54 protein-coding genes, 1 other RNA gene and 1 riboswitch (2 of these 56 cut by a window edge) are annotated in these 57,671 nt (G+C 44.1%); of the genes, 7 read left to right on the top strand and 48 right to left on the bottom strand.

What is annotated here, in order from left to right; all coding sequences use genetic code 11:
• A protein-coding gene (gene lysA, locus G470_RS0100550; protein ID WP_028273125.1) for a diaminopimelate decarboxylase crosses the window boundary here: on the top strand, positions 1-124 show its 3' portion. It extends 1,142 nt beyond the left edge of the window; only the last 124 of its 1,266 coding nucleotides appear in the window; the start codon falls outside the window, past its left edge; the stop codon is at positions 122-124.
• Positions 125-202: 78 nt separating this feature from the next.
• Here lysA and G470_RS0100545 read toward each other — a convergent pair whose 3' ends face one another.
• From G470_RS0100545 to parE, 6 genes are all read right to left on the bottom strand, one after another.
• Positions 203-1,138 carry a manganese-dependent inorganic pyrophosphatase gene (locus G470_RS0100545; protein ID WP_028273124.1) on the bottom strand — a complete coding sequence of 312 codons (936 nt, stop codon included), beginning with the start codon at positions 1,136-1,138 and terminating at the stop codon, positions 203-205.
• A gap of 66 nt (positions 1,139-1,204) precedes the next feature.
• Complete coding sequence (locus G470_RS0100540; protein WP_028273123.1) at positions 1,205-2,161, bottom strand: LysR family transcriptional regulator; 957 nt, start codon at positions 2,159-2,161, stop codon at positions 1,205-1,207.
• A gap of 64 nt (positions 2,162-2,225) precedes the next feature.
• Entirely contained in the window at positions 2,226-2,987 is a 762-nt protein-coding gene (gene pflA / locus G470_RS0100535) for a pyruvate formate-lyase-activating protein (RefSeq protein WP_028273122.1), read from the bottom strand.
• A gap of 166 nt (positions 2,988-3,153) precedes the next feature.
• Positions 3,154-5,412, bottom strand: coding sequence for a formate C-acetyltransferase (gene pflB, locus G470_RS0100530; protein ID WP_028273121.1), 2,259 nt, complete (start codon positions 5,410-5,412; stop codon positions 3,154-3,156).
• A gap of 272 nt (positions 5,413-5,684) precedes the next feature.
• Positions 5,685-8,144, bottom strand: coding sequence for a DNA topoisomerase IV subunit A (gene parC, locus G470_RS0100525; protein WP_028273120.1), 2,460 nt, complete (start codon positions 8,142-8,144; stop codon positions 5,685-5,687).
• Positions 8,128-10,137 carry a DNA topoisomerase IV subunit B gene (gene parE / locus G470_RS0100520; protein WP_028273119.1) on the bottom strand — a complete coding sequence of 670 codons (2,010 nt, stop codon included), beginning with the start codon at positions 10,135-10,137 and terminating at the stop codon, positions 8,128-8,130. The genes parC and parE overlap by 17 nt, the downstream gene beginning before the upstream one ends.
• A 226-nt stretch (positions 10,138-10,363) precedes the next feature.
• Here parE and plsY point away from each other — a divergent pair, with 226 nt between their 5' ends.
• Positions 10,364-10,975, top strand: coding sequence for a glycerol-3-phosphate 1-O-acyltransferase PlsY (plsY, locus tag G470_RS0100515; protein WP_028273118.1), 612 nt, complete (start codon positions 10,364-10,366; stop codon positions 10,973-10,975).
• Positions 10,976-11,009: 34 nt separating this feature from the next.
• Here plsY and G470_RS0100510 read toward each other — a convergent pair whose 3' ends face one another.
• The 16 genes from G470_RS0100510 to G470_RS12210 all read right to left on the bottom strand — a co-directional run bounded on the left by G470_RS0100510 (position 11,010) and on the right by G470_RS12210 (position 25,940).
• Positions 11,010-11,888, bottom strand: a complete 879-nt coding sequence (locus G470_RS0100510) for an aldose 1-epimerase family protein (RefSeq protein WP_028273117.1) — start codon at positions 11,886-11,888, stop codon at positions 11,010-11,012.
• Between the two features lie 89 nt (positions 11,889-11,977).
• Positions 11,978-13,402 carry an ATP-dependent protease ATPase subunit HslU gene (hslU, locus tag G470_RS0100505; RefSeq protein WP_028273116.1) on the bottom strand — a complete coding sequence of 475 codons (1,425 nt, stop codon included), beginning with the start codon at positions 13,400-13,402 and terminating at the stop codon, positions 11,978-11,980.
• Positions 13,403-13,416: 14 nt separating this feature from the next.
• Positions 13,417-13,956 (bottom strand): ATP-dependent protease subunit HslV, encoded by a 540-nt coding sequence (gene hslV / locus G470_RS0100500; RefSeq protein ID WP_028273115.1) that lies wholly within the window; start codon positions 13,954-13,956, stop codon positions 13,417-13,419.
• Between the two features lie 29 nt (positions 13,957-13,985).
• Entirely contained in the window at positions 13,986-14,885 is a 900-nt protein-coding gene (gene xerC / locus G470_RS0100495; RefSeq protein ID WP_028273114.1) for a tyrosine recombinase XerC, read from the bottom strand.
• A gap of 90 nt (positions 14,886-14,975) precedes the next feature.
• Complete coding sequence (gene topA, locus G470_RS0100490; RefSeq protein WP_028273113.1) at positions 14,976-17,057, bottom strand: type I DNA topoisomerase; 2,082 nt, start codon at positions 17,055-17,057, stop codon at positions 14,976-14,978.
• A 260-nt stretch (positions 17,058-17,317) separates the two neighbouring features.
• Complete coding sequence (gene dprA, locus G470_RS0100485; protein ID WP_240470612.1) at positions 17,318-18,202, bottom strand: DNA-processing protein DprA; 885 nt, start codon at positions 18,200-18,202, stop codon at positions 17,318-17,320.
• Positions 18,203-18,281: 79 nt separating this feature from the next.
• Positions 18,282-19,064, bottom strand: a complete 783-nt coding sequence (locus tag G470_RS0100480) for a ribonuclease HII (protein ID WP_035444766.1) — start codon at positions 19,062-19,064, stop codon at positions 18,282-18,284.
• Entirely contained in the window at positions 19,048-19,920 is an 873-nt protein-coding gene (gene ylqF / locus G470_RS0100475; RefSeq protein WP_028273110.1) for a ribosome biogenesis GTPase YlqF, read from the bottom strand. Before ylqF ends, G470_RS0100480 begins: the two co-directional genes overlap by 17 nt.
• 94 nt (positions 19,921-20,014) lie before the next feature.
• Positions 20,015-20,665, bottom strand: a complete 651-nt coding sequence (lepB, locus tag G470_RS12215; protein WP_205617858.1) for a signal peptidase I — start codon at positions 20,663-20,665, stop codon at positions 20,015-20,017.
• Between the two features lie 21 nt (positions 20,666-20,686).
• Complete coding sequence (gene lepB, locus G470_RS0100465) at positions 20,687-21,220, bottom strand: signal peptidase I (protein WP_028273109.1); 534 nt, start codon at positions 21,218-21,220, stop codon at positions 20,687-20,689.
• A gap of 109 nt (positions 21,221-21,329) precedes the next feature.
• On the bottom strand, positions 21,330-22,829 hold the full coding sequence (locus G470_RS0100460) for a S41 family peptidase (RefSeq protein ID WP_028273108.1): 1,500 nt from the start codon (positions 22,827-22,829) through the stop codon (positions 21,330-21,332).
• A 13-nt stretch (positions 22,830-22,842) separates the two neighbouring features.
• Positions 22,843-23,571 (bottom strand): purine-nucleoside phosphorylase, encoded by a 729-nt coding sequence (gene deoD, locus G470_RS0100455; protein WP_028273107.1) that lies wholly within the window; start codon positions 23,569-23,571, stop codon positions 22,843-22,845.
• Between the two features lie 63 nt (positions 23,572-23,634).
• A complete protein-coding gene (locus tag G470_RS0100450) occupies positions 23,635-23,862 on the bottom strand; it encodes a YozE family protein (RefSeq protein ID WP_028273106.1) in 228 nt (75 codons plus the stop codon).
• Positions 23,859-24,386: a peptide-methionine (S)-S-oxide reductase MsrA gene (msrA, locus tag G470_RS0100445; protein ID WP_028273105.1), complete on the bottom strand. Its 528-nt coding sequence runs from the start codon at positions 24,384-24,386 to the stop codon at positions 23,859-23,861. The genes G470_RS0100450 and msrA overlap by 4 nt, the downstream gene beginning before the upstream one ends.
• A 35-nt stretch (positions 24,387-24,421) precedes the next feature.
• Entirely contained in the window at positions 24,422-25,057 is a 636-nt protein-coding gene (locus G470_RS0100440; protein WP_028273104.1) for a YpmS family protein, read from the bottom strand.
• Positions 25,058-25,061: 4 nt separating this feature from the next.
• On the bottom strand, positions 25,062-25,940 hold the full coding sequence (locus tag G470_RS12210; RefSeq protein ID WP_051258327.1) for a GDSL-type esterase/lipase family protein: 879 nt from the start codon (positions 25,938-25,940) through the stop codon (positions 25,062-25,064).
• A gap of 185 nt (positions 25,941-26,125) precedes the next feature.
• Between G470_RS12210 and trhA the strand changes: the two genes are divergently transcribed.
• Complete coding sequence (gene trhA / locus G470_RS0100430) at positions 26,126-26,785, top strand: PAQR family membrane homeostasis protein TrhA (protein WP_028273103.1); 660 nt, start codon at positions 26,126-26,128, stop codon at positions 26,783-26,785.
• A gap of 52 nt (positions 26,786-26,837) precedes the next feature.
• Here the strand turns inward: trhA and G470_RS0100425 are convergent, their stop codons facing one another.
• The 3 genes from G470_RS0100425 to G470_RS0100415 are packed head-to-tail and all read right to left on the bottom strand — an operon-like array spanning position 26,838 to position 30,244.
• A complete protein-coding gene (locus G470_RS0100425; RefSeq protein WP_028273102.1) occupies positions 26,838-27,329 on the bottom strand; it encodes a dihydrofolate reductase in 492 nt (163 codons plus the stop codon).
• Positions 27,330-27,368: 39 nt separating this feature from the next.
• The gene (locus G470_RS0100420; RefSeq protein ID WP_028273101.1) at positions 27,369-28,316 is read right to left on the bottom strand and encodes a thymidylate synthase; all 948 of its coding nucleotides are present in this window, start codon (positions 28,314-28,316) and stop codon (positions 27,369-27,371) included.
• A gap of 35 nt (positions 28,317-28,351) precedes the next feature.
• Positions 28,352-30,244, bottom strand: a complete 1,893-nt coding sequence (locus tag G470_RS0100415) for an ABC-F family ATP-binding cassette domain-containing protein (protein ID WP_028273100.1) — start codon at positions 30,242-30,244, stop codon at positions 28,352-28,354.
• Positions 30,245-30,602: 358 nt separating this feature from the next.
• Here G470_RS0100415 and G470_RS12205 point away from each other — a divergent pair, with 358 nt between their 5' ends.
• Complete coding sequence (locus G470_RS12205; protein ID WP_051258326.1) at positions 30,603-30,833, top strand: cold-shock protein; 231 nt, start codon at positions 30,603-30,605, stop codon at positions 30,831-30,833.
• Between the two features lie 74 nt (positions 30,834-30,907).
• On the opposite strand, the gene G470_RS0100395 is transcribed toward G470_RS12205, so the two are convergent.
• Positions 30,908-31,369, bottom strand: coding sequence for an EbsA family protein (locus G470_RS0100395; RefSeq protein WP_028273098.1), 462 nt, complete (start codon positions 31,367-31,369; stop codon positions 30,908-30,910).
• 84 nt (positions 31,370-31,453) lie between these two features.
• Between G470_RS0100395 and G470_RS0100390 the strand changes: the two genes are divergently transcribed.
• Positions 31,454-31,867: a ribonuclease HI family protein gene (locus tag G470_RS0100390; RefSeq protein WP_028273097.1), complete on the top strand. Its 414-nt coding sequence runs from the start codon at positions 31,454-31,456 to the stop codon at positions 31,865-31,867.
• A gap of 33 nt (positions 31,868-31,900) precedes the next feature.
• Here G470_RS0100390 and G470_RS0100385 read toward each other — a convergent pair whose 3' ends face one another.
• The 4 genes from G470_RS0100385 to G470_RS0100375 all read right to left on the bottom strand — a co-directional run bounded on the left by G470_RS0100385 (position 31,901) and on the right by G470_RS0100375 (position 34,611).
• Positions 31,901-33,043, bottom strand: coding sequence for a THUMP domain-containing class I SAM-dependent RNA methyltransferase (locus G470_RS0100385; protein ID WP_028273096.1), 1,143 nt, complete (start codon positions 33,041-33,043; stop codon positions 31,901-31,903).
• Between the two features lie 123 nt (positions 33,044-33,166).
• Positions 33,167-33,533: RNase P RNA component class B (rnpB, locus tag G470_RS13980), an RNA gene on the bottom strand.
• Between the two features lie 73 nt (positions 33,534-33,606).
• On the bottom strand, positions 33,607-33,924 hold the full coding sequence (gpsB, locus tag G470_RS0100380) for a cell division regulator GpsB (protein ID WP_028273095.1): 318 nt from the start codon (positions 33,922-33,924) through the stop codon (positions 33,607-33,609).
• 135 nt (positions 33,925-34,059) lie between these two features.
• The gene (locus G470_RS0100375; protein WP_028273094.1) at positions 34,060-34,611 is read right to left on the bottom strand and encodes an SLOG family protein; all 552 of its coding nucleotides are present in this window, start codon (positions 34,609-34,611) and stop codon (positions 34,060-34,062) included.
• Positions 34,612-34,682: 71 nt separating this feature from the next.
• Between G470_RS0100375 and recU the strand changes: the two genes are divergently transcribed.
• Positions 34,683-35,327 (top strand): Holliday junction resolvase RecU, encoded by a 645-nt coding sequence (gene recU / locus G470_RS0100370; RefSeq protein WP_028273093.1) that lies wholly within the window; start codon positions 34,683-34,685, stop codon positions 35,325-35,327.
• Between the two features lie 3 nt (positions 35,328-35,330).
• Positions 35,331-38,084, top strand: a complete 2,754-nt coding sequence (locus G470_RS12200; RefSeq protein ID WP_084172015.1) for a transglycosylase domain-containing protein — start codon at positions 35,331-35,333, stop codon at positions 38,082-38,084.
• Between the two features lie 57 nt (positions 38,085-38,141).
• On the opposite strand, the gene nth is transcribed toward G470_RS12200, so the two are convergent.
• The 18 genes from nth to G470_RS0100275 all read right to left on the bottom strand — a co-directional run.
• A complete protein-coding gene (gene nth / locus G470_RS12195) occupies positions 38,142-38,768 on the bottom strand; it encodes an endonuclease III (RefSeq protein ID WP_035444772.1) in 627 nt (208 codons plus the stop codon).
• 58 nt (positions 38,769-38,826) lie between these two features.
• Entirely contained in the window at positions 38,827-39,537 is a 711-nt protein-coding gene (locus G470_RS0100355) for a DnaD domain-containing protein (RefSeq protein WP_028273092.1), read from the bottom strand.
• A 125-nt stretch (positions 39,538-39,662) separates the two neighbouring features.
• Complete coding sequence (gene asnS, locus G470_RS0100350) at positions 39,663-40,958, bottom strand: asparagine--tRNA ligase (protein ID WP_028273091.1); 1,296 nt, start codon at positions 40,956-40,958, stop codon at positions 39,663-39,665.
• A gap of 62 nt (positions 40,959-41,020) precedes the next feature.
• Positions 41,021-41,494, bottom strand: a complete 474-nt coding sequence (locus G470_RS0100345; RefSeq protein ID WP_028273090.1) for a cell wall elongation regulator TseB-like domain-containing protein — start codon at positions 41,492-41,494, stop codon at positions 41,021-41,023.
• 104 nt (positions 41,495-41,598) lie between these two features.
• A complete protein-coding gene (gene dinG / locus G470_RS0100340) occupies positions 41,599-44,391 on the bottom strand; it encodes an ATP-dependent DNA helicase DinG (protein WP_035444764.1) in 2,793 nt (930 codons plus the stop codon).
• Between the two features lie 60 nt (positions 44,392-44,451).
• A complete protein-coding gene (locus tag G470_RS0100335; RefSeq protein WP_035444762.1) occupies positions 44,452-45,669 on the bottom strand; it encodes a CCA tRNA nucleotidyltransferase in 1,218 nt (405 codons plus the stop codon).
• Positions 45,670-45,695: 26 nt separating this feature from the next.
• Entirely contained in the window at positions 45,696-46,022 is a 327-nt protein-coding gene (locus G470_RS0100330) for a nucleotide pyrophosphohydrolase (protein ID WP_028273087.1), read from the bottom strand.
• A 164-nt stretch (positions 46,023-46,186) separates the two neighbouring features.
• Positions 46,187-46,762 carry a ReoY family proteolytic degradation factor gene (locus G470_RS0100325; protein ID WP_028273086.1) on the bottom strand — a complete coding sequence of 192 codons (576 nt, stop codon included), beginning with the start codon at positions 46,760-46,762 and terminating at the stop codon, positions 46,187-46,189.
• 28 nt (positions 46,763-46,790) lie between these two features.
• A complete protein-coding gene (locus G470_RS0100320) occupies positions 46,791-48,056 on the bottom strand; it encodes a tetratricopeptide repeat protein (RefSeq protein ID WP_028273085.1) in 1,266 nt (421 codons plus the stop codon).
• A 208-nt stretch (positions 48,057-48,264) separates the two neighbouring features.
• Positions 48,265-48,543 (bottom strand): HU family DNA-binding protein, encoded by a 279-nt coding sequence (locus G470_RS0100315; RefSeq protein WP_035444761.1) that lies wholly within the window; start codon positions 48,541-48,543, stop codon positions 48,265-48,267.
• 221 nt (positions 48,544-48,764) lie between these two features.
• Positions 48,765-50,078, bottom strand: coding sequence for a ribosome biogenesis GTPase Der (gene der, locus G470_RS0100310; protein ID WP_028273083.1), 1,314 nt, complete (start codon positions 50,076-50,078; stop codon positions 48,765-48,767).
• 86 nt (positions 50,079-50,164) lie between these two features.
• Positions 50,165-51,358 carry a 30S ribosomal protein S1 gene (rpsA, locus tag G470_RS0100305; protein WP_028273082.1) on the bottom strand — a complete coding sequence of 398 codons (1,194 nt, stop codon included), beginning with the start codon at positions 51,356-51,358 and terminating at the stop codon, positions 50,165-50,167.
• 345 nt (positions 51,359-51,703) lie between these two features.
• Positions 51,704-52,372 carry a (d)CMP kinase gene (cmk, locus tag G470_RS0100300; protein ID WP_028273081.1) on the bottom strand — a complete coding sequence of 223 codons (669 nt, stop codon included), beginning with the start codon at positions 52,370-52,372 and terminating at the stop codon, positions 51,704-51,706.
• Between the two features lie 105 nt (positions 52,373-52,477).
• Positions 52,478-53,176, bottom strand: coding sequence for a LysM peptidoglycan-binding domain-containing protein (locus G470_RS0100295; protein WP_028273080.1), 699 nt, complete (start codon positions 53,174-53,176; stop codon positions 52,478-52,480).
• 66 nt (positions 53,177-53,242) lie between these two features.
• Positions 53,243-54,682 (bottom strand): RecQ family ATP-dependent DNA helicase, encoded by a 1,440-nt coding sequence (locus G470_RS0100290; protein ID WP_028273079.1) that lies wholly within the window; start codon positions 54,680-54,682, stop codon positions 53,243-53,245.
• Entirely contained in the window at positions 54,660-55,745 is a 1,086-nt protein-coding gene (locus G470_RS0100285; protein ID WP_028273078.1) for a YpbB family protein, read from the bottom strand. The genes G470_RS0100290 and G470_RS0100285 overlap by 23 nt, the downstream gene beginning before the upstream one ends.
• A 142-nt stretch (positions 55,746-55,887) precedes the next feature.
• On the bottom strand, positions 55,888-56,484 hold the full coding sequence (locus G470_RS0100280; RefSeq protein WP_035444759.1) for an ECF transporter S component: 597 nt from the start codon (positions 56,482-56,484) through the stop codon (positions 55,888-55,890).
• Positions 56,485-56,662: 178 nt separating this feature from the next.
• A riboswitch (FMN riboswitch) is annotated at positions 56,663-56,786 on the bottom strand.
• Between the two features lie 69 nt (positions 56,787-56,855).
• Positions 56,856-57,671, bottom strand: the end of a protein-coding gene (locus tag G470_RS0100275) for a HAMP domain-containing sensor histidine kinase (RefSeq protein ID WP_035444758.1). Its footprint extends 1,005 nt past the window's final position; only the last 816 of its 1,821 coding nucleotides appear in the window; the start codon falls outside the window, past its right edge; its stop codon occupies positions 56,856-56,858.

Raw genomic sequence — 57,671 nt, 5'->3', positions numbered from 1 at the left:
CTCCATGGCCAGCAACTACAATCAAATGCGCAAGCCGGCTGTTGTTTTCGTAAAAGACGGGCAGCATCGTCTGGTCATCAAGCGGCAATCGTTTGAAGATCTGGTTGCCAATGACGTGATGTAAGAACGCACTCGCATATCGCTAACGCAAAGACAAAAAAAGACCTTCGTCCGAGTACCGGCGAAGGTCTTTTTTCTGGTTTTATTCGTATTTTTCCAATACTTCTGTCAAGTTGGGAACCACTTGTTTTTTACGGGAAACCACACCTGAAAGTGGGAGTTGACTGTCGGTAATTTCTTTTCCGAATGCTTCTTCCACCGCTTTGATTGGGTTGCCAGAAACCAACGCTTCTGAGTTGCTTTCCAAGATGTTGGTAATCAGCAACACATACAAGTCGTATTTGTTTTCCAAGCAAAGGCGTTCCATCTCTTTCACCAATTCTGCTTTTCTGGAAAGAACGTCGTTGACATCCACTACGTTGACTTGACCGATACGAACGGATTTGCTGCCCATAGGGAATGTTTTGGCGTCGCCCTCGAGCAACTCTTCTGCAGTTTTGTCGCCTGTGTTGGTTCCGGCTTTCAACATGTCCAAGCCATAGCTTTCCAAATCTACTTCTGCAATCTCAGCCAGTTCTTTTGCCGCTTTGATGTCTTGTTCCGTGCAGGTAGGGGATTTGAACAACAAGCTGTCAGAAATAATCGCTGACAGCATCAACCCGGCGATGTCTTTCGGAATGTCCACTTGGTTTTCTTTGAACATTTTCAAAATAATCGTGTTGGTGCATCCCACTGGTTCTGCGCGGTAGTGCAGCGGATCAGCTGTGTGGAAGTTGGCGATCCGGTGATGGTCCACAACCGAAAGAACCGTAACTTCTTCAATGTCGGAAACACTTTGTTGGAATTCGTTGTGATCCACCAGCATCACTTGTTCGGCTTCATTAGCGGCTGTTTCAATCACGCGGGGAGCTTGTGTATTGAAGTAATCCAACGCATAGGCCGTTTCTTCTCCAACCTCTCCTAGAGCAACTGCCTCGGCATCCACTCCTAATTGTTGTTGCAAATATGCATAAGAAATCGCTGAGGTGACAGCATCTGTATCTGGATTTTTATGACCAAAGACGAGCACTTTTCCCATAAAAGATTCTCCTTTTGTATTCGAATAAGTTCAGCTGATCCTCGCCCTTTCTCCAGCATCCGCTTTTCACATATATGTATCGACTAAAGAACAACTCTCTATCTGTTCTGACAGATACTGTTTAAACGAATGGAAGAAAACGTCAATGCGGGGAATAAGCAGCTTATCTTTACGATATACGAAAGCTTGCTGAAATTCAATCGGTTCCTTAAAAGAAACAGCATTCTTTTTGAATTTCGGCCGGTTATTTTCGATAAACGTTCTGGGCAGTACGGTGCAATAACCGGATGCCGCACTAAACCGAAGCAATTGATCGGCTGTAGAGAGGTGCACAGCTGCACGTGGAAAATCCAACATATTTTTCGAGAATGCTTCTTTCAAGGCATAATGCACGTAACAAGTTTCCGGAAACAAAGCCAACGTGTCCCATCCGATTTCACACAACGACACGGCACCCGTTTCATCTAAATTTCTCTGCGGATCCACATAAAGCAACTCATCGGTCAGTAGAGGGTACGAATCATACGCTGCCCAGCTTTGGATGATGGAATCCGGAAGGTACATCACGGCCAAATCGATGCAGTCATGCTCCAACTGGTGCCACATCTCTTTTCTGTTCAACGTATGCACCGTCAGAGTCACGCCGGGATGTTCTCTGTGATACCGGGTGATGAACTCGATGAGAAGTGTATCATCAAGGGAAGGCAGTACACCTATTTGGATGTGTCCTTGGGCAGCGTGGGAGGTTTTCTGGATTTCTTCAGAGGCACGGTCAATGATGTTATAAATTCCATGAGTCATGCGTAAAACGGTCTTTCCGGTTTGTGTGAGATGCAGTTTTTTCCCGGAACTGTAAAACACGGGCGAACCGGTCTGCCGCTCCAATTTCTTTATCTGCTGGGTCAAAGCCGGCTGTGTGATGCCCAGTTTTTCTGCTGCCCTTGTGTAATTCATCGTTTCTACTAAAACGAGAAAGTAATCCAATGTCCGGTTTGTAAACATGTTGTTTTTTACGTCTGTCATTTTTCTCTTCCTTCCGCTAAAAAAACCAAAAAAGCAATGAGGAGTGCCTTTTTGGTTTCATGCTTCATTGTTCTTTATATTTCACATATTTTTCTGTCTGCAAAATTCGGTTGGCGTTATCCACCCGTTCTTTTGTCGGCGGATTAATGTCTTTTAATTTATATGGAATTCCCATGGCTTCGTATTTGTAGACGCCTAATTTATGGTACGGAAGCACTTCGACTTTATGCACACTTTTCAATTGTTCAATAAAGTGGTTCAACCGCATCAAATAGTCATCGTAATCCGATCGTTCCGGCACCAACACATGACGCACCCACATCGGAATATCTTTGGAGGATAAGTATTCCGCCATATCCAAGATGCTTTTGTTGGAATGCATGGTATATTTCTTATGGATTTCGTCATCGATGTGTTTCAAATCCATCAATACCAAATCCGTGTACTCCATCAATTCTTCGAAGCGGCCGAAGAAGGGTTGGTCGTAAGTAAATGGCTGGCCGCACGTATCCAAAGCCGTATGGACACCCTCTGCTTTCGCCAGTTTGAAAAGCTCAATTAAAAAATCAATATGCAGCAGCGGTTCACCCCCGCTGATCGTGATGCCTCCGTTGGTTCCCCAGTACTCTCTATAATCTAATGCTTCTTCCAATAATTCTTCCGGTGTATAGGGAGTGCCGCCTCCCATATTCCATGTATCGGGATTGTGGCAAAATTCACACCGCATCCGGCATCCCTGCATAAACGCTACAAAGCGGATGCCCGGTCCATCGACAGATCCAAAGCTTTCTGTGGAATGGACGTACCCTATTGTTTGATCGGTCATTGGTCATTCTCCTTTACGCAGTGTCCTGACTGCTTTCATTTCTTATGAAAAGAAAAAACAGATGCATTTCTTCCTTTCATAAGAAGCAGAAAGACGGAGGAGATCCGTCTTCTGCCTGTGATTTGGAGGAAAGCATGCTGTCTGCAAATCGAGGTTGTTTCTGCTTTTACATGCTTTCATGGAAGGTACGGTTGATGACGTCCATCTGTTGTTCTCTTGTCAGCTTAATGAAGTTGACCGCGTAACCGGACACCCGAATCGTCAACTGCGGGTATTCTTCCGGATGTTCCATCGCATCCACTAACATGTCCCGGTTCAACGCGTTCACGTTGAGATGATGGCCGCCTTTTTTGACATAGCCATCCAACATATTGGCCAAGTTCTGTTTTTGAACCTCTTCGTCTTTCCCAAGCGCTTTTGGCACAATGGAGAATGTATTTGAAATTCCATCCAGCGAATACGCATATGGAAGTTTCGCCACCGAATTCAAACTGGCCAGAGCACCATGTGTGTCTCTTCCATGCAGCGGGTTTGCTCCCGGGGCAAACGGGATTCCCTCCCGTCGTCCATCCGGTGTATTTCCGGTTTTCTTCCCGTATACCACGTTTGATGTGATGGTCAAAATAGACGTGGTATGGAGCGCGTTCCGATAAGTTGGGTTTTTCTTCACTTTTGTCATAAAGGTTTTCAACAAGTTGACCGCAATGTCGTCAACACGGTTGTCGTTGTTCCCGTATTTAGGATAATCGCCCTCAATCTCGTAATCCACTGCCAAACCTGTTTCGTCACGAATCACTTTCACTTTCGCGTGTTTGATAGCGGACAAAGAGTCAACGGCGACTGAGAATCCGGCTATACCGGTTGCCATTGTCCGTTTCACTTCTGTATCGTGGAGCGCCATCTCAATGCTTTCGTAACTGTATTTATCGTGCATGTAATGGATGATATTCAATGTGTTGATGTAGAGGGAAGCGAGCCACTCCAAAATATTGTTGTATTTTTCGATCACTTCATCGTAATCCAAATATTCAGAAGTGATTGGCTGGTACTTCGGAGCCACTTGGGCTTTAGACTTTTCATCTACGCCGCCGTTAATGGCATACAACAGAGCTTTCGCCAAGTTGGCCCGTGCACCGAAGAACTGCATTTGTTTTCCGATGGCCATCGCAGACACACAGCAGGCGATTCCGTAATCATCTCCCCATTCCGGACGCATGATGTCGTCGTTTTCGTATTGAATGGCGCTTGTTTCGATCGACATTTTTGCACAATAACGTTTGAAGTTAGCGGGCAATTGAGTGGACCACAAAACGGTCAAGTTCGGCTCCGGCGCCGGCCCCAAGTTGGACAATGTATGGAGGAAGCGGAAACTGTTTTTGGTGACCATATGGCGTCCATCAAGGCCGACTCCGCCGATACTTTCTGTGACCCAAGTCGGATCCCCTGAAAACAATTCGTTGTACTCCGGTGTCCGTGCGAATTTCACCAAGCGCAGCTTCATCACAAAGTGATCGACAATTTCTTGTGCCTCTTCTTCCGTTAATACACCCTTTTTCAAATCACGTTCGATATAAATATCCAGAAAAGTCGAGGTGCGTCCCAGCGACATAGCGGCTCCGTTTTGTTGTTTGATTGCAGCCAAGTAACCTAAGTAGAGCCATTGGAACGCTTCTTTCGCGTTTTTAGTCGGTTTTGAAATATCAAACCCGTAAATTTGGCCCAGTTCTTTTAATTCATTTAAAGCCACCAGTTGGTCACTCAACTCTTCGCGGGCGCGAATCACTTCTTCATTCATGACCCCGCTGTCAGTATTGTCCTTGTCGTGGATTTTTTCTTTGATCAGGTAGTCCACCCCGTAAAGAGCCACACGACGGTAGTCCCCGATGATGCGTCCACGGCCGTATGCATCCGGCAGCCCCGTAATGACCCCGCTGCGACGTGCGGCGCGCATTTCGGGCGTATAAGCGTCAAATACCCCTTGGTTGTGCGTCTTTCTGTACTCACGGAAGATGTGTGAGACTTCCGGGTCGATTTCATATCCGTATGATTCCGCAGACAATTCGCTCATTCGGATTCCGCCAAATGGCTGCAAGGAACGTTTGAACGGCTGATCTGTCTGGAATCCGACGACTTGTTCTTTTTCTTTATTCAGATAACCTGGACCGTGTGAAGTGATGGTAGAAACCACTTTGGTGTCCATGTCCAACACACCACCGGCTTTGTACTCCTGGCTATTCAACTCCATCACTTGGTCCCATAACTCTTTTGTCTCTTGAGTCGGTCCTTCAAGGAACGTTTCGTCCCCTTCATAAGGGGTGTAATTGTGTTGGATGAAATCTCGGACATCAATTTCAGATTTCCATACTTTCCCTTTAAACCCACTCCAAGCTTCTTCAAATACGTTTAAACTTTTTACTTCCTCCATTTCTGACGCCTCCTCATATGCTATGTAAGCTGAACAGCTTCAACATGTTCAATATAACACATGGAGATAAGTCGGACAAGCTCAATTTATCACTTTTAAATAGAAGTGTTTTCCCTGTATTTTTTGCATAAAGTAGAATTTTGGTTAAAATTTGTGAAATCGTATTCTTTCAGTTTGTGAATGTTGTACTAACAAAAACTTTTTACACCTAAGAACAAGTGACACCAAAAAAGCACCAGGCGATGTATGCTCTCGCCTGGTGCTTTCATTCACTATTCTTTTGTATCGATTTTTACGATATCGTCCCGCTTCATCATCACGGGTGTGCCATCTGTATTTTCATCAAGGATAAACGATCCGTTATTGTAGCGATCGACTGGGGAGTAACGCCCTTCATCCAAAAGGAAACTTTCGCCTTTATCAGTAATCAAGGTCCGCTGCTCTCCCTCCTCTACTTTTTCAATCAAGGCCACTCGATGCGGCTTGGCTTTCAAATCACGCAGCACCAGCAGCCCTCTTTGTGCTCGTGCCATAACGTCAAATTCCGACAAGTCCATTTTCTTGACTGCGCCTCTTTGAGTGACAATCAAGATATGCGTGCGGTTCTCGTCCGGATCGATGAGCGTTCCGCCCACAATCCAATCGTCTTCTTTCAAGTTCATCGACTTGACGCCGGCTGCTTTCGCCCCGACAATCGGAACTTCTTTCAGTGAGTAGCGCAGGCCGTACCCTCCGTGACTGACTAAGAAGACGTCTTGTTTATCGGTAGCGTCCGTATAGTACACGGCTACTACTTCATCGCTGGATGTCTTCAACTTCATGCCCACCGAACTTTTCTTGCGATACGTCCGTTTAGGTTGGAACTCCGCCAGCGCCGTTTGTTTGATGAATCCTTCTTTTGAGAACAACACAAACGTGGCTTCTTCCGTAAAGTCTTTCAATCCAAACGCCGCAATAATCTGTTCTTCTTTTTCCAGGGAAATGGTCTGTGACAGGTGCTGCCCCAAGTCTTTCCAACGGAAGTCCGGCAATTCATAAACCGGCCGATTGATGAAGTTTCCTTTGTTCGTAAACAAAACCACTTGATCCAGCGTGGATAATTGTTGAACCAGTACAGGGTGGTCTCCTTCTTTCAAACCGATTTCCTCTGGCAAGGATGCGCCGTACGAACGCGGACTTGTCCGCTTCACGTACCCATCCCGTGTCACAGAAACGATCACGTCTTCTTCCGCTATCAACACTTCTGTTTCGACCTTCAGTTCCTCAATTTTTTCTTCAATCTCTGTCAAGCGTGGGGTGGCGTAAGCTTTTTTCGTCTCCCGCATCTCTTTGATGATCTCTTGGTCCCGTTTCTTCGGATCTGCCAAGATGGCGCTGAGAGTTGCAATCTGCTTGTCCAATTCATCGGCTTCTTTTTGAAGCTGGGTGATGTCCGTATTGGATAAACGGTACAACTGCAAGGACACAATCGCTTCTGCTTGCGCTTCGGTGAAACCAAACTGCGCCTCGATGTTCCGTTTGGCATCTTGTTTGTTCTTGCTTTGACGAATCGCCGCAATCACATCATCCAAAATCGAGACTGCTTTGATCAATCCGTCTACGATGTGTTTGCGGTTTTGCGCTTTGCGGAGGTCAAATTCGGTCCGACGGGTAACAATCGTGCGGCGGTGCTCCAAGTAAGCACTCAAAATTTGTTTCAACCCCACCTGCTGCGGACGTTTTTCGTCAATCGCAACCATGTTCAAGTTATAAGAAATCTGCAAGTCCGTGTTCTTCAACAGATAGGTCAAAATGCCTTCCGCATTGGCTTCTTTTTTCAATTCCACCACAATGCGAAGGCCGTCCCGGTCCGTTTCATCCCGAACTTCCGAGATGCCGTCAATTCTCTTGTTGTATTTGATGTCATCAATTTTCCGTACGATGTTTGCTTTATTCACTTCGTATGGAATTTCAGTGACCACAATCTGTTGACGGCCGCCGCGAATGTCTTCAATCATGGTCTTAGACCGCACCACAATTTTACCTTTCCCTGTTTCATACGCTTTTTGCAGCCCTTTTTCCCCTTGAACGATGCCGCCGGTAGGAAAATCCGGCCCTTTGATGAAACTCATCAATTTCTTTGTATCGGTTCCGGGATGTTTAATCAGATAGATGGCTGCATCGATGACTTCTCCTAAGTTGTGCGGCGGAATGTCCGTTGCATATCCTGCTGAGATTCCGGTCGCTCCATTTACCAGCAGGTTCGGGAAACGAGCGGGCATCACCGTCGGTTCATGCGTGGTGTCATCAAAGTTGAGAACCCATTCCACTGTTTCTTTTTCCAAGTCCTGGGTCATCTCACCCGCGATTTTAGACATACGTGCTTCCGTATACCGCATCGCTGCCGGTGGGTCCCCGTCCATACTTCCGTTGTTTCCGTGCATCTCAATCAACGGTTCCCGCATCTTCCATTCCTGACTTAACCGGACCATGGCATCGTACACGCTGGTGTCTCCGTGAGGGTGGTAATTCCCGATCACGTTTCCGACGGTTTTCGCCGATTTGCGAAAGCCTTTTTCGTGTGTATTGCCTTCCACCGACATGGAATAAAGAATGCGTCGTTGAACAGGCTTTAATCCGTCCCGGATGTCTGGGATGGCCCGTTCCTGGATGATGTACCTGGAGTACCGTCCGAAACGGTCTCCCATTACTTCATCTAATGATAATTCTTGTATTTCATCTCTCTTCGGCATTCGCTGCTTCTTCCTCTCGTTCCGAAAATTCAGGCTGATCGTCCAGCATTTGGTCGTTTTCCAAAATGCTTCCGCCTTCTTCCATCGTGAATTCAACATGGGATTCGATCCATTTCCGTCTCGGTTCCACTTTGTTGCCCATCAAGACGGACACTCGTTTTTCTGCTTTGGCCAAGTCGTCGATGCGGACACGGATCAACGTACGGGTTTCCGGGTTCATGGTGGTTTCCCATAGCTGATCGGCGTTCATTTCCCCGAGACCTTTGTAGCGCTGCAGGATGTAGTTTTTCCCCATGTTCTTTGTGACGTCTTCCAATTCCTCATCGGTCCAAGCGTATTCGATTTGTTCTTTTTTGCCTCTTCCTTTGGATACTTTGTACAATGGCGGGAGCGCCAAATAGACTTTTCCGGCTTCCACCAATGGTTTCATGTACCGGTAAAAGAAAGTCAACAACAATACTTGGATGTGGGCACCGTCTGTATCGGCATCCGTCATGATGATCACTTTGTCGTAGTTGCAGTCTTTCAAATCAAACTCCGGGCCTACTCCAGCCCCGATGGTGTAAATCATCGTGTTGATTTCTTCGTTTTTCAAAATGTCGTTCATGCTTGCCCGTTCCGTATTGATAACTTTACCCCTCAACGGAAGGATCGCTTGGAACTTCCGGTCTCTCCCTTGCTTGGCTGAGCCGCCGGCAGAATCCCCCTCTACCAAGAACAGTTCATTCTTCTTAGGGTTTTTCCCTTGTGCCGGAGTCAACTTGCCGGACAAAAGTGTTTCTCTGCGCTTGTTCTTCTTACCGTTCCGGCTTTCTTCTTTCGCTTTCCGGGCCGCTTCCCGTGCTTCCCGCGCTTTGATCGCTTTGCGGACCAATTCTTGGCTCTTCTCGCCGTTTTCAGCCAACAAGATGCCAAACAGCTCAGAGACAACCGATTCGACCGCTGAACGTGCTTCAGTGGTCCCCAGTTTGCTTTTCGTCTGTCCTTCAAACTGCAGCAGGGCTTCTGGAATCCGGACAGAGAGGACGATGACGATTCCTTCCCTGACGTCGCTCCCTTCCAAGTTCTTGTCTTTTTCTTTCAACTGGCCGGATTGGCGCGCATATTCGTTGAATGTTTTGGTCAGTCCTGTTTTCAATCCCGCTTCATGGGTCCCGCCGTCACGGGTGCGGACGTTGTTGACAAAGGACAAGATGCTCTCTGAATAGCCGTCATTGTACTGCAGGGAACATTCCACTTCAATGCCGTTTGCTTTCCCTTCAAAATACGCAATGTCTGTCAGGGTGTCTTTGTTTTCATTCAAGTACTCGACGAATTCTTTGATGCCTTCTTCATAGAAGAATGTATCTTTTTCCTCGGTCCGTTCATCTTCAATCGTGATTTTGACACCTTTCAACAGAAAAGCTGATTCACGCAATCGTTCGCAGAGTGTTTCATACGAAAAATCGATGCTGGAAAAGATTTCTTCATCAGGAAGAAACCAGACAGAAGTCCCTCTTTTAGTTTTCGGAGCCGATTCCTTGACCAGTCCGTTGACCGGTTTTCCGCCGTTTTCAAACTGCTGCGTATATTTTGTTCCTTCACGGTACACGGTGACGCTCAAGTTCTTGGACAAGGCATTGACCACACTCGCCCCTACCCCGTGCAGACCGCCGGACGTTTTGTAGCCGCCCTGCTGGCCGAATTTTCCGCCTGCGTGCAGTACGGTAAAGATGACCTGGATGGTCGGGATACCTGAACTGTGCATACCAACCGGCATCCCTCTTCCGTTATCAGTGATGGTGATGCTGTTGTCTTTGTGGATGGTGACGTTGATTTCATCTCCGAACCCAGAAAGGATTTCGTCCACTGAGTTGTCTACAAGTTCATACACCAAATGGTGCAATCCCCGTGCATCGGTTGACCCGATATACATTCCTGGTCGTTTTCTTACTGCTTCCAAGCCTTCTAACACTTGGATGGAAGAATCATTGTATTCAAATTGTTGTTTCACTCAAACCAATCTCCTTATCTCGTATATCTGCGTCATTGAGCGTAAACTAAGAGTCTCCTGCTGTCAAGCTTCATTTTAAATAACATTCTCGCTCAAGCGCGTAAGGATACTGTACTATTTTACCATGAATCCTCAAAAAACGAAAATATGTTCGGCAAGAAAAATATTGGTGCGACGCCTTATTCCATGGTAAAATAGGGCTGCTTGATGCGAAAGGGGTAGAACAATGCAAGTGAAGCTGATCAGTATGTTTCTTCTTGCTTACTTGCTGGGGTCAACCCCAGCCGGTGTGTGGGTTGGAAAATTATTGTATAAAACAGACATTAGAGAACACGGAAGCGGCAATTCAGGCACCACGAATGCGTTCCGGGTCTTAGGTAAACAAGCTGGCATCATGGTGTTATTGGTGGATGTGTTGAAAGGGACGGCTGCTGGATTATTGCCGCTGCTGTTTAACGTGGACATCCATCCGATGATTATCGGTATAGCCGCTATCATTGGGCATGTATTCCCGATTTTTGCCAAATTCAAAGGTGGAAAAGCTGTGGCGACCAGTGCAGGAGTGGCGATTGCCTATAACCCTCTCTTTTTATTGGTGATGGTTGCGATTTTTTTGATTCTTCTGTATGTAGCCAGCATGGTAAGTTTTGCGAGTGTCACAACACTCATTCTGGCATTCTTTGCCTCTTTGTTTTTACAAGACTGGATATTCAGCACAATGGTCTTTATCATCATGGTATTGGTTGTCGTGCGGCACAAAGAGAATATCAAACGTATCCGTGAAGGAAAAGAAAACAAAGTTCCTTTTGGTTTAGGAGCAAAAGACAAACAGAAATAAAAAAACGTCTGGGCTGTCCCAGACGTTTTTTTATTTACCCAACTTCAATTTGATAGCTCGTTTGAAAAGTGCTCCCCGGTTCAAGAGACCGGATTCCCATCTTTTGGGACAGCTCCCCTGAAGCTTCTACCGTATCAGCCAGTCCGTGCCACGGTTCAATACATAAAAACGGAGCTTTTTTTGCCGGAGGAGTCCAAATCCCCACATATGGAAAACCGCTGAAAGAGACGCGGACAAAATGTTCATGCTGGTGTGAATGGATGGTCACTTCATTCTGACCTTCCATCCGGTAAATCAATGCGTCTTGGTCGAAAAGCGAATGCTTCAATTTCAACTCTTCGCTTACGCTATCGTCTATCCGGACCTTTTCTATATCCGCATATGGTCCGTTCAACGGAATTCTTTCTCTCTCTTCTTTTGGATTGACAGAAACAACATAGTCTTCAAAGGCGGTTTCTTTAGTCATTGGTACTTGAAAACCCGGATGGCCGCCGATGGAGAAGTACATGTCTTCATTGTTTACATTTTGCACTTCATAACCTACTTCAATGGCATTTTGACGTAAAGTGTACCGGATTCTCAATCGAAAATCATACGGGTAGTGTTCCTTCGTTTGAGAATCTGAAGTAAGCTGAAAGACCAAACGATCATCCTGTTGCTCGATCAGTTCAAATTCTTTGTCCCTGCCAAATCCATGCTGGGTCATTTCGTACTCTTTTCCATTTAACTGGTACTTATCTTCTTTCAGCTTCCCGACAATCGGGAACAAAACAGGAGCTGTTCTTCCCCAGTAAACCGGATCTCCCTGCCACATGTATTCTCTGTTTGTTTCTTTGTTCCGCAGACTTTTTAATTCCGCGCCCTTCGTCTCAATTTCCGCTTCTATCCATTCATTTTCAATTCGATGCCGCATGTTTCCACTCCTCTTTGTCTGTGCAGTTTGTTAAGAAAGAGATACAGAAAAGGAGCGACGCATTGCCGCTCCCTTTGGTCATTCGTTTCTTAAAGGATGTAACGGCTCAAGTCTTTGTCCGCTACAATGTGCCCAATTTTTTCATCCACGTATTGGCGCGTGATTTTCACTTCGCCCATCTGCATGTCTGGTGCTTCAAACAACAGATCTTCCAATAAACGCTCAAGAATCGTATGCAGACGGCGGGCTCCGATATTGTCGGTTTCCGCATTGACTTCATACGCGATTTCCGCGATGCGTTCCACTGCTTCGAAAGTAAAGATTACGTCGATGTTTTCTGTCCGCAGCAACTCTCTGTATTGTTTGACCAATGCATTATGCGGCTCCGTCAAAATCTTCAAGAAATCATCTTTCGTCAAATCATCCAGTTCCACACGAATCGGGAACCGCCCTTGTAATTCCGGGATCAAATCGCTCGGTTTGGACATATGGAAGGCTCCAGAACCGATGAAGAGAATGTGATCGGTATTGATTGTTCCATACTTCGTGCTGACAGTGGATCCCTCGACGATCGGCAGGATGTCACGTTGCACTCCTTCACGGGAAACTTGTCCGGAATTGTTGCCGTTTTTAGACGTGATTTTATCAATCTCATCGATGAAAATGATCCCCGAGTCTTGTGCCAGTTTGATGGCTTCAGCGTGCACATCTTCTTGGTTGACCAGTTTCTCGGCTTCTTCTTCTGTAAAGATTTCGATGGCTTCTTTCACGGTCACCGTGCGTTTGACTTTTTTCTGAGGGGTCAAAGCGCCCAATGTTTCGCTCAAATCGATGCCCATCTGTTCCAGCCCGGCGTTCATCGGACTTGGAGCGGATTTTTTCTTTTCCGTCACTTTGATGGTGACTTCTTTGTTGTCCAATACTCCGCGTCGGATTTGTTCTTTTAACTCATCCCGTTTGCTGGAAATTTGAGGCGTCACTTCTTCTTCCTCTTCTTCCGGTTCCGGTGCTAATTGGTTGGGATCGATGCCCATATTTTTGAACATGGAACCGAATGGGTTGTTGTCATACGGATTGCGTTCTTTTTTGATTCCGGGTGCCAAAGCTTTTGCCACCCGTTCAATCGCATGACGTTCCGCCTGCGGACGAACTCTATCGTACTGCTGGTTACGAACAAGCTGAACAGCTGCTTCAACCAAATCACGGACCATCGATTCCACATCGCGTCCGATATACCCCACTTCAGTAAACTTGGTGGCTTCCACTTTCACGAAAGGCGCTTTCACAATAGAAGCCAACCGGCGGGCGATTTCTGTTTTCCCTACCCCTGTGGCACCGATCATCAAAATGTTTTTTGGTGTAATCTCGCGTTGCATGTCATCATCCAGCTGCAAACGACGGTAACGGTTCCGCAGTGCGATGGCCACGGACCGTTTGGCATCGTGCTGGCCGATGATGTATTTGTCCAGTTCCTGGACGATCTCTCTTGGTGTCATATCATCTTTAATGTGCATATTCAGCTCACCTCTTATAATTCTTCCACTATGATGTTGTGGTTTGTAAAGACGCAGATATCAGCTGCGATTGTCAGCCCTTCTTTTGCGATTTCAGCAGCTGTTAAGTTCGTGGCGTGCTTCTTCAATGCCCGGGCAGCGGACAACGCGAAGTTTCCACCTGATCCGATGGCAAGGATTCCATCATCCGGCTGAATGACTTCTCCGTTCCCGGAAACCAGCAGCATGTCATTTTTGTCCATGACAATTAACAGCGCTTCAAGTTTTTGCATGACTTTATCTGAGCGCCATTCTTGTGCTAGCTCCACCGCTGCGCGCATCAAATTTCCTTTATATTGATTCAAATAGCCTTCAAATTTTTCTTCAAGAGTAAATGCATCCGCCACACTGCCGGCAAACCCGACCAATACTTCACCGTTGTAGATGCGGCGGACTTTCCGGGCGGTTCCTTTCATGATAACTTGTTCGCCCATTGTCACTTGACCGTCGCCGGCCATGGCCATTTTGCCTTCATGACGAATGCCTAATATTGTGGTTGCGTGAAATTCTGTCATACATTTTCCTCCGTTCGCCCTTGGAGCGTTTATGCCCGCGGGTGAAATTTCATATAATCAGCTTGTAAATGCTCTTTGGTGACGTGTGCATAAATTTGTGTGGAAGAAAGACTGGAATGTCCGAGGAGTTCTTGAACTGTCCGCATATCCGCCCCGTTGTCCAGCAAATGGGTCGCAAAGGTGTGTCGGAACATGTGCGGGTGAATGTTAGACGTCAAACTGCTTTTTTTAATCAGTTGTTTCAAAACGTATTGGACTCCGCCGGCCGTGATCGGATCTCCGTGGTGATTGACAAAGAAAAAATCGTGGTCTTTTTTGTAGCGTGTCATCAACGGGATGCGGCATTTTTCTATATACTCTTCCATCGCCGCTGCTGCATAATGGCCGAATGGGACATAACGTTCCTTGTTTCCTTTTCCCCGGACCAACAACACACTCATTTCCATGTCTATGTCGTCCAAACGGATATCCGTACATTCGCTGACACGTATCCCCGTTCCGTACAACACTTCCACTAGTGCTTCGTTGCGGTAATCCAGAGGTTTGTCTCCGCGAACCGCTTCAAACAAGTGGTTCATCTCTTCTGAGTAGAAAAAGTTCGGAAGACGGAATCCTTTTTTCTTCAAATTCAAGTAAGAAAACGGATTGTCTGCCACTTCTTCGTTTTTCACAAGAAATTGATAAAACGCACGCAGGCTAGAAATTTTTCTGGAAATGGAATTCCGACTGTATTCTTCATCGGTCAAGCGCCCCAGATAGATTCGTGCGTCTTGAAGCGTCACCGCTTTTAACGCCGGATTTCCTGTTTCTTCAAGGAACGCTCGAAAGGCTTGAATATCTTCCAAGTATGCTTTTTTCGTCAATTCTGAATAATGACGTTCATTGACCAAGTAGTCTTCAAACACCTGTACGAGTTGTTGATCATCCAAAAAAAATCCCTCCACTTCTGCACCAAATTAACTTTAGCACAGAGGCGGAGAGATTACAATCTGTCGCATTCATCGCTTATTCAATTGTTTTTATGATTGGGCCGCTTCTTGGTAATCGCAGTTGGAACACACCACTTGGGTGGATCCTTTCTTTCTTTTTTCCACCAGGAAGTGCTCGCACTTCGGACAATCTCTTCCTACAGGCTTGTCCCATGAAGTAAAATCGCAGTCCGGGTAACGGCTGCATCCGTAGAAGATGCGTTTTTTCTTCGATTTCCGTTCAACTACTTGTCCTTCCTTACATGTTGGACAAGTAACCCCGATTTCTTTGACAATCGCTTTGGAGTTGCGGCATTCAGGGAAGTTGCTGCATGCATAGAATTTTCCGTAACGGCCGATTTTAATGACCATCGGATTGCCGCAGACTTCGCAGTCAAATCCAGCCGGTTCATCTTTGATTTCAATTTCTTTAATGTTTTCTTCCGCATTTTCTACATCTTTCTTAAAGGATTGATAGAAGCTGTCAATGACAGAAATCCATTCTTTCTTCCCTTCTTCCACAGCATCCAGGTCTTTTTCCATTTCTGCCGTAAAGTTCACATCGACAATATTCGGGAAGAATTCTTTGATGAGGTTGTTGACGATATCGCCCAGTTCGGTTGGTTCAAACCGTTTGTTCTTCAAGGTGACGTAATACCTTCTTTGAATCGTATCCAATGTCGGCGCATACGTGGATGGACGGCCAACACCGTTTTCTTCAAGTGTACGAATCAACGTAGCTTCACTGTAACGGGCAGGCGGCTGCGTGAAGTGTTGGTTGGGTTCCAAGTCCACACGAGTCACTTTGTCCCCTTTTTCCATATCAGGCAACAAGTTTTCTTTTTCTTCTTTCCCGTCATCTCTGCCTTCAATGTATACTTTTTGGAAACCTTGGAATTTCACTTTCGAGCCATTCGCGCGGAAACGAACACCATTTTGTTCTAAATCAATGCGCATGGTGTCGTATACTGCCGGTGTCATTTGACTGGCGATAAAACGGGTCCAAATCAAATTGTACAGCTTGTACTGGTCTTTCGTTAAATATTGTTGGATGTCTTCCGGTTTTCTTAAAGCACTTGTCGGACGGATAGCTTCGTGAGCGTCTTGTGCACTGCCGCTTTTCTTCCCTTTTCGAGGTTGAGAAGCTGCATATTCTGCGCCATATGTCTCATGGATCAATTGGCTGGCTTCTTCTTTTGCTGTGTTGGAAATACGAGTGGAATCCGTCCGCATATAGGTGATCAAACCGACTGCGCCGCCTCTTCCCAAGCTGATTCCCTCGTACAGCTGTTGTGCGATCATCATGGTTTTCCGTGTACGGAAATTCAGCTTACGGGCTGCTTCCTGCTGCAGGCTGCTGGTTGTAAACGGCAGGGAAGGATTCCGCTTGCGTTCTTTACGGACCACGGATTCAACAGTCCAGTCTTTGTCTTTGTCCATTTTTTTAATGACTTCTTGGACATCTTCATTGGTTTTTAAGTTTACTTTCTTTCCATCCACACCATGGAAAGAAGCTTTGAATTTTTTTCGATCTTTCTTGAAGTTCCCGTCAATAGACCAGTACTCTTCCGGTTTGAAATTCTTGATTTCTTCTTCGCGGTCACAAATGATTTTCAACGCGACGGATTGGACACGTCCAGCACTAAGTCCTTTTTTGACTTTCTTCCATAATATAGGGCTGATTTTATATCCCACGATACGGTCCAATACACGACGGGCTTGCTGGGAATCAATCAAATCTTCATTTAAAGAGCGCGGCTCTTTGAACGCATTCTTCACAGCGTCTTTCGTGATTTCATTAAAGACCACACGGTTCTTATCGTCTTTATCCAAATTCAAAATATGGCTTAAGTGCCAGGCAATGGCTTCCCCTTCGCGGTCCGGGTCGGCTGCGAGATAAACTTTCTCAGCTTTTTTGGCGTATTTTTTCAAATCTTTAATCAACGGACCTTTTCCGCGAATCGTAATGTAATCGGGTTGGTACTCATTTTCAAAGTCAATTCCCATCCGACTCTTCGGCAAATCTCTGATATGTCCTAAACTGGCAACTACTTTATAGTTTCTGCCCAAATATTTTTCAATTGTTTTGGCTTTTGCCGGTGATTCCACAATAACAAGGTTCTTATAAGCCATGGAATGCTCCTCTCATAATCTCATTGCATCTTACTAGTGATTTCATTTGGTTATAAAGTCACCACGTTTATTTAGATTTTTCCAAAAACGCAGGTACATGAATGCGATGGCAGGATCGCTTGGTTTCGCATTTGATAAATCGTTAATCATCTTATGCCATACGAATCAGGTTTGTCAACTGGCAACTTTTAAATGCACCTACACGAAAAAGAAAAAACCGGCTTTTTCCGAGTTGAAAAAAACCGATTTCGTCCATTCATTTATAAGTGAATCATACTCTCTTCCAGTATGTCTTTGCTGGAGTATACACACTTGGCGCCGTGTTTAATCAGATCGTTGGTACCTTCGGATAAAGGGCTTAAAATACTGCCTGGAACCGCAAATACTTCCCGGCCCTCATTCAAAGCCAGATTGGCTGTAATCAAACTTCCGCTGCGTCGTCTTGCTTCCACAACCAAGGTCCCCATGGATAATCCTGCAATGATGCGGTTTCTCATCGGAAAATGCTCTCTCATAGGTTTTGTGCCTAAGGGATACTCCGACAGCAAGAGATGCTGAGTTCCAATCGTCTTTTGAAGTTCTCTGTTTTCGGCCGGATAGGCAAAATCAATTCCAGTGCCTATGACGGCAATGGTTTTCCCGCCTTGTTGAATCGCCGTTTCGTGTGCTTCGGTATCAATCCCCCTGGCAAGGCCGCTGATAATCACGAATCCTTCCTGAATTACCCCAGGAAGCAGACGCTTCAGACACTCTCTGCCATACGGGGTGCAGGAACGCGCACCGACAACACTCAAGGATTTTTTCTGTAATAAAGAGCGATCGCCCATACAAAATAAACCGAGCGGGCTGTCGTAGATATTTTTTAAGGATAGAGGAAACTCTGGATCATCTTGGCTGACCCAAGAAATTCCCCAGTCCTTCAATTTTTTTCTCTCTCCGTCCACATCAAATGTTTCACAATGTCGCAGAAATTTTTCTTTGCTTTCGTGTTTCAAACCAGCTTTGTCCGCAAGAAAAGCCGGCGAAGATACCCGGTCTTCTTGCAAGGCAGCCGCCAGACTTCTTTTTTCGCTGTTGGCCAACCCTTGACAATACGCCAATCGAAACAAATGTACTTCCATCAAGTTGTGTTGTTCGTTGTTCATTTTATCTTCCCCTGACTTATATAATTCACCTTCATAATAAAGGTACGCAAAGAAAGGGGAATTTTGCGAAACTTGTTCTTTATTTTTTGTACTGCGTGACCGGAGAAAATGAATACCGGTGAATAGGAGAAGGACCTTGATTCTTGAGGCCATTCAAATGTTCCTGTGTGCCATAACCTGCGTTTTTCGAAAAACCATAACCAGGATACAACTCATCGTATTCCGTCATCATACGGTCCCTGGTCACTTTTGCAATGATGCTGGCTGCAGCAATGGATAAACTGGTGGCGTCTCCTTTGATGATGCTCGTCTGAGGAATGGGAAGCGGAAGTTCCAATGCATCCACCAACAAGTAATCCGGCTGAACCGTCAATTGCTCAATAGACTTTTTCATCGCTGCTTTTGTCGCTTGAAGAATGTTCAATTCATCAATTTGCGCCGCGTCGACCACTCCAATTCCAACGGATACAGCAGCGTCCATGATTTCTTCATAAAGTTTTTCTCTTTTTGAAACGGAGAGCTTTTTAGAATCTCGAATGCCCACCAAAGAGACATCAGGCGGGAGGACAACAGAAGCGGTGACAACCGGACCAGCCAATGGTCCTCGACCAACTTCATCGATTCCGGCAACATAATGGAATTCTCTTTCCCATAAAGCTTTTTCATATACAAGCATACGGTCGCGTTCTTCTTCCGCTTCTTTGATTTTCTGTCGGGCCTTCTTCCAACTCACAAGTGCCTTTTGCACGCCGAGGCGTTCGTCTTGTGCGATGAGAGCCAGGCGCTCATCTTTTTCATCCGTGATGGTCTTTAACAGCTCTTTGATTTCAGAAATAGATTTCTTTTTATTGGGTTGTGTCATAGTCATCTGCCTCTTCCACATCTTCAATCCGGTCGAGGGTCACTCGTCCCAACTGCCCTCTGCGCAACTCAAAAACAAGCATCTCCGCTGCCCGATCGTAATCGTCTCGGAATCCTCTTTTTTCACTGATTCGCATCAACAATTCCGGCAGTTCCAGTTCTTCTTCTGATTCATCCAGCCGGTAACGTTTGGCCAATGCTCCCGGATAATATTTCCGCAGCAGCTCCATCCCGTAGAGGGCAATGTCGTCCATGTACAAGAGACGGTCGCGAATCGCCCCTGTCAAAGCCAAGCATTTCCCCACTTCTTGGTCTTCAAATTTCGGCCAGAGGATCCCTGGGGTATCCAACAACTCCAGCTCTTTTCCATATTTGATCCACTGTTGGGCTTTTGTGACACCAGGCTTGTTTCCGGTCTGTGCTACTTTCTTGCGTGCCATCCGGTTGATCAGCGTAGATTTTCCGACATTTGGAATCCCAACAATGACTGCACGTATTGCACGCGGCTTCATGCCTTTTTCTGCACGTTTTTTCATCTGTTCCGTCAAAGCTTTTTTAGCAGCTTGTTGGACTTTTTGCACATCTCTTCCTTCTTGAGCATCAATCGACACGGTCGGAACACCTTGGGATTCGAAGTAAGCCGCCCATTTTTCTGTTTGAGCAGGGTCCGCCAGGTCGGCCTTCATCAAAATCACCACGCGCGGTTTGTCGCCGATAATAGAATCTAAGTCCGGGTTTCGGCTGGATTGAGGAATACGGGCATCGACTAACTCAAGAACTACATCTACTAGTTTTAATTTTTCTTGAAATTCTCTTTTGGCTTTGGCCATATGGCCGGGGTACCATTGAATAGGCATCCACATCTTCCTTTCTAAGTTGAACGATTAACACAAAAAAGAGGAGGCAAAAAGTCTTGTGCACTTAATGCCTCATTTTTCATATATTCATTTGTTAGTTGTGAACATTTTGGTTGGTGACAGAGTCGGCATCCACTTCATTGACGAATCCGAATTTCTCCAATGGCCAAATTCTTAAATTAGCTTGCCCAATAATATCGTCTTCATGAATAAAGCCAAATACACGGCTGTCTTTTGAATTTGAACGGTTATCACCCATTAAAAAATAATGTTCTTCCGGTACGGCTTCCATCTCAGTGACGGAGTCTAAAGAGAAATCGGAAGTATACGTTTCAGAATCTGAAATGGAATTTTCTATAAAATCAATGTACGGTTCTTCCACTGGATAATCATTGATAAAGAGTGTATCTTTCTCATAACGGATGGAATCTCCAGGTACACCAATCACTCGTTTGATGTACTGTTTCTCTGGATCATCCGGAGCGGGAAAAACGACGATGTCAAAGCGATCAATCTCTCCTACTTTGCTGAGAATCAGACGGTCTTTATGTTGCAAAGTGGGTTCCATGGATGCACCATCCACACTCACTGGTACGAATAAAAACTGTCGAATGGCCAGAAAAACAAAAAATACAACTACTATATACAAAAGAGTACTCAAAAATTCTCTAAATGGCGTCGACTTCTTCCCAGTTCCCTTTGAACCGTTTTTTTCATCAATCTGTTCATTTTTCAATACACTCACTACTCTCCTATGAGGTTCTCTTTAATCATGTACAAGAGCCATGCGATTAAATGGGTGAAGGACCATGATGACTTCTCCAATGACAGCTTCTTCTGGAACCGTCCCGTATACCCTGCTGTCCAGGCTGAAACGTCGGTTGTCACCCAACACAAAATAAGAATCGCTTGGTATGGTAGTTTGATCAATCACTTCTTCCAGTGAAAAATCAGACGTCCAACTTCCTCTTACTGCCTGCAAAGAAGAATCTTTCAAAAACGGTTCTTCTATCGGTTCTCCATCAACATACAATTGATCGTCTTCGTAACGAACCGTCTCTCCAGGAAGGCCGATGACGCGTTTCACCACAGGTTGGTCATTTCGATCGCGAAAAACAATGACATCGAAACGCTCCACTTCAGGATAAATGTTCGCCAACACGCGGTCGTTTTGCTCCAATGTAGGGACCATGGATGACCCGTTTATTTCAATCGACCGGAACATCACCAAGCTGACTGCAAGAACAAGGACGACAGACAAAAGAAGAACTGTCTTTAAAATTCGTTTTGTTTTATTCATTCTATTAACACGTATCATATTCCCCATGACATTTTCCTTTTTGTCTATGCTTTATTATAAGAGACTTCACCACTTAGATGCAAGCGGCAAAGTCTCTCCAGTCAATTCCCTATTGTTCCATTGAATGATTGTCTATCAGCCATTCAACGGCTGCATCGTATTGAGTATCATTTTGATTAATCAGTTCTCGAAGACGTTCAACAAGCAGATTGGCTGTATCGCCAGTGACAATGCCGTCTACTGAAAGGTTTTCTTCTTGTTGGAATTGACTGACGGCCTTTGTTGTCTGTTCATCAAAGTATCCATCAACCGTTCCCGGAGCATAACCAAGTGCTTCTAAAATCGATTCAATGTTCTCTACTTCTACAGAGAGATCTGTTTCTTGGTACGTCTTGGACCTGTTGATCAAAAGTAAATTGACGTAGGATGGAAGTTCCTGCTCTATTGTCGGAACAATCCCTTCTTCATTCACCCATTTACCTGAAGGTGTCAACCATTTACCGACCGTGATTTTCAACTCACCGCCGTCGCCGATTGGTTCAACGTTTTGCATGGTTCCTTTTCCGAATGTGGGCATTCCCAGAAGAGGGATATCCGCTGATTCATTCATAGCTGCTGCCAGAATCTCGGAAGCACTCGCGCTCCCTTCGTTAATCAGCAGGATGGACGGTTCAGTCACCTTAAAGTCGCCATACAATTCATCATTGGCGTGGTAGACATACGGTTCGTTGTCACGTTCTTGTATTTGGAACAAAGGCTTGCCTTCTTCGACAAATACATTGGACAGTTCGATTGCAGAGTTCAAGAGTCCGCCTGGATTGCCCCGGACATCAAATACAAATGCTTTGGCTCCTTGTTCTCTTAAACTCGTAACAGCTTCCACCAGCTCATCGTAAGTGGGAAGAGAGAAATTGGTGATTTGAATATGCCCAATTTCAGGATGCGTCTCATCCAACTGATAAACAACCGTTTCGACGGGTATCGCATCGCGGGTAATCGCAACCTCAAACGTTTGACCGCCACGGTCAATTGTCAAAACAACGTCTGTTCCTTTTTCGCCTCGAATCAAAGCTACCGCTTCGTTTAATGACATGCCTTCTATCGCCTTGCCGTCCACTTCCATAACCAAGTCATTGGGAAGAAGTCCAGCTTCTTCAGCAGGAGAGCCTGGAATCGGGGAGACGACTTTGACGTATTCGCCTTCCTTCATCACTTCCGCTCCGATTCCTTCAAAGCTTCCTGTGATGTCTTCTTCCAGAGTTACGGATTCCACATCATCCAGATACTCCGTATAAGGATCTTCCACCGCTTCGGCCATTCCTGCTATTGCACCTTCAATCAGTGTTTCATCATCGACTTCTTGATAATAACTTTCTTTTAACCGTGCAAAAGCCTCTTGAATCACTGCGAAATCATTGTCTTGTGGAGTGTCGCTTACAGACAATACTCCCTCTGTTTCCAACGCGGACGTTTCTTCCATATTCCCAAAAGAAGAGCTCGAAACAAACAGTGTTCCAATGATTGAAAGCACAGCTACCACAAGCAGAGAAATAGCGTAAAACCATGGCTTGACGCCTCTAGTTTTCTTTTTTTTCGGTTCTGGATTCATTTTTCCCCTCTTTTCACGCGTTCTTGCTGTCACCTTTCAATGTCAATGCAGTCTCTAAAGCGATGATCATCATATCATCAAAGGTCCGCTCTCTTTCTTCAGCGGTTGTTTCTTCCCCGGTGATGATATGGTCGCTGATGGTCAAAATAGCCAACGCTTTGCGGTTGTGTTTAGCTGCTACAGTATACAAGCCTGCAGCTTCCATTTCAGTAGCCAAGACACCATAATCAGCCAATTTCTTTTTATCCAACGTTGGGTTGTAGAAGCGGTCGGCACTCAACACATTCCCGACACGGACATTCATCCCTTTTTCTTGTCCGATTTCATATGCGGTTTTCAACAATTCAAAATCAGCCAAAGACGCAAAATCTACTTGATTGTTAAATTCTTGTCGGTTGATGTTGGAATCCGTTGTCGCGCCTTGTGCAAGGATGACATCACGCACTTTGATGTCTTCTTTCATCCCGCCTGCTGAACCGACGCGCATCAAGTTTTGTACACCGTATTCAGTGATCAATTCTTCTGCATAAATCATCATAGACGGAATTCCCATTCCGGTTCCTTGTACAGAAACACGCTCACCTTTGTACGTGCCGGTGTATCCAAATGCATTCCGGACTGTATTGTACTGCTGGACATCCTCCAAAAACGTTTCAGCGATGTATTTTGCTCTCAATGGGTCTCCCGGCAGCAAGACTGTTTCTGCAATTGCCCCTTTTTCTGCTCCAATGTGTGTACTCATATGAACTTCCTCCTAGAAAAATAATAGTTTTTTATCGGTATTTCTACCTGTTGTCCACTAATATTATAATTCTTCATTCTTTTCTGTGTACTTGTTCCATGCCTCATCGAATACCGTCATGGAAGACAAGTAGTTTCCGTTCATCTCCAGGTATTGACTGATTTCATGGTAATCCTCGGATTGTTTCGGAAACGTATCATCCGACTCGGCCGCATTGGCGAATTCTGTGACCGCATCTTTTTTGTGTGGATCTCTTTCCGTCATCAAGTACTGGTAAAACGAACGTCTCATCGAGCCACTTCCTTTTCTTGTGATTCCATCCATTTTTTCCGGTCTTCTTTTTCTTTCGCATATGCTTCCGGATTTTTTTTATGGAAATCTTGGTGTTCTTCTTCTGCCAAATAAAAAGGCACGGCCTCTTCAATGGTGGTCACGATTGGGGCACTGTACCGGCCGCTTTCTTCCAATTTCTTTTTGGAAGCTTCTGCAATCCGGCGCTGTTCTTCATTGTTGACAAAAATAACCGGTCGATAGCTGCTGCCGCGGTCATGGAATTGTCCCATGGCATCGGTTGGATCGGTTTGATTCCAGTAAATTTCCACCAGTTCCTCGTAGGAAATCACTTCCGGGTCAAACACGATACGTACTGCTTCTGTATGCCCTGTTTCTTGAGATTTCACTTCTTCGTAAGTCGGGTTCTCTGTGTGTCCTCCTGTGTAACCAGATTTCACTTCAATGATTCCCGGCTGTTCGTCAAATGGAGAAACCATGCACCAAAAGCAGCCTCCTGCAAAAATTGCTGTTTCTTTCATAATTCTTTATCCCCCTGATCCTCTTTTTTCATATGACATCATTGTACCGCATCTTGCGGCAAATGGATACGGATGCGGATATCATCCTCCAGTAAATTGATGCGTTCCATGGAAAATTGAACGCCTTCTTCCAATTCAAATTCATTCAAATTAATCACTACAATCTGCGATTCACTGTCCATCACAATCCAGTCCGGAAGTGAAAGACGTGACCCGATTTGATTCATGACAAAAGAGATGGGAAGCGATAACGTTCCTATTTGCAAGTTTGTTGCCCGCAATTGCAGATTCCCGTTTTCCAATACATACGGCTCAAATAAAAGAGTGAATGGCACTGGAAAACCGAACACTTCCATTTCTCCTTGCAGCTGTGCTTCATCTTCCAATATTAATGTGTAGGACATTTCATTGTCTTCCATATTGTTTTCGATATATTGATTGGCCAGCTGACTGAGTTCTTCTTTTCCCGTTCGGACTTCAAGTACTATTTCATCTGATGTATCCAATGGTGCTTCATTCACGCTTCCTCTTGTGTACGGCTGCATCTGAACGAAAAACCAAACCACTGCGCCAATCACTATTCCCAATAAAATCAAAAACGACCATTTCCAACCATTCACTTTATTGGGACGAGAATTCTTTTGTTTCGAACGGGTGTCTGGGTTTTCTTTCATGTTATCACTGCTCCTCAGCTGTATCTTGTTCTGTTTTCCAAGTTTGTTCGATTTCTTCAACCAGTGCATCCGCCATCAACCGGTACCCGTCTTCATTAGGGTGGAAATAATCACCTTGAAACAAATACGGATGCGCTCTCTGTGCTGTCCCCTCTGTTTCTTCTTCAATTTTTTCCCCGCTCACCACATTATCCAACGTGTTGAACATGTGATCAATTGAAATGAAATGAGACTGTCCATTTTCTTCCACCACTTCTTCCGTAGTGTTATTCCACATATCTATCACTTGTTGGAGCGGTTCAATCTCAGAGAAATAGTAATAGTAAGGGTTGTAGATGCCGAATACATACAACGGGGCTTCCGTGTTTCGTTTGCGCACTTCGTTTAGCAGGTCGGTGAGGTCTTTGCGGTAGTCCATCAAAGGTCGATCGAATGCTTCTTTTGGTGCATTCAACCCTGTCTGTGATAAGGTCTGGACGAGATTATTTCCCCCCACTGACAAGACTATCATGTCCGCAGAAGCAAGTTCATCTTCCAGCTCTTTATTTGTCTGTATGATTTCTTGTACATCCGCAGCCGTGGCTCCACTTTTTCCAGCATTAACCGCTTGAACAGTCGCAAACATCTCTTTGTCTTCCAAAAGTTCAGCAGTCACAGGTACATACCCGCCCCTTTTTGAAAGGTCCCCGACTCCTTCTGTGAGTGAATCACCTAAAGCGACCATTGTTATATCCTGCGGGACAGGCGGTTCCTCCAATTGGGCAGGGGAATTGCCGCCGTCTTCTTCATCGGTGGAAACAAACAAGGACAATACCGCGAAAGTCGCGACTACCGCAACTAAGAAAACCAGAAAAGACTGAACCGTTGATTTAAACTTTTTCATACATCTTACTCCTTCAAAACGCAAATGAATCGTGTCATAAAAATTCAATTTCTTTGTGTTTGTGTTATACTGGTTTTACAAATTCTTCTACCAATTTGCCTTATGTTTATCTCCATTAGTATATCAAAAGAACGACACAGGGTATACCGACTGAAGAAGAAAAGCTATACGAAAGGGGTACCAATATGCAGTCATCTTCCAAACGTCTCGCAAAGTTCAGTAAACGGTATTTGATTTGGAACGAAGTATTGAACGCCATCACTCATGGCATCGGAGTTTTACTCAGCATCATTGGATTGGTGCTGCTTTTAACGAAATCACTGGAAACGGCTGGTAAAACCGACACGGTTTCGTATCTTGTTTATGGGATTTCACTCATACTCTTGTATTTGAGCTCTACCCTCTATCACAGTTTTTCTTTTACGAAAGCTAAAAACTTTTTACGAAGGCTTGATCACAGCTGCATTTTTCTTTTGATTGCAGGAACATATACTCCTTATGCATTGCTGGCCATAGGAGGGCGAACCGGTTGGCTTCTGATTGCTCTCGTCTGGGCGATTGCCCTCTTTGGTGTCATATATAAAACGGTATGGTTCACTAAACTTCAAGGAATATCGGTCTGGATTTACATTGCCATGGGCTGGATTGCGATATTTTTTATGCGGCCTCTATATCAAGGGCTTGGTTTTGAAGGGATTCTCTGGCTGGTTGCCGGCGGTCTTTCCTTCACTGTGGGCGCCTTGTTTTACCGTTTGAAAACTGTTCGTTTTATGCATGTCGTTTGGCATTTATTCGTTTTGGCCGGAACCGCATGTATGTTCATTTCCATCTATTTTTATATTTAACAAATACATCTAAAAGAAGCACACGGACATTCATCTGCCGTGTGCTTCTTTTTTATTTTTTCTTGTCATAGATTTCGAATGTGTGAGGATGAATGTTGTTTTTGTCCACCAGACCTTCTTTTTGTTCAACCAATTCCCATTCTTTCCAATTGATTGGAATCATGTAAGTGTCACCCGGGAATTTATCGTGAATCACTGTCCGGTACAACCGCTCCACGTCCTCTTTAAACAGATAGAATATTTCCGCTCCGCCGATAATGTGCACGTCTTTTTCACTTTGAGCAGCAAATTCCAGAACGGTTTCCCTGTCATGTGCCGTCAGGACACCCGGCTCCGAAAATAGTTGGTTGCGTGTGAGGACGATGTTGGTTCGTCCTGGAAGCGGCGGGTTAGGAATACTCTCATAGGTTTTCCGTCCCATCACCACAGCTCCCGACATGGTAACTTCTTTAAAAAATTTCATATCATTTGGCAGTTTCCAAGGAATTTTCCCTTCAAGTCCAATAACACCGTTTTTGTCTTCAGCCCATACAAATGTCAGCATATTTTCCCTCCAATAAACATAGTTGCGATATACAATTAATTACACCGCTATCGGCGCTTTGATGCGCGGATGAGGGTTGTATCCTACAACTTCTATGTCTTCCATTTCAAAATCAAACACACTGTCTTTTTCTTGGTTTAATTTCAGCTGCGGAAACGGACGCGGATCCCGAGACAATTGTTCCTTTATTTGATCAAGGTGATTCATATAAAGATGCGCATCTCCTAATGTATGCACGAATTCTCCTGGTTCCAATCCTGTTTCATGTGCAATCAAATGCGTCAATAAGGCATAGCTTGCAATGTTAAACGGAACACCTAAAAAGATGTCTCCGCTTCTCTGATACAACTGACAGCTCAGTTTTCCATCTGCTACATAAAATTGAAACAGTGTATGACATGGAGGAAGTGCCATATGCGGAACGTCTTCCGGGTTCCATGCAGAAACCACCAAACGACGGGAGGTAGGGTTTAGTTTGATCGTCTCGATGACATTTTTCAACTGATCGATTGTCTCTCCTGTGGAAGTTTTCCACGCCCGCCATTGAGAACCGTACACATTTCCCAATGTTCCGTACTTTTCAGCAAATGCGTCGTCTGCAAGAATGTTTTCAGTAAACTTTTTCATCTCTTGCTTATACACTTTATTGAATTCTTCGTCTTCTTGAGCACGCAATCCGAAATCTGTCATGTCGGGACCGGTGTAGTCAGAGCTTGCCACGTATCGTTCAAAAGCCCATTCATCCCATATGTGGTTATTGTTTTCCAGCAAGTAACGAATGTTGGTGTCGCCTTTCAAAAACCACAACAATTCGCTTTTGATTAAACGAAAAGCCACTCGCTTGGTAGTGAGCAGCGGAAATCCTTTAGATAAATCAAAACGCATCTGGTGACCAAAGACACTTTTTGTTCCAGTTCCTGTGCGGTCCCCCCGAACCACACCTTCATCCAACACTCTCTGTGCCAAATCTAAATATGCTTGTTCCATCTTCTTTTCCTCCTAAACTCTCTGTCAGATGTGCTTTACGCATACTGACTGAGGTATTCCCACCGGGACATTTTTTGTTCGAAAGCTTCCGTAAGTTCTGAGCGTCGTTGTTCCAGTTCCTGCAATTTTTCGAAATCACTGCCTGAAGCGGCCATTTCTTTTTCCAATTGCTCAATCTCTTCTTCCATTTCAAACAGTTCGTCTTCAATGGTTTCCCATTCTTTTTGTTCCATGTAGGTGAGTTTTGTTTTTTCTTTCGGTTTATCAGCCGCTGGTTCTTTTTTCGCTGTCGGTTGCTTATCAGCAGATACATTGCTTTGCTGATCCTCGACTTCGAGAGAAGCCAAATACGTGGTGATTTTTCCAAAGTGGACATCTATTTTTCCGTTTCCTTGGAAGACGAGCAATTTGTCGGCAACTTTATCCAAAAAGTAACGGTCGTGAGAAACTGCGATGACAGCTCCTGGGAATGTTTCGATGTAGTCTTCCAGAACCGTCAAAGTCGCAATATCCAAATCGTTCGTTGGTTCATCCAGCAGGAGAACGTTTGGCTGCTGCATCAACAATTTCAACAGATACAAGCGTCTTTTTTCTCCGCCTGACAGTTTTCCAATCAACGTTCCATGTGTTGGCCGCTCAAATAAGAACTTTTCCAACAACTGAGACACACTGATTCGTACTCCATCTGATGTCGTTACTTCTTCTGCGACTTCCTGTAGATAAGAAATGACACGTTTTTGTGGGTCCATCTTTTCATTTGTCTGAGTGTAATAAGCAATTTTTACGGTTTCTCCAACTGTAAGCGTTCCGGAATCTAACGGCAATCGTTGGGCCAACACATTAAGCACTGTTGATTTTCCAGCTCCGTTTTCTCCCGTAATGCCGATCCGGTCTTGATTTTGGACCAATAGATTAAATCCATCCAAAATCATTTTTCCATTCAGTGAGAGTGTGGCATCTTCCAGTTCCAACACTTTTTTACCCAGTCGTGATCCAGAAAGAGCCATATCGATAGAAGAATCGGACTGCCCTTGGTTCACAGTGCCTTCTAGTTCACGGAAACGGTTGATGCGCGCTTGTTGCTTGGTCCCGCGGGCCTGTACTCCCGCCCGCATCCAGGCGAGTTCTTGTTTATACAATTGTTTCCTTTTGTGCTCGGCCTGCATTTCCGCTTCTTCCCGTACAGCTTTTTGCTCCACATAATCTTGATAGTTTCCGGTGTAATGGTACAGTGATCCATGTGACAATTCATAAATCTCCCGCACCGTATGGTCTAGAAAGTACCGGTCGTGCGTGACTAATAGCAATGCACCTTTGTACTGAGCCAAGTAATCTTCCAACCAACGAATCATATCGAAATCCAAGTGGTTGGTCGGCTCATCCAAAATCAGCAGATCCGGTGCTTGGATCAATACTTGTGCCAAAGCGGTCCGCTTCAGCTGTCCACCGGAGAGTGTGCCTGCTTTCGCCTTCAAGTCTGTAATGCCCAACTTCGTCAAGATTGTTTTGGCATTCGTGCTTGCCAGCCAAGCGTTTTCTTGAGTCATTTTCTGTTCAGCTTGCGAAAAACGATTTTGAGCTTGAACATTCTGAGCATTCAAACTTAAGGTTTCCAAGGCTCTTTCGTACTCTCTGACTGCGTTCATAATCGGTGTGTCGCCCGCGAAGACCACGTCCATCACGGTTTGGTTCAAATCAATATCCGGTTGCTGCTTCAAATAACCAATTCGGTAGTCTTTAGGTGCAGTTATCTCCCCTTCATCGGGTTGCTGATCCCCGGAAAGGATATCCAAAAAAGTTGTTTTTCCTGTCCCGTTTACCCCGATTAATCCGATGTGTTCGTTTTCCATAATAGAAAACGATAACCGGTCAAATAACAGTTTATCTCCGTATGAGTGGGTTAAATTCGTAATTTTATATTCTTTCACGTATTCTCATCATTCCTTTTACCGAAAGTATTCCCAGTTCCATTTCTATCCTCTTCCCATTCTAGCATAAGACGTCCGGTTTCTATAGAACCTTTTTGAATGCCTCGCAGCCTGAACGAAACTGCCTCCCAAGCTGCCAACGTCAATGGGGGCACCTCTTCTATGATGGTTTTCTTCTTTTCATTGTACTGCATTTCTCCAAAATTTATTAGTGAGAAGCAGTATAGTTGTTTGCATTTCATTGACTGGTATATAAAGGGGTTCTATAATGGAGATAAGCCTATTGTGGGTTTCTTTCCGCATATGTCCATTGAAGTTAAATGGACGGTGGCCATCACTAATTTCGGGGGGACTTTATATGGTTAATGGAACAGTGAAATGGTTCAGTAACGAAAAAGGTTATGGCTTTATTCGTTACGATGATGAAGAAGAGGTTTTCGTTCATTTTACAGGTATCGACATGGACGGCTTTAAGACACTGAAAGAAGGGCAAGAAGTCAGTTTCGATATAGTTGAAGGCGCAAGAGGCCCTCAAGCCACAAATGTCATCGTTCAAGGAAGTCTTTCTGAAGCCAACGCGGGAGAATAAAAATCACCCTCGCAAAAATTTAGTTTATGTATTAAAAAAGATGGCTTGAGAGATTTTCTCACAGCCATCTTTTGCTACTTATTGATTGAAGTCAGTTCATTATTCCTTCTCTTGGTAATGATAACAGAGGAGGTTTGCTTTTTCAGTTGAGAACAAAAAACGTCACTGTTTTTCTTGGATAGATGGTATTTTTTGAGTAAATCGTTCTGTTTATCCACTAACTCAACTTGTTTGTGGTTTGTTATCACGGCTTGATGGATGTCACTGAAAAACACCTTTGCCTTCTTTAATCCAAATAAATAAGAGAAAACGAGGCAGTCTTCCAAAAAATAGAGAAATGAACTTCTTGCAACTAGAACCATCATCAACACGAAGATACCTAAAGACACGGTCAACAAGTTGACTCTTTGTATCTCCAATGCTGATATAACGCCTGAAAAAAAGGCCAGTGCGGTCAAGGACCAATAAATCACCAAGGATGGCGTATCCATAGACAATCGCATTGATCTGTCTTGTTTATGTATCAGCCGTTTCATTTTCCCACCTCTTCCTTAAGTTACTATCTTAGCATACTTACGAAGCGGTCTACTACTACAAACAAATGGTTTAGGAGAAATTTTATGTTAAAACTATACACAGATGCTGCTGTCAAAGCTAGTACTGGACGTGCGGGTATCGGATTCGTTGTTTCAGGGAATGCTCTTTACGAGCAAATTGCCATCCCTTTGGAGGGAAATGACTGGAACAATCACTTAGCTGAATTTGAAGCGATTAAGCAGGCTTTGAATTGGATTATTGAAAAAGGGTGGAACGATCAAACAGTATTTCTCTATTCCGACAGCAAAACTGCCGTGGATGCCGTCCACAAAGAATTTGCCAAACAACCACTTTTCCAAACGTACACAGAGATTATTTGGGCGTTATTGGACCAGTTTCCCGTATGTGTCACCGAATGGATACCGGAAAAGAACAATAAAGGCGCCGACAATCTCGCACGTCAAGCTTTAAGAAAAGCAGAAAAAGAGCAATTGTAAGTCAACTGCCCTTTTTCTGCTTTTTTAATGGATTTAATTATTTTTTCTTGGTGGACGCTTGCCCCAGTACTGGAAGTAATCCGTACGGAGGTAACCATTGTATAGTTTTCTTTTCTTCGTTGCTTTTTGGCCATAGTGTTCTTCAAAGTCCAGATCACTGGTCAAGATGTACTTGCTCCAAGTTTCCAATGGACGGAACACTTCCCCCATTTGCTTGTACAGCTCAAAGGCTTGTTCTTTATCCAAAAGTCGTTCTCCGTAAGGCGGGTTCGCAACAATCACGCCATACTCTTCCTCTGTCGTGAAGTCGGCAAGCTGCATCTGCTTAAACTGGATGGTGTCGCCCAGTCCTGCTTCTACAGCATTTCTTTTGGCGATTTCAATCATGCGGTGATCGATATCGGTTCCTGTGATGTTGAGCTCCACATCATAATCTGCTTCCGCCTCCGCTTCTGTCCGCACTTCTTCCCAGATGGCTTCATCAAACCAATCCCAATCTTCAGATAAGAAAGAGCGGTTGAACCCTGGAGCAATATTGTGTCCAATTAATGCCGCTTCAATCGGAATGGTGCCTGAACCGCATGTTGGATCATGGAACGGACGGTCTTTCCGCCAGTTGGTCAACATCACCAGAGCAGCTGCCATATTTTCTTTTAACGGCGCACCACCTTTTTCGGTACGGTACCCTCTTTTGAACAAACTTGGACCTGTTGTATCCATCGTCAGCAATACTTTGTCTTTCAAGATTGCCACCTCAATGGGGTACTTCGCTCCTGTTTCCGGCAGGCGCCCTCTTCTGTGATAAACAGTACTTAATTTATCCACAATCGCTTTTTTCGTGATCGCCTGACAATCTGGAACACTGTACAAAGTGGATTTGTGAGACTTTCCAGAAACCGGGAACTCCGCATCCAGTGGCAAATAGGCATCCCACGGCAATGCTTTGGTTTTTTCAAATAATTCGTCAAACGTTTTCGCTTCGAATTCGCCGATGATGATCTTTACTCGGTCTGCGGTCCGCAGCCATAAGTTGGTGCGCGCAATGTCTTTCAACTCTCCCGAAAAGCGTACCCGACCGTTCTCCACTTGCGTTTCATATCCTAAATCTTTTAATTCTTTTCCCACCAATGCTTCAATTCCGCTTGCGCATGTGGCCAATAAATCGTAAGTGGTCATATTTTGCTTCCTTTCGTTTTAAGGTTTTCATCCCTTATCCGCTACTTTTTATTATCATATAAATCCCATTTTTTTGAAAAATAAAAGCCCTCCTGAAACAGGAGGGCTTCCTGAAAGGCAAATCACTGTAAGCCATGTTCTGTCTAGAGTTTGGTTCAGGACCCAAACCCCTAGATAATCATCTGTCTGCAGTTTCCTGCCTCTTTCTTTCGTTGAATTCCGAAGAAAAAGTGCCCCTACCATTCGTTTGGGTTGCTCGCTCGAGGGGTTTACCGCGTTCCACCAGCACTGTTTCCAGTTCTGCTTCGTCACTGTGGCACTTTCAAGAATACTCGGGCATAGCTGGCGCCTTAGCCCTTTTTTCTGCCGTCACTTCATCCACGATGAAGGCCCCAGCTTATTGTTTCGCTGAGCACGAACACTACAAGCATCTCAGCTTGTGCGAGCATGGACTTTCCTCAGCTTTAAAAAGCCGCGATTATCCGTGATTCGCCTTCTTTTTTCTGGATTATTGTATCACGATTTCTCCAAAATGTAAACTTCTTCCTTAATGTAAGGAAGCTTTACTCGTCATTTAATTTAGAACCAAATACGTGTCGTTCCAAGTTGGACAACCGTTTCAAAATATCGAAATTAGTCACTGTTGTTGCACCTTGACCGCTTGAAGAAGGAGAAGCTTGACTTTGTTTCGCCAATTCATCCACCTTGGTCATCAGACGTTGGTTTTCTGTTTTTAAATGGTTGATTTCACTTGAAAAGGACTCATAGTCACGGATCACAATGTCCAAAAATTCATCTACTTCTGTTGGATTGTATCCTCGCATGCTTGTTTTAAAATCTTTTTCCAATATGTCTTTTGGTGTCAATTCACGGTTCGCCATTACTGCACCTCTTTTAATTAAATTAATTGTTGGTTTAAATCTTTCTGTAGGCTTCAATGTTAAGTATAGCAAAGAATGTGCAAAAACAAAATAGGATTCTCTCCCTTGTAAAAAGCGAGTGCATGCTCCTGTTCCTTAGAAAAATGGATCTTGTTGCTCGTACACACTTTCTTGAAGTGTTTCGAAGGTGATCAACTCCAACGGATAAGTTGCTTTTTCCTGTTTTTCCTGTATCATGCGATAGAGATATTTGGGTTTGCCTTCAAATTCTGGATCATACAACATGAGTGCGCCGTCACTGTGTTTCAATAAGAACTCCTTATTTGCTTTTAATTGACGGGGAGATTGGTAAGGCCGATGAGATGTGTACTCCACAAAATCAGCCTGGGCTTTGACTTGTTCCAATAATTGACGGTTGGTTTCGTTCCATTTTTCGCCGTATTTGTAAAACGGAAACAAAACACCCACTTTTAACTCGGGGTACTCTTCTTTCAAATCAAATGCTACTTCGGCCGCCCATATCTCTGCGCCAAGTTGTCCCCCGATCAACACCCACTCCAGACCATTTTCAATGTGTCTGATTAATGAATCTTTCAAACATTTCTTGATGAATGAAAGCTTGGGGTCATTCGGTTTAAATACACTCAACTCGTAAGAACGATAGCCGCTGACGTATAAGTTTTTCATAAAATTTTATACACCTTTCCCATATGTGATTCGTTTTGGTATAATAAGTAAGCCTAGGAGAGTGATGCCAATTGAGTATAAAATATCCAGGCGGTCTGCCTTATCGTTCAAATAGTAACGCAAATACGGAAAAAATGCGACTTGCTAAAAAAAAGCCTTCCTTTAGCAATCGAGGCATGACGTTGGAGGAAGAGATCAATCAAAGCAACGACACCTACCGAACAAAGAACATCGCTGTCATTCACAAGAAGCCCATTCCTATCCAAGTAGTCAAAGTGAATTACCCAAAAAGAAGCGCGGCTGTCATTACGGAAGCGTACTACAAAACAGCTTCAACCACCGACTACAATGGATTATATAAAGGTTATTATATTGACTTTGAAGCTAAAGAAACTAAGAATAAAACATCCTTTCCACTAAAGAACTTTCACGAACACCAAGTGGAACACATGAGGCAATGTATTGCCCATGGGGGAATATGTTTTGTCATTCTTCGGTTCTCTACTTTGAATCGTCTTTTTTTATTGGAGGCGGAACAACTCATTCTCTTTTGGGACAACAAAAAAAAGAATGGAAGAAAATCGATTCCTTTCTCGGAAATTGAACAATCTTGTTATGAAATACAGTATGGATTTTCTCCACGCATTCCTTATCTGGATGCAGTAGAGGAAATAATAAAAAGAAAAGAAGCAGACAAAGAAAAGGAGCACGAGTGAAACATGCCAACTAATGAGGAAATGTCACGCGTCAGTAAACGCAAATCAAAAAATAGTACCAATCGAAAAAAAACAAAGAAACCGAAAAAAAATAAACGCCCCCTTTGGAAAAAAATCTTTTTCAGTTTAATGGCTTTATTGGCAGTAGGTTTTCTTTTCGGAGCCGGATTGTTTGTGTATTATGCATCGGACGCTCCTGAAATAACTCGAGAAGATCTTGTAGGTACCTTCCCTTCTATCGTACTTGACCAAAACGGGGAAGAATTTTATACCTTTGGCGGTGAAAATCGCATATCTGTTACCCACGAGGAGATTCCTCAAGTTTTAGAAGATGCAATTATTTCTGTAGAAGACCAACGTTTCTACAGCCATATTGGTGTAGACCCTATCCGAATCGGTGGAGCTGTCGTCGCCAACTTGACCGATGGGTTCGGTTCAGAAGGCGGAAGCACCATAACCCAACAGCTGGTCAAACTGTCCGTCTTCTCTACGAAGCAGGAAGATCAAACGCTGGAACGGAAAGCACAGGAAGCATGGCTCTCTGTTCAATTGGAGCAGGAACTTTCCAAAGAACAAATTTTGACTCTGTACATCAATAAAGTTCATATGGCAGGAAACGTGTACGGAATGGGAACCGCGAGCGAATATTATTACGGCAAACACATCAGCGAACTCGAGCTGCACGAAGCCGCTCTCCTTGCCGGGATGCCTCAAGCGCCAAATGCTTACAATCCGTACAGAAACCCTGAACGCGCCAAAACTCGACGCGACACAGTTTTATATATGATGGCGGAAAATGAAACCATCAGCCATGAAGAAGCCCAAGCCGCAATGGAAGTCCCAATCACTGAAGGGCTTGTTGACCATTCTGATGAAGATACCAATCACATGGTGTACGATGGATACATCAAGCAAGTACTGGAAGAAATCAACGAAAAAACTGGGTTAGACCCTTATACAGCCGGATTGACCATTCACACCAATATCGACATGGACGCTCAACAACGGGTATATGATATTTTACACTCAGATGAATACGTTCAATTCCCGGATGAAGAAATTCAGGCTGCTGTTTCTATGGTAGATGCAGAAACCGGTCAGATTAAAGCACTCGGCGGTGGCCGCAATCAAGATGGACAGCTGACTCTTAACCGCGCAACCGAAGCTACACAGCCTGCAGGTTCTGTCGTTAAGCCTTTAACGACTTATGGGCCGGCTATAGAGTACTTGCAATACTCAACGTACCATCAAGTAATAGATGAACCTTATACTTTTTCAAACGGTCAAAGTTTCTCCAACTATGACAATAGTTACAAAGGTCAAATGTCGATGCGGGAAGCTTTAGTAGACTCCCGAAATATTCCTACTTATAAAATTTTTGAAGATGTAGGAATGGAGAATTCCGCCAAGTTCCTTGAGAACCTTGGCATCGATGACTTAAATGCTCGAGAAGACGTAGACTATTTAGTAGAGCAAAATGCTTTTAATGGAGACTTGACACCTCTTCAAGCTGCTGCTGCTTATGCCTCCTTCGCTAATGGCGGGCATTACACAGAACCATATGCCGTCAGCAAAGTGGTGATGCGCGATGGACAAGAACTGGACTTGACTCCTGAAACCAACCGAGCAATGTCCGATTACACAGCGTATATGGTAACGGATATGTTGAAAGACGTTATTGATTATTACGGTGAATCTTTAGCCATTCCAGGCCTGCCACATGCAGGGAAAACTGGGACAACAAACTATACCCGTCAAGAACGAGAAGAATACAACATCCCTTCCGGAGGCGTACCCGACTCTTGGTTCGCAGGATATTCGCCTAATTATTCTATTTCGGTTTGGGTGGGATACGATCATCAATTTGAAGAAGGCAACTATTTGAGCTTTAGCAACGGAACCCGTCAATTGCCGCGTTACATCTACCGTGAGTTGATGAGTTACGTGTCCCAGTCCGTTGAAAACAACGATTGGACGAAACCTTCTTCAGTAGTGGAAGTTGGCGTAGAAGACGGTTCGATGCCGGCCGCTCTTCCAGGTCCAAATACACCAAGCAGTGCCATTGTCACAGAACTTTTCGTGAAAGGAACCGAACCAACTGAGCGTTCCACTGCTTTCGGAGTGGACTTAGCGGCTCCGACTGGTTTGAGTGCGTCTTTCGATGCAGATGCAGACGCCGTCAATATCCAATGGGATGAGTACTCATTGGAGGACGCCACTCCTTCTTACGTATTGAACGTTGGTGGAGAAACTATCACAACCGATGAAACCAGCTACGTGTACTCCTCCCCTGCTCCAGGTGAGGATCTGACAGTCACTCTCGCAGTTGAAGCGTTCGGAAACACAAGTCCTTCCATCTCTACAACGGTCTCTATCCCAGGGGGAGAAGAGGAAGAAGATCCTGAAGAAGAGCCGGAGGAAGAGGACACAACCGATACGACAGACACGGCTGACTCAGCCGATACCTCCGATACATCGGAAGATACATCCGATACGACTGAAGATACGACTGAAGACACATCTGAAGAGGATACTACGGAAGACACCAGCCAAGATAACGGCAGCGACACGTCTAGCGAAGATACGTCCGAACAAGGAAATGAGAATGAGGAGGAGCCAGAAGAGGATACCTCCTCTTCTGCATCTTCTCAGGCAAACACCGACAGTGGAAACGGCACAGAAGCAGTCTCCAATAGTTCGAACCGTAAAGACTCGGCTTCCTCTAATCGTCTTCCACGAAACGATGATGAAGAATAATCAAGTTAAAAAACGCAAAAATGCCAGCCGATTGACTTATCGGCTGGCATTTTTAATTTACACCATATTGTCTTTTAACCGCTGCACGCATTCAGCGTGATTGTGCGTGCGTGCCGGACACTGGTAGCGTCCGAAAAAAATTAAGCGGTGGTGGGCAATACTCCAAAGGTCTTTCGGCAATTTCTCCATCAAGATTTCTTCTACTTGCTTCACTGTTGCTTCTTCTGGGCAAATGTGCAATCTCTTAGTGACACGTTCTACGTGCGTATCAACAGCAATTGCGGGTTCTTCAAAAGCTACACTCATGACGACATTCGCTGTCTTTCTGCCAACTCCCGGCAAACTTTCCAGCTCTTTTCTCGTCCTCGGTACTTCTCCGCCAAACTTTTCCACAAGATCTCTGGCACATGATTTGATGTATTTTGCTTTATTCCGGTACAACCCAATCGTCTTGATCTTACTCATCACATCATCAATTGGAGCATCCATTAATTTCTGAGGCGTTGGATACGCAGCAAACAGCTGAGGCGTCACCTTGTTCACCGCCACATCCGTCGTCTGTGCACTCAAAATAACCGCAATCAATAATTCGAAAGGATTGTTGTGTGTCAGCTCCGCTTTGGCTTCTGGAAACATCCGTCCCATAGCCTCTATAACCCTTACTGTCTCTTCATTTGATAACAGCGCTTGTTTTTCTGTCTGCACCTGCATTCCTCCTTCACACATCCACTTTCATTTTACCTTACTTTTCATCATCGAGCCAATTGTGAAGAGGCACAGGCTTGGTAGGCTTTTGTTGATCATTTTGTCCATTGTCTGCCATTTTTTTGTTTCGGTAGCTTTGACTTTCTTTTTCCACTTGCGCTTTTGACCGGATATTTTTCTTTTCCCAGTTCAACAAAATACGGTCTACATATTTCAAACTATAGACTTGATTTAACACAGCTTCCCTCAAAGCCATCTCAATCAGCTCTAGAGGATATTTGTCCTCATCCAACCACATACCGATGGTTTGAAGTTCAATCGGAGACAGCGGCCGCCCAAATTCTTCTTCAAACGTCCGAAACAACCGCTCTTCTGAGTGTACTTCTTCTTGTTGGACTTTCTTTGTAGTTTGTTGTGTCAATTGGACAGCCAACTTTTCCCACAGTAAATCCAAGGAATACGTGTCTTTGGATTTTCCTTCTTCATCCGAACCGGTTTGTATTTCCAATACTTTTTTATGAATCAACCGATGGATCATCTCAAATGTTTTCTCTGAAGTCAATCCCATTCGTTGCGCGATTTCTTCAATATCAGGGAAGGTTTCTCCTTTGTCGAGAAAAGATTTCAAGTGAACAAGTAAGACGAATTCTTCCGTTGACAGGCCGATATTTTGGTAGTGTTCAAGTAATACAGTTGGCACAACCGTCATTCCAGATTGCATCCATTTCATTAGCAGATGGTGGTCCATTTTAGGTGCATCCTTTCTGGTAAAAACATTCTCGAAAATAAAGGAAGGGGCTCAAAGCATTCTTGCTTCTTTCCCCTCCCTATGTGTGATTCTCCATCAAATGATGAACAATCTTTATTTAATTTTTATGGATAGATACGGTTCAACAAACGTGGGAATGGAATGGATTCACGGATATGCTCTGTTCCTGCAATCCATGTGACGGTACGTTCCAATCCAAGGCCGAATCCGGAGTGAGGCACACTGCCGAATTTTCTTAAGTCAAGGTACCACTGGTAGTCTTCAACTGTCAATCCAAACGCTTTGATGGATTCAAGCAGCGCGTCGTGATCGTCTTCCCGTTCGCTTCCGCCGATAATTTCTCCATATCCTTCCGGCGCAATCATGTCTGCACACAACACAACATCTTCCCGTTCAGGATGTGGTTTCATGTAAAATGGTTTGATTGCTTTAGGATAATTCAAGATAAAGACAGGTCTGTCATATTGTTTGGCAATAAACGTTTCTTCTGGAGAGCCGAAGTCTTCGCCCCATTCGATATCAAAGTCGTTCTCTTGAAGCAATTTCACTGCTTCGTCATAAGAGATTCTTGGATACGGAAGCTCAGTGTATTTTTTCAACAATTCAACATCGCGGTCCAATACAGATAGTGCATGAGAGCAGTTATCGATAACGCTTTGCACCAAGTAAGCGACATACTGTTCTTGAATTTCCAAACTTTCATCTTGATCCATAAAGGCCATTTCCGGTTCAATCATCCAAAACTCAATCAAATGGCGGCGGGTTTTGGATTTTTCAGCACGGAAAGTTGGACCAAATGAAAAGACTTTTCCGAATGCCATAGCAGCTGCTTCGTTGTAAAGCTGTCCACTTTGAGTCAAGTACGCATCCTGATCAAAATACTCCGTATGGAACAATTCTGTCGTGTTTTCGGCTGAATTTCCTGTCAAAATCGGCGGATCGATTTTGATGAATCCTTCTTTATTGAAGAACTCATATGTCGCACGAATGATTTCGTTACGGATTTGTAGGATGGCGTGTTGCTTGGAAGAACGGAGCCATAGGTGACGGTTATCCATCAAAAACTCTGTTCCGTGTTCTTTAGGCGTGATTGGGTAGTCGATACTGCCGCCCACCACTTCAATGTTCTTCACATGAATTTCGTAACCAAACTTCGAACGTGTGTCTTCTTGAATGGTTCCGTAAATCCATACAGCTGTCTCTTGATGCAAGTTTTTAGCTGTTTCGAAGATTTCTTCTCCGACATCGTTTTTCACTACAACGCCTTGGAAATACGCTGACCCGTCACGAATTTCTAAAAATGCGATTTTTCCGCTGGAGCGTTTGTTGGCGATCCACCCGCCTATTTTCACTTCTTTCCCAACATACTCTTTTGCTTCTATAATTCTAATCTTTTCCACTGCACTGTGCTCCTTTGTATTCATCTATATAAAAAACATTACCTTATCATAATAAGCCAGAATCAAATATTTTCAATACTTTTTACCCATTCACCTGTTTCAAGTGAAACGACATAGTACCCAATCGTATGATTTTCATTTCTATAGGATACTTCCCATACAGGGATGCCTTCTTCGACTCCTATTCGGGCTTCCAAGATTTTATCGGGCTGCTTGGCTTCTTGAGTCAATTGAATGGCTTCTGACTCAGTGATGGTCTCTTCTTCGTTCAAGACCATTGTCTGCCCGCCGTCTTGTTGGATAATCACCACAATTGGTGTGCCTTGAGAATCAGTGCCGGTAACCGTGAAATACGTTTGTGTGCCATTGTACCAATAAAAATCATCAGCTTGTGCTAAATCGGTATGTTGTTCTGCATAGGACACGGCTTCTGTACGGGCCTGCCGGTATGGAGACATGCCTCTTTGTAGAATCGCTGCAGATACTACCACCAAAAATCCAAGCCCGATGGCCAATCCAATCAATAATTTTTTCATTTCCATAACTCCTGGATTTGTTTCGTTTTGAACATTTTCCATTCTAACTGTTCTATTATACCAAAAAAATGCTGGTTATAGGAGGCCGTTTTTGACAGTCCGCATCATTCAGCAAAGAAATGTTTTAATTTTTCCGGCACATCTTCCATAGACACCGTTTCAATCGGCACCTCTTCAGGAACAGCCTGTTGAAATTGGTCGGAATAGACAGCCCGGACGAAGCGATCATCCAAGACAAACAAAACACCTTTATCCTCTTTTTTTCGAATCAACCGGCCGAATCCTTGCTTCATCTTCAATATGGCCCGCGGGAGTGAATCTTCTGTGAACGGGTTTCGGTTTTGCTTTTTCAGACTCTGTTGTCTGGCCTGCACAAGCGGCCTGTCCGGAGACTCAAAAGGCAGACGTGTCACAATCACGATGCGAAGAGATTTACCCGGCAAGTCAATGCCTTCCCAAAAACTATCGGCTCCCAATAAAAGAGCCCCTTGGGATCGGAAAAATCGTTTCAGGATTCTCTCCCGACTGCCTGATAAGCCTTGTGCATAGATGTCTTTGCCTTTCATTTGGTTGCTTCCCGAAAGCATCGTGTAGACTTTTTCCAGTGTTTCCAACGAGTTGAACAACACAAGGGCATTTTCATCACTTTCTTGAGTGATGTTTATAATATACCGTACCAACATCTCCGCGTATTGTTGGGGTGAGAGGCCTTTGATGGCGCGGAGGTCATCCGGGACCCAGACCCGGGCTTGGTTTTGATAGTCAAACGGAGCGGAAAGTTGGAGTTTTTCCAACGTTTTTCCACCCAATTGGCTTTCGAAAAACGAAAAACGCCGGTTTACCGAAAGGGTTCCGCTGGTATAGACAACGTGTGGAATATTGCTTAACACTTTCCCTAAAAACGCTTGGCTTTCTGGTTCATATCGAATCAACCGAAACGTTTCTGAAGGATGTTTTTTCCAGAAATTCATCCAGTAAATATCGGTTGCTTCAGGCGATCGGAAAAGTTGTTGCAGCACCTTCATCTGATCTGCCAATTGATTAAAGACAACATAAATTTCTTCAATTTCTTGTTGCTCAGATTTGGTCCAACGTTCCAAGTTCTTCAACAATACATCCAGCAGGCGATCAGAAAGATACACCGTTTCTTCCATCAAGACCAGCACTGTCTTCGCTTGTTTCCTCAACTGCATCGAGAGGGAAGCAGGCTCAAATGCGATGTCAATGTTTTCGTTTTTCTCTTTCATGCGGTTCACTTCTTTCCGAAAAGCAAACAACCAATTTTCAAGCCACTCTTCCAATTCATCTTCCAAGTAAATTCGGTTCATTTCCAACGAGTCCAAGTGGGTTTCTTTCTCTTCGATTTTAATTAACAGCTTGGACAATTGGTGCATTAGGGACTGCTCGTTTTCTCTGGAACCCAGCTTTTGCATCAAATGTTTTACTTTTCGAAAATCAAACACGTGAGTGGCTGCTTCAGCAGCTACTTTTGGCAAATGATGCGCTTCGTCGACAATCACTTTTTCAACTTTAGGAAGTTCAGCGGTTTCCTTCGCTAAGTCATGGCACAAGAATGCATGGTTGGTCACAATGACAGAAGCTTCTTTCACTCTTTTTCGTGACAATTGATAAAAATCATACGCACCCCACTTGGATGCCGGCAGCTGATCTAAAGACTTCGTTGTTCGGATTTCTGTCCAAAACGAGTGCTGATCATTGATAGGTCCCAGTTCATCCAAATCTCCGGTCATCGTTTCCGTCAACCACACCAACAGTTTCGAACTGTACAACGCTTCCGTTTTATCCAACTCTTCCAACGTGAGTTTGTCCATAAATTTCTCAAGCGATAAGTAATGATGGCGGCTTTTAAGCGTCGCTGATGGAATCGAAAAAGGCAGGTACGGCTCTAGCTCCTTTAAATCTTTTTCAATTAACTGCTGCTGCAGGAGCGTGGTATAGGTACTGATGATAACAGGTTGTTCCTTTGTAGCCGTAAACACAACCGGAAGCAGATACCCTAACGACTTGCCGATCCCGGCAGGCGCTTCTATCGCCAAGTGACGATCAGGATTCTCCTCCATCAAGTATTGGTACGTAGCATTCATCATCTCTTCTTGGTCTGGCCGTACAGTCAGCTCTCCGCTGAACAGATGATTTTTACCCACCGCTTCCAAAGGGTACGCCTTTTCTTCTCTGTACGATTCAGATGAGGCGGATATGTGTTTCCTCAAAGCGATTCCTTCCACAACCATCATCTCTTCCGGAAGATCAGAAGGATACGCCTTCGACTGCTCCAGTGCTTTTTCAAAAAAGAAGCTGGTATCCATTGTTAAGCTTTTAGATAGAGTGGCCAATCTTTCCAATGTCACCAGAGGGAGTCTGTTCGCTTTCTCAAAAAACATCAGTAACAATTCCGCTGTTGCCGCTGCATCTTCCAATGCATCATGTGCTCGATCATGAGTCAAACCAAAGGAATCGGATAGATCGCCTAAGCTGTAACTGTCTTCTTTCGGGAACAAGATTTGGGCCAATTCGACCGTATCGACAGCCGGGCACGCCAAAGGAGGATACCCGGCTTTTTTCAATTCTTCATCTAAAAATCGAAAGTCAAACAACACATTGTGCGCTACGAAGACACAATCTTGGAGCAAATTCCAAATAAATCCCGCTACATCATTGAAAAAAGGCGCGTTTGCTACCATGCGGTTGGAAATCCCAGTTAAGCGTTGAATATTTTCGGGTATCTGTTTTAAAGGATTGATTTTTGTCTCGAAACGCTGGACCACTTTCCCGTCCTGAATCAACACACACCCAAACTGAATGATCCGGTCTCCTTTTGCCGGTTGACTTCCAGTTGTTTCAAGATCGACAACCGCATAAAATGTTTTATCTGTCATCTCTTCCACCTGTCTATCTTAAGATCAGAAAGCAAAAAATGAGCGAATCATTTTGAAAAGTCATTTTTCTTCATTCACTGTCCATGTTTCTGCCGTCTGTAAGAGAGCGTGTTTTTCATTTTCCACTTCCATCTCTACAACCGCTCGTTCAAGCTCATCCAACAATGGCCCCAACCATTTCCCTGCTTTTTTATTTAAGTGCGTCATCAATTCGTTGCCGTTCACTGCTAGTTCGTTGCGTCGTTGAATCGGCAGCTGCTGGTATATTTGTTGGATACGTTCCGGCAGCGCATCTTGATGCAGCAGTTCCAGCATTCGCTCCACTTCCAAACCGACGTCCAATCCCATTTCAAACACATATCGGTTCGAAGGGAGGGACTGCAGCCGTTCCGACAAGCCGATTAAAGCTTTCTTCACAGTGGAAATTTCTTTCTTAGAGCACTTCCACTTTCTCATGAACGGCTCCACTTCTTCCGGAGACAGACCAATGAAATGAAGCAAAAGTGTCCACATTTGGATCGTGGAGGTGAGCGGACCGTTTAAGCGGCACATTTTTTCTAACGCTTCTTTTTCTCCTCTCAACTCAGGGCAGTATCGATACAAACCAGAATCGATGAAAGATTGGATTCCTTTTTTATACCCTTGGCCAAGCATCATTTTAGTAAATTCTACTTGGATTCTCTCCACCGAAATTTTTTCCAACAATGAATGATGTTCCTTGATTGCAGCGAAGGTCTTTTCATCCAGGTGGAAATCCAGTTGTGCCTGGAAGCGTACAGCCCGCATCATCCGTAAGGCATCCTCATAAAAACGTTCAGAAGGCTCTCCAACCGCTTTTATCAAGCGGTGAGACATATCCTCCATCCCATTAAAATAATCGATGATGTGGCCATTCTCGTCCATTGCAAGGGCGTTGATGGTGAAGTCTCTTCTTTTCAAATCTTCTTCAAGGGAGCGTACAAACGTCACGTGATCCGGACGTCGGTAATCTTGGTACTCGGATTCTGTTCGAAACGTGGTGATTTCGTATGATTGGCCTTCGAATAAAACCATGACTGTTCCGTGTTCAATCCCTACATCAATTGTCCGCGTAAAAAGAGACTTCACTTCTTCCGGGAACGCGCTCGTCGCAATATCGACATCCTCAATTTCTTTTCCCAACAGAGCATCCCGTACGCTTCCGCCTACAAAGTAAGCTTCGTATTCATTCTCCTGCAACCGTCTCAAAATAGGGACCGCCTCTAAAAAAGTTTCATTCATCTTCAATTGTTTTGGCATCTAGTGTCCCCACCCTTTTCACTCTATTATGTATCTTTGCGTTCAAATCGGTTTTTGTCACGTTCATTAAATTTCTTCATGACCTGCTCAAATGATTGAGTTAAATCAACATCCAATGAATTGGCCATCGTAATCAACACAAACAGCACGTCTCCCAGTTCTTCTTTTATTTCTTTAGGGGGTTCTTCCTTCTTTTTCTGTTTTTCTCCGTAATGGTGATTGACTTCTCTCGCCAATTCGCCTACTTCTTCCGTTAACCGGGCCATTTGAGCTAATGGTGAAAAATAGCCTTGCTTAAATTGGGCGATATAGGCGTCCACATTTTTTTGCATGTTCTGCATTGTTTTCGTCATTCGAATAACCTCTCTATTGATACAAATCTTATCACTACTCATACTATCAAAAAGTTCAATGGATTCAAATAACCTCTTTCACTGTTCCGAAAGAAAAAAGCGAACGGCAGTGGGTTTCGCCGGTCGCTTTCTCTTCAACAAAACTGTCTTCAGTCTTTGTCCAGTCAATGGTTGGGGTTTTTTTCGCCGTTCATCATGTTTTTCTCAACTGCCTGCAAATTTTTTGACAAGGCAAGAAATGCTTCGCGGTCATCGTTTTCTAGAGCTTCATCAATTTGTGAGAGAATACGCTGTTTTTGAATATTCATCACAAATGCTTCCAATGCTTTTTCAGCGTCCTTTTTTGTCCGTTCCGGAATTGCGTCATTCCAACTGTAAAATGGATTGTCTTCCAATACAGACAAATATTCGACTGATTTCCAAGCATCTTGGAATACCAATTCAATAAATAAATCACTATGCCAGTTTAATCGAACTTCGTGAAAGGCTTGTTCTGGGTTGTCAAACTCGCTCCCGCTTTTATAAAAGAGGAAAGCTTCTTCGTCTGTTCCGATAGTCGACATGACAATACCGCGGTTGGTTTTGTCCGCCGCCTCCACAAAATGTACTTTATTCAGCACAATATCGTGGTTCAGCAAGTAATTCAGTATCCACATCGATTCTCTCCGTTTGAGCTGGTACCGGTCCAGAAACCATCCCAGAAATGCTTTTTTTGCTTCTAACGATACTTGCGCACTCATTTGAACTCCCCCCTTTTTCGTCACCATTTCAACCTAGTTCATTCAACTCATCTCTGATTTGGATGATTTCTATGTCATCTGGTACTAACGTCAAGTATTTGGGAATCAACTCTTTCATTTGGGTCCAGTTTCCTTCTTCCCTTAAGAAAAAGATATACTGTTTCAAAAAGCTTGGATTCTCTTGGAAGTACGGGAAAGCTTTCGCATATGCTCTATCAGCGGCCTCATACTCTTCCAACCCTTCTTGAGCAGATGCTAAAGACCAATAAAACTGCGGATCTGCATCCTGCTGGGTCAGGGATTGTTGAATGATGTCAACAGCTTCTTCAAACCGTTCCTGCTGGAGCAAGAAGTTGACATAGTCCAACTTGTACGTTTCGTTGGACGGTGCCATGGAAATGGCTTCTTTGAAGTATTCTTCCGCCCGTTCTAAGTCGGTTTTTTTGATTGCTATATGGGCACCGATAACAAACAAACGGGGATTGGTTTGATCGACTGTTAAGCCTTCCTCTATCGTTTCAGCCGCCTTTTCCAAGTCTCCAGTCTCTTCCAGCGCTTCAGCCAAAAATGGATAGACGGATGTATAAGAATAGTCCAACTCTTTTACTTTGGAAAAACGGTCCACGGCTCGGGAGTAGTCTTTTTTCTGGAAGTAGGTGAAGCCAAGTTGGAATACTTTGTCCACTGTTTCTTCCTCTGCCGTACTTTTTTCCAAGTATGACACAGCTTCATCCCATTTACCCAGAGCACTGTACGCACTGCCGATACGTCCGTCCAATCGGATTCCGACAAATGTCTCGTGTCCTTCTTCCAATAAGCCTTCGTAAATGTGTACCGCTTCCAAATAGCGTCCCACCGAAAAGTACAATTCAGCAAGCGCAAACTGTACGACAGGATCGCTATCCGTCAACTCCCTCGCTTCCAACAATTTCTGTTCGCTGACTTCGTGCAGCCCTTGCACTTGATACAAATCCGCCAACACCAACAACGCCTGCGGATAAGCCGCACTGCTTTCTTTGATTTGAAACAGCCAGTCAAACGCGCGATCATCGTCTCCATCTTCAATAGCGATTTCCGCCAGATTGACCCGCAATTCATCATCGCCTGGATGTAATTCCAGTAGATGCAGCAGCAGCGTCTGTGTTTCTTCTAGAAAACCTAACTGGTACAAACTGTCCGCCAGCAAGTATAATTCTTCCGACGAATCCTTTCTCATTGCCTCATGAAAGTATTCGTAAGCTTCGTTCATTTTTTCTTGTTGAATTGCTTCTATCATACGTTGTGAATTTGACATTACCGATACCTCTTTGCACTCTCTAGTTGTTTTACTTATTTTATCACACTTTAACAGTCAAGTCAGTGAAAGCAATCCATGTAACCGAAATATACAAAAAGAGCCGCTGAAACCAGCGGCCCTTCTTGATAGAATGAGTATCATTCATCTCCATATGTTATGAATGAGTATCTACGATTTCGTCGTATGTTTGTTTAGGAGCTCATTCTTATTCTTTAACTGCATCCTTCAAAGCTTTACCTGGTTTAAATGCAGGAACTTTGCTTGCAGCGATTTCGATTTCTTCTCCCGTTTGAGGGTTGCGACCTTTTCTTGCAGCACGGTCACGAACTTCAAAGTTACCAAAGCCAATAATTTGGACTTTTTCACCTGCGCTCAATGTTTCTTTGATAGAATCAAAAACAGCGTCCACAACTGGTGCAGCGTCTTTTTTAGACAAACCAGCTTTATCAGCTACTTTTTCGATCAAATCTGCTTTATTTGCCATGTGTACTTCACCTCCCTCAAAAGAGAATCGATGCATTTACGACGCATAATCGGAATAGCATCTGCTTGTCACTCTTGAGTGGTCCAAGAGTGATCCGAAGCGAAACGCGTATCGGTAACGCATTTCAATTAAAAAGATATCACACAAACGTTGCCATAGCAATCATTTTCATTCATAAATCCTTGATTTTGCTACATTTTCACCAAAATTGGACGATTGAATCATTTTCTTTGACGTGGAATGATCCGGATAGGCGTTCCTTGGAAGTTAAAGGTTTCGCGAATGCGATTTTCCAAGTAACGATTGTAAGAAAAGTGCATCAGTTCCGGATCGTTGACAAACACCACAAAAGTAGGCGGCTTGACGGCCACTTGTGTTGCATAGTAAATACGCAATCTTCTTCCTTTATCTGTCGGTGTCGGGTTCATTGCCACCGCATCCATAATCAACTCGTTCAATACGGAAGATTGTACTCGCAAGTTTTGGTTGATATTGACTTGTTCAATCAGTTCCGGTAGACGATCCAGACGTTGTTTCGTTTTTGCCGACACAAAAATAATGGGTGCATAACTTAGATAAGGAAATTCTTTCCGAATATCCATTTCAAATTCCTGCATCGTATGGGTGTCTTTTTCGACCGTATCCCACTTGTTCACGACAATGATAAGTCCTTTTCCTGCTTCGTGGGCATACCCAGCCACGCGCTTGTCTTGTTCTCTGATACCTTCTTCTGCGTTTATCACGCAAAGTATGACATCTGAGCGTTCAATAGCACGCATGGCGCGTAAGACGCTGTATTTTTCAGTGTTCTCGTATACTTTTCCTCTTTTGCGGATTCCTGCAGTGTCCACCACGATGAACTCTTGTCCTTCTTTTGTCAAAAAGGAGGTATCGACCGCATCTCTCGTAGTTCCTGCAATATCAGAAACAATCACGCGCTCTTCTCCAATAATGGCATTCACCAAAGAGGATTTCCCTACGTTCGGACGGCCAATCAAGCTGAAGCGAATGGCTGTTTCGTCGTCTTCTTCTCCGTTTCCTTTTGGAAAATGTTCGACAACTTTATCCAGCAAATCTCCTAATCCAAGACCGTGACTTCCGGAGAGTGGATACGGTTCGCCCAACCCGAGCGAATAAAATTCATAAATATCGCTTCGTCTCTCCGGGTTATCCACTTTATTGACTGCCAACACAACCGGCTTGCCGGAGCGGTACAATATAGGAGCTACTTGTTCGTCAGCATCTGTCACACCCTCCACAACACTTGTCATGAATATGATGACGTCTGCTTCTTCAATCGCGATTTCTGCCTGATGGCGGACTTGTTCCATCAACGGCTCGTCTTCCATGGTGATTCCGCCGGTGTCAATGATGGAAAACTCTGTTCCCAGCCATTCTGCTTCCGCATAAATTCGATCCCGGGTCACACCAGCGACATCTTCCACGATGGAGATCCTTTCTCCAGCAATACGGTTGAATATCGTGGATTTTCCTACATTGGGTCTGCCTACAATAGCAACGACAGGTTGGGCCATATTATCACTTCTCTCAAAAATAAATTTTAACATGCGAAAAACGGCATGCGGAAGAAAGTCCCACATGCCGTCTTCTGGGAAATCAATTATTGATTGTCTTCAGAATCTTCGCCTGTGATGTCAGAAAGTTGTTCTCCTAGAAGATCTCCCAAAGTAAATCCAGTATCTGGACTTTCAAGTTCAACTGGTTTTTGTGATTGGGTTTGACGAGGTTTGCTTTCTGTTTGCTCAGGTTTTTCTTCCAAAGCTTTGATGCTTAGAGACAAACGTTCTTCTTCAGGTTTTACGTCGAGTACTTTCACTTGGATAACATCTCCAGGTGTCAATACTTCGTGCGGAGTTGCGATGTGTTTATGAGAAATTTGAGAGATATGCACAAGTCCTTCGACTCCTGGGAATACCTCAACAAATGCTCCAAAGCTGGTCAAACGTTTAACTGTTCCATCAACTACATCGCCTTTTTGAACGCGGTCTTCGATGCCTTCCCATGGTCCAGGAAGAATTTCTTTGATGGACAAGGAAATGCGCTCACGTTCTTTGTCTACGGAAAGAACTTTCACATCAATTTCTTCTCCGACGTTCAACTTGTCAGATGGATGTTCAACGTGCTCATGTGCAATTTGAGAAATGTGAACCAATCCGTCCACACCGCCTAAATCGATGAATGCACCAAAGTCAGTCAAACGTGCCACTTTACCTGTTACAGTTTGACCTTCTTCCAAGTTGTCCAACACTTCTTCTTTCTTCGCATCCAATTCTTTTTCAAGGATAGCTTTACGGGAAAGGATCAAGCGGTTTTCGCTTGGCTCAATTTCGATAATTTTGAACGTGTACGTTTCTCCTTGGAAAGGAGTGAAGTCTTCGATGTATTCGGTGTCTACCAATGAAGCCGGTACGAATCCACGAACACCTGCGTCAACTACCAATCCGCCTTTAACGATGTTTGTTACAGGAGCTTCAATTGTCTCTCCCGCTTCAAACTTCTCTTGCAATTCGTCCCAAACTTTTTTCGCATCAATACGACGTTTGGAAAGCAGGTAGCCACCTTGTTCTTTATCTTTGATTTCTTTGATCACGACCAAGTCAACCACATCTCCGACGTTGACTACATCAGTCACGCTCTCAAAAGGTGCAGCGGACAATTCATTTTTAGGGATAACCCCTTCTTGTCCTCCGCCCAATCCAACGATAGCTTGCTGATTGTCGTCGATTGTCAGGATTTCTCCTTCCACTACATCACCGATGTGGATTTCTTGTACGTTTTTCATTACTTCGGTCATCGATTCCGCAGCCTCTTCACCTTCATCGGCAACGGTATCGCGGACCGTTTGTACTTGATTGTCTTCTTGGGGCATGGCGTCTTCTACAGCGTGCCCGTCAACGCTTTGGACTTCTACTTGCTGTTCAGCGACTTCTCTTGCCTCTTCTTCAGTCACTTCTCCAGCGTTTTGTCCTTCACCCTGCCTCATATTCATGTTATCCTTCATTTGCTCATTGTCAACCATGATAGCGTCCTCCTAAATAACCATTTGTTTCTATATAAGTTAATTGTATCGAACTTTTGAACAGAATGCCACCGAAAATGCTTAAAAATCGTGTTTTCATCTAAATAGGAAGATTTTCACTTACTTAGAGAAAGCGATTTCTTTGATTTTTTCTACCACTTCAGGGATGGACAACCCTGTTGTATCGATTAAATGGGCATCTGAGGCCTGTTTCAATGGTGCGACTTCCCGATTGCTGTCTTTGTAGTCTCTTTCTTCAATCTCTCTGGTAAGGTCTTCCAAAGAAGTGGTGATGCCGCGGGATTGGTTTTCCTTAAACCGTCTCATTGCTCTTTCTTCCACACTGGCGATGAGAAAAATTTTGACATCTGCTTTCGGAAGCACGACCGTCCCTATGTCTCTCCCATCCATGATGACCCCTTGTTTTTGAGCCATTTCTCGTTGTCTCTCGACCATCACTTCTCTTATTTTTGGATGAGCTGAGACGATAGATACAGAATTGGTTACATCTGCATTGCGAATGACTTCTGTTACTTCGGTTTCGTTCGCGTACACTTTTTGATCGGACCCATTTCTTTCGAAACGAATAGACAGATCTTCTAAGATACGCAACAATTCTTCTTCATTTTCAATATCGGCTTTTCTTTTCAACGCTTCATAGGTCAATGTCCGATACATGGCTCCGGTGTCAATATAAATTAATCCCAAGTCTTTCGCTACCTTTTTTGACACGGTGCTTTTTCCGGACGATGCTGGACCATCCACTGCAATTGAGAGCATTTTTTCCATCTTATCAACCCTTTTCACTGTATGTACTTTTCTTTATTAAATAATTGATTTCAAAACAAAAAGCGGGACCAACCCGCTTTTTCCATTCTATCTATTTTGTTTGATTTATTCAACTCGGAGCACTGTCCCAACTTGGACGCTGTCCGCTGTAATTCCATTCAATTGTTTCAGTTCATCGGTGGTCATACCGTGGTTCAACGCAATGCGGTACAAGTTGTCTCCGGGTTTTACGGTATAAGTGTTGTATGAAGTTTCTTCAGGTTCTTCGGTAACGACCGGTTCTTCTTCAATAGTTTCTTCTGTTGAAGTTTCAGCTGTGGTTGTTGTTTCGTCGACAGTTGATGGAGGAAGTTCGTTCGTCTCCTCTTTCACTGTTTCTGTTTCAGGTTCCTCTTTTGTTTCTGGTTTCGTTTCTTTTTTAGTTTCCTCTTGGACTTCGGCTTCTTCTGCTTTTTCTTGAGTCTTCGTTTCTTCAGGTTCTTCCGTCTCTTCTCTTTCTTCTTCCACGTTTGAAGATTGCGGTTGGACAGATGTACTATTTTTTGAGACCTGGATTTGTTCTTCCGTTTGGACAGGTTCATTGGAAACGGCGGCCGGTTCGCTGGACCACCATATGTAAGCCCCCACCGGCAATATAATCAATAAAACCAGAAAGATGATTGTAGTAGTTAAAATAGGCGGAATGCCACGTTCTGCTTTTTTTCTTGCGCTTCTGGAGAGATTGGTTTCCATATAGTCACTGTCATCATCAAATCTTTTTGACCACAAACCTTCATTGTCGGAGTGAGAATTCTTTTTGGTCATAGTATTCCTCCTCAGGCGATTTCATTTATATTGTAACATAATTGCAATATAAATGGAGAGTGTATTTTAAATATGGAATAATTTTTCGAGTATAATTGACCAATTTTCGTCACGTTTTCGATGTCTTAAATAATCATCGGAAGAATCTTGGAACTCCTTCAAAAAATCAGGGTCGCAACTTGAACAGCACGCACCTGGTTGATCCGACTCGACAGCTTCATCAAAGTATGCCAGCAAAAATTTCCTTTTGCATTGAGTTGTATGGACATAACGCAGCATAAAATCCAACTGCATCCACTTGAATTTTTTTCTGTACTCGATTTGTTCCTTTGCTTTTTCAAAAGAGAATCCTACTTTTTTGTAATGAAGAGCGATCTCTTCTCTGGTGTCTTCCGCGATTCGCTTCTCATGCTCTTTTCCTGCATAGACCTGCATCAAATGATGTTCTTCAGGCAAAGAGTTTTCCTGCAGGTGCATTTGGATATATTGATCCCCTTCCTCAAAGAGCAAAATCGCTGCACTTTCTTTGCCGTCCCTGCCACAGCGGCCAATTTCTTGCATATATGCTTCAGGGTTCGCCGGCATGTGGTAATGAATGACGAATCGGATGTTTTGTTTGTTCACACCCATTCCAAAAGCGCTGGTGGCGCAGATAACGTCCAATTCATCATTCAAAAATTGTTCTTGAATTTTCACCTTATCTTCTGCAGGAATATCTGCATGGTACGTTTCAACCTGAAGAGAGGTTTCTGCTTGAAGTTTTCGAGCTGTTTCATCCGCGGTTTTTTTGCTGGAAAAATAAACAATCCCCGGTTTTTTCAAGTATTGGACATAATGAAGCAGCCTTTCTTGTTTGTTATTCCGGCAAATTTCAGTATGCATTTTAATGTTGTGGCGATCGATAGGATAAGCCACTTCTTGTGTTGTAGATTCGTTCATTTTCAGCGACCGCTTGATTTGTCCCCTAACTTGTTTGGTGGCTGTGGCGGTGAGGGCCATTGTGAGCGGAAAACCCAGTTCCTCACGTGCTCGTCCAAGAAGCAAATATTCTGGACGGAAATCTAATCCCCATTGTGAAATACAGTGGGCTTCGTCCACCACAAAAAGTCGGATGGGACACTTTTTCAATCGGTTCAACACATGCGAGTACTGCAGCATCTCTGGGGAGAGAAACAAAAAACGTAGCTCATGTAAATGGTCCAATACCCACCGTTTTTCCCCACTGGTCAGAAGACTGTTTAAGGCTGCCACTCTCTTTTCTCCCATACGTTTCATTCCGGACACTTGATCCTGCATCAATGACAACAACGGGGAAACAATGAGAGTCAGTCCTCCCAAATAGTATCCAGTCAATTGATAGCAAACGGATTTTCCGGTACCAGTAGGAAGCATGACCACTGTGTCCTTTCCGTTCAGTGCAGAAAAAATGGCTTCCTCTTGGCCGGGACGGAAGGTCTCATGCCCAAATTTTTCTTCAAGCAGTTCATACACTCGATTCCGTTGCATCTTTTCGCTTCCTCTCAATTTGTACTAAACGATAACAGTAAAACGGAAGATCATTCATCCGTTCAGACAATTTTTTGTAGGGAATGTCCGTTGTTTTTTCCATCTCTTGGTGCAAAAAATGCCAAACTGACTGGGGAACATATTGTTCAATAGGAAAATGCGGATTCACAATGGCCAGTTCAATGATATGCTCGTGCACAGTTCCCAGTTTTAATTTTCTCTTCTGAGCGATCTCTTCGAGCGGATAGTCCTGTTGTAAATACTGACCTGTAATCCATACACTTTCCGAAAGACCTTCGTATGTCTCTTTATCGGTTTGAGTATACAAAGATGCAAACAAAGGAAAAAGCGCAGTATTTTCTTCAATCAACGTGTACGCGGCATGGAGAGCGTTCAATATAAAGAATTCCATCTCTTCCGTCTCCATGTTCAGGCGCTGGGCCGTTTGATGATGAGTGGCCCCGATTTGACCGTGACCGGTCAGCCTCATGGCCAATGCATTCGCCATTCGCGGTTCCATTCGCTCAAAGAGTTGTTTCCATTCCACCACAAGTTGTCTGGTTGTATCTTTTTCCAAAGGGGCGAATTTTTTTATCCATTGTTTGCACCAACGCTGGTGCGCATAGTTTTTGATTACGGGAGTATATTGGCGGTTTCCATAACTTTTCTCAGAGAAAATTTGAGTCACCAACTGCATTCGTTCCCACAGTGGTTTCGTAAGGTTGCCGTAGCGCAGGGATTGAAGATGTGCAGGGAAATGATGTTCCTTAAAGTATGTTTCCACTTCTTGTTTCCCTGTACTGGTCAGTTGATAAAAGGATTCTTCCACTCTCTCCAGCCATCCTTGGCGGCTTGCGGCCACGATCAACGCTTCAAACTCTTTCCTGGTCAAAGATTCACTGAGAGAAAAATAATTCAAGAGATTTTTTTCCAAAGCTTGATACAACGTAGACGCTGTCCTTTTTCCAGTCAAGATGTGATACAGCTGAGCGGTTTTAAGGTGTGGCGATCGCTGGAAGAGGGATAAGATAAAGTAACTGAGATAAGTAGCACGGCTTGACATAGCAAAGCTCCTTTGAGTAAAACTTGTCTTTCATTTATTGTAGTTATTTTAGCTTCAGTATACTACATCCAATATAATATTAGTCGGTTCATATTTAAATACGCAAAAACCGGAACTTTCATTTCGAAAGTCCGGTTTTTTATTAAGCGATGCGTTCTTTTTGACTGATGCCAAATCTCTTTTTGTTTTTTGCAATCCAAGGATAAAGTTTGGCGCTCACTGCGAAAAAGGCGGCGGCAACAATCGGCCCTTTCAATAAATTAAACGGGATAACTGCCAGCAGCAAGTATTCTCTCATCGGGCCGACATCAAAGTTCATCAACGCCATGTACAACGGGGCCAGGACAACCCAGTTGAGTAAGGATAACACAACGGTCAAGGTCAGCGTCCCCGCTGCGGAAGCGATAACCTTGTTTTTGAAACTTGTGCCTTGTTTTTTCAATAAGAAATACAAAGGCAATGTGTATGAGACCGATGCGATGAATGCAGCAGCGTCTCCAATAGGGATACCTGCTTCCCCACCGGTTTGCGCATAATGAATCAACGAACGTAGAAAGGCGATGAGAATACCCCCTCCTGGTCCATACATGTACATCCCAATCATCACCGGAACATCACTGAAATCGATTTTCAAAAATGGGACGGCCGGCAGAATGGGAAATGAAAATTGCGAAATGACGAAAGCAACCGAAGCCAGCATCGCAATTCCAACCATTCTTTTTGTCTTACTGTTACTCATCACATAATCCTCCTATAGGATTCATGCAAAAGGGGTGGCTCACAGGGCGGTTTTAATTCTCTGCAGCCCTAATTCCTGTTGTCAAATTTTTGAAGTGAAACCAAAAAAAGCCCTGTTGGTCCCACTCCAGGTAACAACAGGGCTTTAGAGGACAAATTATTTTATGCCGCCCAAAAAAGCCCATCTTCTTTATCCAGACTTTACTGTCGGTACTGGAATCACACCAGTTCGGCTGATTGTCGCCAATCAGTTCGTGGACTATACCACCGGTCGGGAATTACACCCTGCCCCTGAAGATGAATCTTGCTTATGTTTTACAAGTACTATTATATCTCTACTTCGAATAAAAAGCAACAGCTTTTTTCAATGTTTCACTCTGTTCTGTTTTCTTCCCACTTTTCAATATAAGGAAGATGGATGAAGAAGGACGTCCCTTTGCCAAATTCACTTTTCACTTCGATAAAACCTTCATGAGCTTCAACGATGTTTTTGACAAGAGACAGCCCGATTCCGGTTCCGCGTTTATTGCTTATTTGGTTTTCTCTTGATTTATCCGCTTTATAAAAGCGATCAAAAACAAATGGAATATCTTCTGCAGGTATACCGCTGCCGTTATCATGCACTTCCAGCACCACCTCATCCACCAGTGTATCAAACTTGGCGTGAAGAGTGACTTTTCCACCTTCGCGTGGGTGCGCCATTTGTGTATGGCGGATGGCATTATTTAATAGGTTTACAAACACCTGGTCCATCTTATCACGGTCCATATAGCAATTGACCACGTCTTCAGAAACGTCGTATGCCAATTGGATTCGTGCTTCATCCGCCATTGTTTTGAAGCGGGAAACCAGACGGGAGAAGTAATCACCAATATCAACCATCTCTTTGTGTAAGTCAATATATCCAGCTTCCATCCTGGATAAGTCTAGCATTTCATTTACCATGCGGTTCATCCGCTCCGCTTCATCCCGGATAATGGAGGCCATTTCTTTCTTTTCCTCCACCGACTCAGCCACATCATCCAATATGGCTTCGCTGTAACCTTGCACCATCACGAGCGGCGTCCGGAGTTCATGTGAAATGTTGTTGATGAAATCCACTCTGGTCTTATCCAGCCGATGTTCTTGCGTCAAATCCTGAATGGATACAATATTTCCTCGAATATGCTGCGTGTCTTCTTCCGAAAC

Origin of the sequence: Atopococcus tabaci DSM 17538 (assembly GCF_000429585.1) — a bacterium.
GTDB lineage: Bacteria > Bacillota > Bacilli > Lactobacillales > Carnobacteriaceae_A > Atopococcus > Atopococcus tabaci.
Note: the sequence above shows the minus strand (reverse complement) of the source record. Positions and strands in the feature narration are given on the sequence as shown.

Coding starts and splice junctions, on each gene's coding strand:
- G470_RS0100545 (WP_028273124.1), bottom strand. CDS start 1,138: ATGGGAAAAGTGCTCGTCTTTGGTCATAAAAATCCAGATACAGATGCT.
- G470_RS0100540 (WP_028273123.1), bottom strand. CDS start 2,161: ATGACAGACGTAAAAAACAACATGTTTACAAACCGGACATTGGATTAC.
- pflA (WP_028273122.1), bottom strand. CDS start 2,987: ATGACCGATCAAACAATAGGGTACGTCCATTCCACAGAAAGCTTTGGA.
- pflB (WP_028273121.1), bottom strand. CDS start 5,412: ATGGAGGAAGTAAAAAGTTTAAACGTATTTGAAGAAGCTTGGAGTGGG.
- parC (WP_028273120.1), bottom strand. CDS start 8,144: ATGCCGAAGAGAGATGAAATACAAGAATTATCATTAGATGAAGTAATG.
- plsY (WP_028273118.1), top strand. CDS start 10,364: ATGCAAGTGAAGCTGATCAGTATGTTTCTTCTTGCTTACTTGCTGGGG.
- G470_RS0100510 (WP_028273117.1), bottom strand. CDS start 11,888: ATGCGGCATCGAATTGAAAATGAATGGATAGAAGCGGAAATTGAGACG.
- hslU (WP_028273116.1), bottom strand. CDS start 13,402: ATGCACATTAAAGATGATATGACACCAAGAGAGATCGTCCAGGAACTG.
- hslV (WP_028273115.1), bottom strand. CDS start 13,956: ATGACAGAATTTCACGCAACCACAATATTAGGCATTCGTCATGAAGGC.
- topA (WP_028273113.1), bottom strand. CDS start 17,057: ATGGCTTATAAGAACCTTGTTATTGTGGAATCACCGGCAAAAGCCAAA.
- dprA (WP_240470612.1), bottom strand. CDS start 18,202: ATGAACAACGAACAACACAACTTGATGGAAGTACATTTGTTTCGATTG.
- G470_RS0100480 (WP_035444766.1), bottom strand. CDS start 19,064: ATGACACAACCCAATAAAAAGAAATCTATTTCTGAAATCAAAGAGCTG.
- ylqF (WP_028273110.1), bottom strand. CDS start 19,920: ATGCCTATTCAATGGTACCCCGGCCATATGGCCAAAGCCAAAAGAGAA.
- lepB (WP_028273109.1), bottom strand. CDS start 21,220: ATGAATAAAACAAAACGAATTTTAAAGACAGTTCTTCTTTTGTCTGTC.
- G470_RS0100460 (WP_028273108.1), bottom strand. CDS start 22,829: ATGAATCCAGAACCGAAAAAAAAGAAAACTAGAGGCGTCAAGCCATGG.
- deoD (WP_028273107.1), bottom strand. CDS start 23,571: ATGAGTACACACATTGGAGCAGAAAAAGGGGCAATTGCAGAAACAGTC.
- G470_RS0100450 (WP_028273106.1), bottom strand. CDS start 23,862: ATGAGACGTTCGTTTTACCAGTACTTGATGACGGAAAGAGATCCACAC.
- G470_RS0100440 (WP_028273104.1), bottom strand. CDS start 25,057: ATGAAAGAAAACCCAGACACCCGTTCGAAACAAAAGAATTCTCGTCCC.
- G470_RS12210 (WP_051258327.1), bottom strand. CDS start 25,940: ATGAAAAAGTTTAAATCAACGGTTCAGTCTTTTCTGGTTTTCTTAGTT.
- trhA (WP_028273103.1), top strand. CDS start 26,126: ATGCAGTCATCTTCCAAACGTCTCGCAAAGTTCAGTAAACGGTATTTG.
- G470_RS0100425 (WP_028273102.1), bottom strand. CDS start 27,329: ATGCTGACATTTGTATGGGCTGAAGACAAAAACGGTGTTATTGGACTT.
- G470_RS0100420 (WP_028273101.1), bottom strand. CDS start 28,316: ATGGAACAAGCATATTTAGATTTGGCACAGAGAGTGTTGGATGAAGGT.
- G470_RS12205 (WP_051258326.1), top strand. CDS start 30,603: ATGGTTAATGGAACAGTGAAATGGTTCAGTAACGAAAAAGGTTATGGC.
- G470_RS0100395 (WP_028273098.1), bottom strand. CDS start 31,369: ATGAAACGGCTGATACATAAACAAGACAGATCAATGCGATTGTCTATG.
- G470_RS0100390 (WP_028273097.1), top strand. CDS start 31,454: ATGTTAAAACTATACACAGATGCTGCTGTCAAAGCTAGTACTGGACGT.
- G470_RS0100385 (WP_028273096.1), bottom strand. CDS start 33,043: ATGACCACTTACGATTTATTGGCCACATGCGCAAGCGGAATTGAAGCA.
- gpsB (WP_028273095.1), bottom strand. CDS start 33,924: ATGGCGAACCGTGAATTGACACCAAAAGACATATTGGAAAAAGATTTT.
- G470_RS0100375 (WP_028273094.1), bottom strand. CDS start 34,611: ATGAAAAACTTATACGTCAGCGGCTATCGTTCTTACGAGTTGAGTGTA.
- G470_RS12200 (WP_084172015.1), top strand. CDS start 35,331: ATGCCAACTAATGAGGAAATGTCACGCGTCAGTAAACGCAAATCAAAA.
- G470_RS0100355 (WP_028273092.1), bottom strand. CDS start 39,537: ATGGACCACCATCTGCTAATGAAATGGATGCAATCTGGAATGACGGTT.
- G470_RS0100345 (WP_028273090.1), bottom strand. CDS start 41,494: ATGAAAAAATTATTGATTGGATTGGCCATCGGGCTTGGATTTTTGGTG.
- dinG (WP_035444764.1), bottom strand. CDS start 44,391: ATGACAGATAAAACATTTTATGCGGTTGTCGATCTTGAAACAACTGGA.
- G470_RS0100335 (WP_035444762.1), bottom strand. CDS start 45,669: ATGCCAAAACAATTGAAGATGAATGAAACTTTTTTAGAGGCGGTCCCT.
- G470_RS0100330 (WP_028273087.1), bottom strand. CDS start 46,022: ATGACGAAAACAATGCAGAACATGCAAAAAAATGTGGACGCCTATATC.
- G470_RS0100325 (WP_028273086.1), bottom strand. CDS start 46,762: ATGAGTGCGCAAGTATCGTTAGAAGCAAAAAAAGCATTTCTGGGATGG.
- G470_RS0100320 (WP_028273085.1), bottom strand. CDS start 48,056: ATGTCAAATTCACAACGTATGATAGAAGCAATTCAACAAGAAAAAATG.
- G470_RS0100315 (WP_035444761.1), bottom strand. CDS start 48,543: ATGGCAAATAAAGCAGATTTGATCGAAAAAGTAGCTGATAAAGCTGGT.
- der (WP_028273083.1), bottom strand. CDS start 50,078: ATGGCCCAACCTGTCGTTGCTATTGTAGGCAGACCCAATGTAGGAAAA.
- rpsA (WP_028273082.1), bottom strand. CDS start 51,358: ATGACCGAAGTAATGAAAAACGTACAAGAAATCCACATCGGTGATGTA.
- cmk (WP_028273081.1), bottom strand. CDS start 52,372: ATGGAAAAAATGCTCTCAATTGCAGTGGATGGTCCAGCATCGTCCGGA.
- G470_RS0100295 (WP_028273080.1), bottom strand. CDS start 53,176: ATGACCAAAAAGAATTCTCACTCCGACAATGAAGGTTTGTGGTCAAAA.
- G470_RS0100290 (WP_028273079.1), bottom strand. CDS start 54,682: ATGCAACGGAATCGAGTGTATGAACTGCTTGAAGAAAAATTTGGGCAT.
- G470_RS0100285 (WP_028273078.1), bottom strand. CDS start 55,745: ATGTCAAGCCGTGCTACTTATCTCAGTTACTTTATCTTATCCCTCTTC.
- G470_RS0100280 (WP_035444759.1), bottom strand. CDS start 56,484: ATGAGTAACAGTAAGACAAAAAGAATGGTTGGAATTGCGATGCTGGCT.